We start from the raw sequence: 57,671 nt of genomic DNA on the forward strand, positions 1-57,671 counted from the left end.
CCAACCTATCAGAGCCGAACTATTTGCCGTAAATCCAGCAATAAGCGAGACCGCAACTTCAATAACATCGTAGATGACGTTCCAAATCTGTAAGGTTCTTGCTACTTTTAAGTTTTTCTTTCTTTTTTCTTTCATTCCATTTTAATCATCGTCACCAAGTTCCCCTTTTTTCATCTCTCCCATAAGGTAATAGGCATTATTAAAGGCAAAATGAGTATTTGGGTCTGGGGTTTCAAAAAAACGTATGGCTATCCAGTCACCATCCTTCTCGCCCGTAGTGACTTCTACTGGTATAAAACTCCAAGTGTTGCCTTCCCTTTGCGCTTTAAACACATAATCCCTACCACCTTCTGTAATAATGGCACTTTCTGGTAATGCGGTTTCAGCGGTTTCAGCGTTATCAACTTCAATCCTACCTTTAATGTACATTCCTGGGATAAGACCACCACCTTTGTTCTCAATTTCTGCGTGTACGTGCACCGCTTTGGGATCTTGCTCGAAGGTTTTTCCTACTGAATAAATTTCGGCAACGAGTTCCGTTCCTGGTCTTGATTGAACGCTAAATCGTACTTGTTGACCTTTTTTTACCCTATCAACATCTTTTTCGAAAACCATTAAATCTGCGTGTACGTGGTCTGTATCTACTATTTCCATTAGGTTGGTCTGTGGCTCCACATATTGTCCAGTTTTTATAAAAACTTTTTCTACAACCCCTGCAATGGGACTGCGCAATGCAACACGCTGGTAGATAGTGCCATTGCGCACGCCATTCACATTGATGTTGTACTGTCGCAATTGTGCTTCCAGCCCGTTTACCATTGCGGTAGATGACTGATAGTCTGCCGTTGCCTTTTGGAAATTCATACCAGATGCCACACCAGCTTCATAAAGCCTTTTTTGACGTTCGTATTCTTGTTTTAAAAACCGACTGTTGCTGTGTGCATTTAAGTAATCGCTCTGTATCCGTATGATGCTGGGATGTGAGAGATAGGCAACCGCTTGATTTTTTTTCACTTCATCACCTTCTATTACTTCTATGGATGCCACATTTGCTCCTGTTATGGCGGTAATGGATGCTTCGTTTTGGGGTGGTACTTCCAGCGTGCCATTTGCTTCTACATAACCGCTCATATAACGTTGTGAGAGCGAGTCAATTTCCATCTGTAAGGCTTCAAACTGCTGTGCCGTGAGCATTACTTCCTTAGCTTCGCCTTCCATATTATCTTCTTCATCTTCCCCTTCAGAGTGATTTTCTTCTGTTTCAGAATGGGTGGCTTCATCGTGGCCATCTTCAGTTTTTGACTCGCCACAGCTGAATAATGTCAATGCCATAAGCATTGTGGTAATCGGTATATATTTTAATTTTTTCATCTTTTTTTAGTTTTGGAAATATTGTAGTTTAAACAAGGCTTCTAAATAATTATCGAGTGCGTCCAGTGCATCCATTTCGGTCTGTATGGCATCACGTATAATTTGCGTGAATGCTGCATAATCAAGCGCACCTTCTTTGTAGGCGAGCAATGCGCCTTTGCGCTGGTCTATGGCAAGTGGCAGAGCTTCGGTTTTATAGAAAAACCAAGTATCTCGCCATCGTGTATAATTTTGCTGTGCTTGTGTATATTGGGATTGCAGCTCGCGTTGTTTGAATGCGGCATTGGTTTCTGCAATCTGTGCATCCAGTTTAGCAGCTTTTGCGCGGCTGCGGTCTGGGCCAGAAAACAGCGGTATGGAAATCCCTGCCTGATAGGTGTAGAAACCACTATCGCCATTTACACGTTGCAGGCCACCTTGCAGATTAAACTGGGGCAGTAAGCTTGCCCTTGCTGCATCATAGCTTGCTTGTGCTTCGTCTATACGCTTTCGCGAAAGCGATAACTCGGGATGTTCATCCAATGTATCATCAGTCTCTAACACCGAAATTTCGGTAGCTTCAAATTCATCAGCTACGGTGTACATCGTATCTGGTGTCAACCAAAGATTGAGTTTTTGTAATGCGATTAAATAATCTGTTTCTGCCTGCTGAAACCTGTTGGTTATCTGTAACGCTTGATTGCGCGCAGCAGCATATTCCAGTCTCGAAATGGCTTCGACTTCAAAATTGAGTTCTACAGATTGTGCAAATTGACCATAAATGCTGTCCAGTTCTCGATAAAGAACAAATTTCTTCTTTGCCTGAAAAGCTTCTGACCAGGCTTTTTTGACTTCCAGTTCTATCTGGATTTCAGATAGGTCAAAAGCTGTTTCGGCTAACTGGATGCGTTGTTGTTGCAAGCGTTTTTTGGCACCTATTCCCAATAGATCAATATTTTGTTGACCGATACCTATCAAGGTATAAATGCCCTGACCATCTGCCACTTCTTCGCCACCTGTAAATACTTTAGTATTACCGAAGTCATAGGCATTGCCCGTGAGTGCGCTCTGTCTTTCTATTTCGAGTTGGCTCGTCTTGAGTGCTGGATAATTCTCTTTGGCAATTTCTACAGCCCGAGATAAGGTAATGGGTGTAATGCTATCCTGAACAATGAGGTCTGGCACAGGTGCTTGTGTTTGTTGCGCTTTCGCCAAAGCGGTACCACCTAACATAAAACCAAGTATTAAAATCGTGGTCAATGCTTGCGGATTAAACGAACCAATCTTGTTCTGGTCTTTGCGCTCACGTCGCTTTTCTATAAAGATATAGAGTACAGGAAGTACTATCAACGTGAGTAGGGTGGCCGTAAGCATCCCACCAATAACTACCGTAGCGAGCGGTTGTTGCACCTCTGCACCGGCTGATGTGGAAAATGCCATAGGTAAAAACCCAAAAATATCTGTGGTAGCCGTGAGCATAATGGGGCGAATACGTTCTTTAGTCCCTTGAAATATTCTATCCTTTATGCTTGTAACACCTTCTTTCTTTAAAGAATTAAATCGGTTAATAAGTACCAGCCCGTTAAGAACTGCGACACCAAATAGCACAATAAATCCTACACCTGCCGAAATACTAAATGGCATATCTCGAAGCCATAAAGCAAACACACCACCAATGGCCGCCAAGGGTATCGCGATGTAAATCATTAGCGATTGTGAAAAGGATTTTAAGGCAAAGTATAACAGTACAAATATCAAGAACAGGGCGATGGGCACAACAATTGTTAAACGATCCTTAGCGCTTTGTAGGTTTTCAAACTCTCCACCATAGGTAATATAATATCCTGATGGCAAGTCCAGTTCTTCATCTAACTTTTGTTGTATATCTTTTACAACAGACTCCACATCTCTGCCTCGTGCATTTACACCTACATAGGTTCTTCTATACGTATTGTCACGTGAGATTTGCATAGGTCCAGGGACGTATTCAATTTCGGCTATTTCGATAATGGGTATCTGATTGCCATCCTTAAGATCGATATACATATTGCGTAGGTCATCGATACTTTTTCTATGGCTTTCATCAAATCGTACCACGAGATCAAATCGTTTCTCGCCTTCAAAAATTACTCCTGCGGTTCCGCCAGCGAATGCGGTACTTATGTAATCATTTACTTTTTGAATATCCAGTCCATATTGCGCCATTTTATCACGCTTATATTTTACGGTCATCTGTGGTAATCCTGCAGTTCGTTCTGCACTCACATCACCAGCGCCAGGAACGGTCTGTATAATCGCTGCCATTTCCTGAACCTTTTGTGATAACACATCTAAATCTTCGCCATACAGCTTTACAGCAATATCTTCTCTTACGCCTTCTAACAGCTCGTTAAATCGTAACTCTACTGGTTGGGTAAAAACTAAATTTACACCCACGACTTCATCATCCAGTTTATCTCTTATAGCATCTATCAAACCTTCTTTAGTAGAAGCTGTTGTCCACTCGTCGATATCCTTGTTTAGGATGATGTACATATCTGCAATATCCATAGGCATAGGATCGGTAGGAATATCTGCAACACCTATACGAGCAGTTACCGTCTTGATTTCAGGGAAACTTTCTAATAGGATAGTTTCTATTTTCTTGGAAACTTCAATAGATTCGGATAATGAACTTCCTGGTCTAATGAGCGCTTGCATTGCTAGATCTCCTTCATCAAGCTGGGGCACAAATTCTCCACCCATATTAGAAAAGATAAAACCAGCAATAAGAAGTAATACGGCAGCAGCTGATAAAACAATAAGTTTTAGTTTAAGGGCTCCCTTTAATAATGGCATATATGCACTATGAATAGCACCTATAATTTTATCACTTATTTTTTCGAGCCAGCGCTCAAACCTGCCGAACCAGTTTTTGGTATTTTGTACTGGTTTCATAAAAAGCGCTGCCATCATAGGCACATACGTGAGACACAAGATGATGGCACCTATCATTGCAAACCCAAAGGTGTATGCCATAGGTTTAAACATTTTACCTTCTACACCAGTTAGAAAAAGTATAGGCGTAAAAACGATGAGGATAATTATCTGTCCAAAAAAAGCGGAACCCATCATCGTGCTTCCTGCATCATAAGCCACTTTATCCATCACGCCTTGATTGAATTTTAGCTTGCCAGACCTAATCCGTTTTTGGATCTCATAAACCGTTCCTTCTATAATAATTACCGCACCATCTATGATAATCCCAAAATCAATAGCTCCCAAGCTCATTAAGTTTGCCCATACATTAAATTGCTTCATTAATATAAAGGCAAAAAGCAAGGACAACGGTATGGTCGTGGCCGTTATGATGCCACCTCTTAAACTACCCAACAATAAAACAAGGGCAAATATCACGATTAGGGCGCCTTCCAGTAAATTGGTTTTAACGGTATCGGTCGTTCTGGCAATTAGCTCACTACGATCAATGATAGGGGCGATAGTGAGACCTTCTGGCAGGGATTTTTCAATTTCTGCCATACGATTCTTAACATTTTGAATAACCGCATTAGGGTTTGAACCTTTTAGCATCATTATTATTCCTCCCACGGCTTCCTTACCGTCTTGCGTAAAAGCACCATAACGTACCTGATTCCCAAAATGGACGCGTGTTGCAACATCTCCAATAGTTACGGGAATGTTGCCCTCGTTAATAATCGAAATATCTTTAATGTCTTCCAAAGAGCGAATAAGACCTTCACCTCTTATGAAATTTGACATTTTATTTTTTTCTATGTAAGCACCGCCTGTATTCACATTGTTCCGAGCGAGAGCCTCATACACTTGTGAAATACTAATACCCAAACTATTCAACTTATCTGGGTTGACAGCGACCTCGTACTGTTTAATACTGCCTCCATAAGAGTTGACCTCTACCACGCCTTCCAGTAATGTGAGTTGTCGTTTGATAACCCAATCTTGCACGGTGCGCAGTTCCATAGGCGAATACTTGTTTTCAAAACCCTCCTCTGGCTTTATAGTGTATTCATAGATTTGACCTAAACCAGTAGAGATGGGACCCATAGATGGACTTCCAAATTTTTCAGGGATAGATTCGCCCAGTTCGTTTAGTTTTTCCTGTACCAGCTGTCGAGGAAGATAGGTTCCCATATCGTCTTCAAAAACGATAGTAACTACGGAAAGGCCAAAGCGTGAGATAGATCTTATTTCTGTAACGCCTGGTAAATTACCCATAGATAGTTCTACGGGATAGGTTACGAACTGTTCAATATCTTCCGTTCCCAGATTGGGCGATTGCGTGATGACCTGCACCTGATTATTGGTAATATCTGGGACAGACCCAAGGTTTACTGTTGCCATTGACCAAATGCCAACTCCTATAAGAGTCAACGTGAACAGACCAATGATGAATTTGTTATTGATTGAAAAATCAATGATTCTGTTAATCATAGATTAATGTATTAATTCAGTTAAAAAACGAGTTTGCGTTTTCGCATAGCAAAAACATAGTTGAGCATTCCCATTAGGAAAACTTCAAAAAAGGATATAGTTATCCTATGAAAACTGAATTATGCCCGAGGTGGCTGAAAAAGGGAATGGGGAATATCTTTGCCAAGGTCATCGAAATGGGCAAAGAATTCTTGAGGAATAGCAGGCTGTAGCGGTTGAAATGCAACAAGCCCAAAATTTATCGTGTGAACGTGACAACAATGACATTGACAGAAAGGCGAGCATAACTCACAGTCTTGGTCGTGGTCGCCATCAATATCAATTACTGTAACAACTTGGGTATCATCGGCACTATTTGTCGCATCGCTACAAGGCACTACATTGAGTGCCAAGAAATAAAACGATAAAATGATTGCTACACCTTTCACCATGCAAAGATAAAAATATTTTGGTGCAACTGTGTTGCAAATGATTTTTACAACGAATCAATCACACTTCCGCAAGTCAACATTGCATCGCCATAGTATGGATTTCTTATTTCTTCTTCCATACTTAGCCATACCGCACCTTTATTGTTATTTGCCATAGGGCATTTCTGAATGTAATAATTTGTCGAGTTTTCTATGCTCATTGCAATAGGCACGATATTCTCGTTTAGAATGACGAAGTGAGCGCGCTGGTTTTCCAGATTATCATTGTTTGCAATGGCATCCAGCATCTCAATACTTTTGGTTAAATGTTGTTTTTCCATCGTACCTAAATCATCAGTCGATATTGTTTTTAATTTTTCTGACGTCGTTTTCGCGAAAGCGGAAACCTGACCAGCATCGCTTGCCACAAAGGCATCTTTCATTTTGAGATACGACGGTAATGCTTCACTAAAGTCAGAACTAAACGCATTACTGAAACTCATTTCCATATCACCCATCATAGCCGATTCATCCTGCATCATTTGCTGATTCATCATTGATTTTTTACCCTGTAACTGTGCCGCTGCATCTACTGTAAATGTTCCATTGGTAACAATTTCATCGCCATTATTTAATCCGGCCGATACTTGGTAAGTTTCGCCAGAGCGATTGCCCAAGGTTACTTCGCGCATTTCAAATACAGGCTCGTTAGGATTGGTTTTCACATATACCAATGAGCGCTCGCCCGTCCATAACACAGCACTTGCAGGCACGGTAAGGGTGTTTTCCATAGTTTGTGTTGCGCCTTTGACTTTACCCGTCACAAACATTCCTGGCTTAAACAGGTCATTCTTATTTTGCAGAGTTGCACGTACCGTTATCGTTCGTGTAGCATTATTTAGAATAGGGTCGATGAATGAGATAGTGCCTTCAAATTCCTTATTGGGATAAGCATTGGTCGTGATATTGATTTTTTGCCCAATGTTGAATTGCGCTATTTGATTTTCATAGGCATCAAATTCTGCCCAAACCGAATTGAGGTTGCTCAACTTCACAATAGGCTGTCCTTGATTTAAATAATCGCCTTGTGCTGCCATTACTTCTGAAACCGTTCCGGAAACCGTTGCATAAATCGGGAAGTTCTCGCGCACTGTTCCGCTTTCTTCTATAGCATTGATTTGTGCTTCTGAAAGTTTCCAATTTTTGAGTTTGTTGCGCACGGCTTTGTATAAAGCAGGTTGCGATTCTTTCAACGATGCTGCGGTAATCAATTCCTGTTGTGCCGCTACAAGGTCTGGTGCGTAAATGGTTGCGAGTAGCTGACCACGGTTTACTTGCTGTCCTTCATAGTTAACGTTGAGTTGTTCTATCCTTCCTTTAAAATAGCTGGATTGTACGGTATTGTTTTCTTCGTTTGCAGCTATTTTTCCCGAAAGAGATATCATCCCATCATCATCGCTTGTTTCTGCATTACCCACAATGGTAGTTTGAATATTTGCTAATGCCATAGCATTTTCGGTCATTTTTATCTCGTTTGCTGCGAGACCTTCAGCACCAGCTTCAGCAGGGATTAAGTCCATTCCACATATAGGACAATCGCCAGCTTCTGGTTGCATAATCTGTGGATGCATTGAGCACGTCCACATCTGGTCTGCACTCTCGCCAGAATGGTCGTGGTCGGACATATCGGACATATCCTTATTTGCCATAGTATCACTTGACCCGTTTCCAAAAATGAGCCAGCCTGCGCCCAAACCTATTATTATGGCTATTGCTATATATAAAATGTTCTTATTCATAATCTTATTTTTCGTTTTCTAAACGTTCAATCATTGCTTTCATCTCTGCAATTTCCTTACGTTGTGCCTTAATGATTTCTTCAGCCAATTTTTTTACTTCAGGGTCTTCAATATCTGCTCGTTCACTTGTTAAAATAGCAATGGAATGGTGTGGTATCATTGCTTTCATCCAAAGTACATCGCCCACGGTTGATTTTTGGTCGCGTACCAGTCCTAATGCTCCCAAAAACAATATAACACTACCTGCGAGAATTGCAATATTCTTTTTCTTGTCTTGATACATATTCAACATAAATAACAACATAATAACAGCCATAGTAGCTATTCCTAAACACACCATATAAAATCGTGTAAGACTGAACCACACGTGATCAAACTCGTAGGTATTTAAATACATTGTGATGTACATTGCTATAAATGATGACCCTAGCATAAGGAAGAATTTAGTGTATTGGCTCATTCCTTTGTTCTTGTTTTCGTGTTCGTTTGAATTCATAATTTTTGGTTTTAATTGTTACTAATTATTTGATTTTCGTTTTTAGTTTTCTGATTGATGGGGAACTGATATACCACAAAACGAAACCGCTTAAGATAGTTATCAATCCCAAAAGTGAAAATGCCCTTAACAACAACGTGTTGAAATTATCCCTTCCCTGATAATCCATCGTATGGGTCATCCATAGAAAATCAAACCAGCGCCAGTCTCTGTGTCTCACCGTTTGAAAAGCGCCATTTTCAACCGCCACATAGGCTTTTAAATTTTGTGGTGACTCATACGAGATTTCATAAGCTGGAAGTGGGCGACCTCGATATTCGTGATGTGGCCCAACAGAATCGACTAATTGAATTTTTACTATTTCTAAATCGTTCAACATATACCTATTTGCAACTTGTTGTGCATCTTCTTTAGAAATTCCGTTTTTCATTTGTCCCGTTCTTGCGTTATAAAGCTTTGCATCATTAATCCAATAATAAGGTTCATTTGCTATTTCCAGAAGTTCCAAGGATTGGATAGGTTCATTTGTAGTAAGTTGGGCTGTGCCGAGCAAATTATTAAATGTGGTCTTTAAAGGTGCTTCTTTCTTAAAATGGTCGCCGTGTATCTCGTCAATGTCCGTCCAGCTGAAATACATCCCACTAATCGTCCACATCAGAAACTGAATACCTAAAAAAACACCCAAATAGCGGTGGGATTTTCTAATCCATTTCGCTGTTTTTCTGTTCACCATATTATTTTATTTCAAAAGGAAATTCAATCGTGACTTTTTCCCAACTCATTGAGATTGTTCCTGAAGTCTCTGTTGTTTTGTTTACTTTATACTCTAAATGTTCTTTAATTTCTTCGGAAATTTTAGGTATCACTTTAAATCGTAATACATCATCATTTTCAGTATAGTCGTCCTTACCGTGTTGGTTCCAATTCCTGTTGAAAATGACAGTCCATTCTTCTTGATTCGGAATTACAAAAAATCCATATTTCCCAGCTTTTAATTCTTTACCGTCAATTTCTAAATCCTTATTTGTTTCAAGCCAAGTAGCCATATGGGCACCAGCCTGCCAGACTTGGTCGTAAGCCAACAATCCACCGAAAATGATTCTATTCCTCACGCCTGGCGACGAATAATCTATATGGATATGTGCATCGCCTATCATCGCCATTGCCGATGTGTGTGGACTTAGGGTTTTTTTGTTCTCGGATTTAGGTTCACTCTGGGTATGATTGTGCTCTGTCTCTATTTTGGGATTGTTCTTTTCTTCGTTTTTACAACCGATGAAAGCAACTACCAATAGGATTATCAAAATTTTATATTTCATAAGTATTCAATTAGTTAGATTATATTTTTTTACTTTTTAGACGTAATGAGTTGGCAATTACCGATACCGAACTGAAGCTCATCGCCAAAGCCGCAATCATTGGGGATAATAGTATTCCGAAAAACGGGTACAGTAGTCCTGCTGCTATAGGAATACCCAGCGTGTTATAAATCATTGCAAAAAAGAGGTTTTGTTTGATATTGCGCATTACGACATCACTTAGGTTTCTTGCCTTTACGATTCCGTGTAAATCGCCTTTCACCAAGGTAATTGCTGCACTTTCAATGGCAACATCCGTACCTGTTCCCATAGCGATACCTACGTCACTTTTTGCCAACGCTGGGGCATCGTTTATGCCATCACCTGCCATTGCAACCACCTTGCCTTGCTCTTGTAATTTCTCGACTTCTTGTAATTTGTTTTCCGGTAGCATACTTGCTTGAAAATCGGCAAGGTTAAGTTCATCTGCGACAGCTTTGGCGGTGTCGTGATTATCACCAGTAAGCATAATGACCGCAATTCCCTTATTCTGCAAATCCTTGATAGCTTTTGCACTCGTTTCCTTGATTTTGTCGCCGATAACGACGTAGCCGGCAACTTGACCTTCAACAGCGAGATAGGAAACCGTTTTCCCTTGTTTTTGGTAGGATTGTGCCTCTTCTTCCATAGCTTCGGAAACTGTAGTATTGCCCTTTTCCATCATTTTAGCATTACCCAAGGCTACTTCTTTTCCGTTCACTTTACCTTCAACACCCTTTCCTGTAACTGCGTTAAATCCATCTGCCTTTAAAAATTCTGCGTTTTGTTCTTTGCCATATTTTACGGTGGCTTCTGCCAGCGGATGTTCACTTTGGCTGTTCAAGGAAACAATGTATTGCAGTACTTCGGTTTCGGTAAACCCCTTGTCAAAAGAACCCACTTTCTCGACCGTTGGTTTTCCTTCGGTTATCGTTCCTGTTTTGTCTACAATTAGCGTATCTACCTTATCCATTTTCTCAAGGGCTTCAGCATTCTTGATAAGCACCCCATTTTGTGCGCCTTTACCAACACCGACCATTACGGACATAGGTGTCGCAAGCCCCAAAGCACACGGACAGGCGATAATCAATACGGCAATGGCATTGACCAAGGCATAAACATAGGCTGGCTCTGGCCCCCAAATTGCCCAAATGGCAAATGTAACAACAGCGATTATAACAACTATTGGCACAAAATATCCCGAAACGGTATCTGCCAACTTTTGGATGGGCGCACGGCTTCGACTGGCATCGTTGACCATCTGTATTATCTGTGATAACAAGGTATCGGAACCTACCTTTTCGGCTTTCATTAAAAAAGATTGGTTACCATTGATTGTTCCGCTACTTACTTTATCATCTATTGATTTGTTTACGGGAATGGGTTCACCAGTAATCATCGATTCGTCGATGGAAGTTTCACCTTCGGTGATCACGCCATCCACGGGAATCTTATCGCCCGGCTTGACACGCAGAATGTCACCCAATTCAATTTCATCGATGGCCACTTCTTGTTCTTCGCCATCAACTACCTTTACAGCCTTGTTAGGTGCCAATTTTAAAAGTTCCTTGACTGCGGAATTGGTCTTGCTATGCGCACGAGCTTCCAGAACCTGCCCAAGCAATACCAAAGTTAGAATGACCGTTGCCGCTTCAAAATAGACGTGAACGGTACCTGCCTCGGTCTTGAATTGATCTGGGAAAAAATCGGGAACGAGCATCCCGAACACGCTGAACAGCCAAGCAACACCTGCACCGATACCGATAAGCGTAAACATATTTAAGTTCCACGTCTTTATACTGCGGTAGGCACGTTCAAAGAACATCCAAGTAGCGTAGAATACCACAGGGATAGAGAGCGCAAATTGAATCCAATTCCAATAGTTTAATTCTAAAACATCATATAATGGATTGTTGGGCAGCATTTCGGACATTGCAATGATAAAAATGGGCAATGTGAAAGCGACCGCTATCCAGAATTTTTTAAGCAGTTTTTTATAGGTCTTTTCTTCTGCGGATAAATCGGGTTCCATAGGAACTAAATCCATCCCACAAATTGGACAGCTTCCCGGTTCATCCTTAATAATTTCGGGATGCATCGGACAGGTATATTGGGTGTCGGAAGTAGCCTTTAGGTTCACTTCTTCAACCAAATCCATCCCGCAAACAGGACAATCGCCTGGTTTGTCGTAAGTCTTGTCGCCCTCGCAATGCATCGGGCAATAGAACGTTCCCGTTCCTTTGCCTTTGGGTTTCTCTACTTTCTTCTTATCGTGGGTATGATGATGTTCCCCATTTTGATGGATGCTGTATTGCCCACCGTTCGTTTTCAGCGCCTCTTGAAATTTTTCGATGGGAATATGTGATTGCATTTCAATGGTCGCTTCGGCTTTTTTTAAATCGACAGATGCATTAGTTACACCTTCGATTTTGGAAAGCGTCTGTTCGACGTGGGTTCTGCAACCGTTACAGGTCATTCCGTGTATATGGTAAGTATGTTTCATAATCATTGAATAAAAAATTTGACAATTAATCCACCAGCAAGCCATACGTAACAAATGAAGGCCGCATATTTTAATATCGTTTCCAGTAATGGACTTTTGGGTGCCATTTCGCTCATTGAATGTTCAACGTCTTTACGCTTGAAAAACCCTAAGTAAATCAGGTATCCTGATATTGCGAGAAAGGCGATATTTAGATAGAATGTGTAATCAATCTTGAAATGGTCTTTATCTTGAATCTTGACCTGCGAAGGGTCTGGTAACATACCCAACAAATCGAATGAATAGTGCAAGGCTAAGGATGTTCCAATTAGAGCGGTAAAGAGTAGGAACAAAATGAAAAACGACATTTTCCAACCGTAATACTTTGCGTTAATACGTAGTACAGGAAAAACCACCAAATCACTAAAAATAAATGCCATTACACCTGCAAAACTCACACCTTTACCAAACAGTAAAGCTGCTAAGGGAATGTTGCCCATTGAACCGATAAAAGTCAAAAACGCAGCAACCGGCCCCACAACAATATGTTCCAGAACTTCGAGAAAGGTAAAATCCGTTTTTCCTTGACCACTATTGATAAATAGCGTTTGGAAAAACGAATCTGGGACGAAGGCCGCTACGATTCCAGCAATGGTAAAACCAACGGTTACATCCTTCCAGACCATCTGCCATTCCATCTTGTATTTCTTGGCGACCCTTGCCCAGCTATCTTCCTGCTGTATCTGCTTTTTCCAGTCTTTGGAATCATCCATTTCATCATCATCCTGACCTTCAAGATTTTTCTTCGCTTTTTCAATGAGTTTTTTGGGATTGATAATGCGGATAAGGACCCAGCAGATGAGTATGAGCAATATTCCACCTACATATTCCCCGACCACAAACTGCCATCCCAAAAAGATGGAAATGATAATTCCCAATTCAATGACCAAGTTTGTCGATGCCAGTAGGAAGGCAATAGAGGACACAAAACTCGCCCCCTTTTTGAAAAGGGATTTTGCGCTTGCCAAAGCTGCAAAGCTGCACGAGCTACTGATAAATCCGAAAAATGTACCCAACAGCACACTTTTGGATTCGTCTTTCCCCATTGTTTTCTGCATCCGTTTTTCGGTTACAAAAATCTGTATCATACTACTGATAATGTAACCCAAAATGAAAGCCCAAAGCGCCATCCAGAAAAATCCGGTGGTCGTATAAGCAGCTTCGCCCCATTGTTTTAGAAAATCGTTCATACGTCTTTGTTTTATTGTGCCTGACAAGGGAAGAGCTACTAACTAACCAACCATCAACTTGCCCTTCCCATACCAGGACTTTATTCCAAACTGTCTTTTAACGCTGTCATATAATCTATTATCATCCTCTTATCTTCATCTGAAAGAATTGCATCCCTGTGAATGAGTGTATAAAAATCCAAAGGCATTTTATCTTCTTCAATTTGGCTTATGATAGACCGAAGTTTACTGTTCTTTCGCCGGTCTGAAAATGTTGCCCATTCATTAAAATTAAGTTCGTCCTTACCTTCTTGTATGTGGTCTTTCAGATACCAAGCCGCAGGCTGTATCTTACTATACCACGGGTAATCTGTATTATTACTGTGGCAATCGTAGCAAGAAATCTGCAACCGATTTTTTATCGTTGCAGGTACTTGATTTTCGACCATAAAATCACTTTGCGGTACAGTATCGCTCTCGTTCAGGATTATTGGAAAGGACTGAATCACTATCAATGCCACAAGGGCAAGCCACGCTATGATTTTTAAAAACTTCAATTAGTTGATTTCTCGCTGTACTTTACCGCATTTCAACATTTTGTCACCGAAATAGGGGTTTCTAATTTCCTCGTTCATACTAAGCCAAGCACCACCCTCATTATTATTATACATAGGGCAGAATTGCTCGTATATCTTCATCTCAGTTCCGGTAATGGCAACCATATCGGTCAGATCCTTGCTCAATATCTTAAAGTGCTCACGCTGGTGTGCCATATCACTTTCTGAAATGTGTTCTGCGTGTTCAATTGCGTCTTCCATAATATCCTTGAGTTCCTGTTGCTCACTATCTGAATAGCTGGATGCATCAAAACTACCCAAAGCACTTGCAAGCGTGGTGCCCAGTTGTTTTGCCTTGTCATTATTTGTTTCGACAAGTGCATCTTTTAGTTTAAAATAGTCTTGTAGAACTGCTTTTGCACCTTTGTTTTCATTCATTTCCATATCGTCTTTGTCATCCATAGACTCTTGATGCATTTCGTTGCTCATAGGTGTAGCAGGTTCATTTTTGTTTCCTTCTTTGCAGGAAACCGTAAGCATCATTGTGGCAGCAAGCGCCATTGTTCCTATTGTTCTTTTTACTGTTTTCATTTTTGTTATTTATTTAAGTTAATAATTGTTCTAAAATCTTAATGAAAGTCCACCACCCCAACCAAAGCGATTGTCGTAGCTTCCCATAAGAGAAAAATCTCTACTCAGCACATATTCAAGGCCTACTTGCCAAGTCGTCTCTTCCTCAAAATCAGTTCCCTGTTCTAAATCGTTGACCCAACCAAAATCCATTTGGTATTCATATTCGCCATAGAGGGCTACATTTCTGAAAATCATAGTTGCCGTAGCGAAAGAAATTGTGGGTCTAAGTTTATTGTCAATTCTCAAATCGGAATCAATAAGTAACGGCAGTAAATACCTCACACCAACAACACCCGTTGTGGAAATCTCATCAAGACTATCTTTACCCTCGTTTTCAACATTTACACCACCAAATACCCTGAAGTAGCTATTGAGCCAACGCTCATACGTAAATTCGGCTTCCAGATTCTCATTCCAACCGTACTCGCCACGTAGGGTAAATTGATTCCGAATATTAGTGGCCGTATAAAGCAGTTCCGTCATATGACTTGCACCGGTAACTTCGCCCCAAGTCCAAATATGGTCTGCTTCGGTGGTCAGGTTGGACAATGGATAACCTTTTAATCGCTCATCACGAGGGGTGTCATAACTGAATACTCGCGCCATTCCGCTGTTAATGTGATAAAGAACGTGGCAATGGAAGAACCAATCACCGTACTCAACGGCATCAAATTCGATGACTACTTTCTGCATAGGTGCGACATTGACCGTGTGTTTCAACGGACTTCGTTTGCCATTTTCGTTCAATACCCGGAAAAAGTGACCGTGCAGGTGCATAGGGTGGTGCATCATTGTCATATTGTTCAATGTAATACGGACGACTTCACCTTGATTGATTTTGATTTTATCGGTCTCGGAAAGCGGTACACCATTGATTGACCATACATAACGATTCATATTTCCCGTAAGGTTGAAGAGCATTTCCCTAATAGGTTTATCATCATCAAACTCTGTATTTTCAGGTGCTTTCAGGTAGTGATAATTGAACTCTGGATTACCACCCGTTTTCATATTGTTGCCAATGACTTTGTCCTGTGGAATCATATAACCCATTTTCATTCCACCATCCATTTGCATCTTATCGTCTTTCATTTTCATATCCTGATGAGCCATATCGTCGTGCATCATTTTCGTGGAATCCTTATCTTTTTGCATTCCATCCATCTTCATAGCGTATTTTTTCATCTTCTTAATGGAATCATTTTTTGATGGATTTATCTTGGCAGCAGGGGCACCCATTTTCATATCCATAGCCATCATTTCCTGCATTTGCTTAATGAGGTCAGGTTTTGGCACATCTGGTGCTTTCAATACTTCGCCAGTTCCTAAAAAAGCGGAAGCCTGTCCGGAACCATCTTGTGAAGTGGCTCGTATTTCCAATTTCCCGCTATTGGGAATGGTAACAATGAAGTCATAGGTTTCGGCTACGCCGATAAGGGTTTTGTTTTTCCTGACGGGAACTACATCCAGACCATCAGATGAAACCAACAGCGGGTCGTCGCCCCCAAACGTGAGCCAGAAATAAGAGGCAGCAGCGGCATTTACAAAGCGGACACGGACTTTTTCCCCAGGTTCAAACTCTGGGTATTGACCTTCTGCTTGTCCATTTATAAAAAAGAGGTCGTAATAATTGTCAAGTATGGCCATATCCGGCATACGTTGCCACATCATTTTCAGCTTAGCACCCGTGGCACCTTTGGCAATAACCTTGTCCCAACTTTGTATCTGATTTTTCTTGATGAGATACCATTCATTGCCACGCTTCAAATTTCTGAGTTGGGATTTTGGATTTTCGTCCATCCAATCGGATAGTACGAGCACTAAATCCTTGTCATATTCTAATTCCGTTTCTTTCGGGTTGATTTGAATTGAGCCATAAACACCACGTTGTTCTTGAAGTCCTGTGTGTGAATGATACCAGTAGGTACCCGATTGCTTTAGGGCGAACTTATATTGTTGTGTCTCGCCAGGTTTTATGGGTGGTGTCGTCAGGTAGGGTACGCCGTCGTAAAAGTTGGGAAGAATTAAGCCGTGCCAATGTACCGAGGTTTCCTTATCCATCTTATTTGTTACGTTGATGATGGCAAATTCCCCTTCATTAAATTCAAGATTTGGTCCGGGAATACCGCCATTAATGACCATAGCTTTAACGTCTTTTCCGGTATAGTTGACTGTTTCGTAACCAATAGTCAAATCATAGACCCGTTCTGGCCAATTGTCAACATTTTCTTCTGTCTCATTCGATACAAATTGTGCTTTTGCGCCAAAAGTGATGAGCATTGTTAGAAGTAATGTGATTTTATATTTCATAGTTCTTAATTTTATTTGGATAAAATTACCGCTGTTAATCAATAGCTTGTGTCATAATCTTGGTTGTTATCTATATAATTTTGTCCAATGAATTCCTAAAGTTTTTCTGTTGTGATTTATACTCGGTCAGGCTCATTCCCGTTTCGTTTTTGAACTGGCCACTTAAATGATTGATATGGCTATAATCCAATAGTTGACTTATCTCGGTAAAATTCTTTTCCTGTGTTTGTATGAGTTCCTTGACCTTTTCGATTTTCAGTTTAATGAAGTATTTTTCAATGGTATTTCCTTGTGTGAATGAGAATACCTTACTGATTTTTGAATAGTCTTGATGTAATTTTTCTGATAGGTGCTTAGATAATTTGTCGCTTAGTTGGATGGGTAGATTTTCCATCATTTTTATAAGAATAATTTTCACCTGCTCAGTTAGTGTATCCTCAGCAGAATCGATAATTGCGAAGCCGTTATTACTCAGAATTTCCTTAGTAGCATATCGCTCATCGTCGTTCTTGATGTCAAGTTTTACACGTCCCAATTCAATTTCTTTTAGTTCAATGCCCTGCAATTCAATTTCAGATTTGAGCACCTTGATACATCTATCACAAACCATATTTTTTATGTAAAAATCCTTGACCATAATTAATTGATTAGATAGTTAATAATGGCCGATTGTACATAGTACATTTGCACCGACTCGATTTGATTCATCTGAAACTTCAACTGCAATTCCTGAATGTCCAGCACATCGTTAAAATCGATAGTGCCAGTTTCATAATTTTTTACCAGAATTTCTTCGGCATCTTGGGCTTGTTTTAGATTGCGTTCTTGTGTGTAGTAAGCAATGCGAGCTTGGTTGCGTTGTGATTGCGCTTTCGCGAAAGCGGATTCCAGCACATTCAATCGCTGTTCCCTTTGGGTCTCTATTTCTTGCTGTCGCAGTTCATTTTGTTTTGAAATGGATTTGTAGCGGTTATTGAAAATGGGTATAGAAATCGACACCATTGGCATCAATACATCTTTCCCATTATCGCTGAAGTTAACATCGCTACGTTCGGTTACGGGCAAGTAATCCACACCAAAACCAATCATAGGTAAGCTTTCACGCTGGTTGAGTAGTTCAGATTGTGCCACAGATTCATAAAGTTTATCGTATTTGAGCAGTTCAGGATTGAGCGCCAGCGCTTCATTGTCATAAAAAGGGTCTTCCTGCGGAATTTCCATTTCTGGAACTACGTCAACAGTCATCATTGATTCACGGTTGAGCAAATTGTTAAAAGCTGTTTGTTCTGCCGTAAATTCTTCTTCCAAAACTTCCTTTTGTTGCTGTAACTCATTTTGCCGTATTTGAAGTCGCAACACATCTACGGCACTCGCTTTACCTACTTCTACAGACGTGAGTGCAAGTTGCTCATAGGTTTGCAATAGCTGTATATTTTCATCCAGCACAGCTTGCTTGGCACGTATAGAATACAGGCTATAATAGGATTGTGCGACCGAAAGTGCGAGCTTGCGCTTTGCAATCGTGATTTCCACATATTCGGCATCTGCCATTGCGGTGGCATAATTTTCACGAGTGGTTATGGTGCCAAACCACGGCAACATCTGTTTTACACCAATTCGTGCACGTTGTGCGCCCACTCTGGTTTCTGGCTCGCTCACAAAATAACCGGCACTCACTTCAGTATTTGGAATCCAGTTGGCTTCGTTTACCTTTTCTTCGGCGATGTTGTATCGCAATTCAAAGGCTTGAATTTCTGGATTATTAGCTTCAGCTTCCTGAATGTAGGACTGTAATTGTTGCGCTTTCGCGAAAGCAGTAACAAACAAGAACACGAGTATATATTTCAATTTTTTCATTTGTTTGCTCTTTTAAGTTGGTATTCCTTTTTCCAGCTATATAGAACTGGCAACAAAAAATAGGACGTAACATCGATTATCATTCCGCCAAAAATGGGTATCGCCATTGGTATCATTATGTCGCTTCCTTTTCCTGTAGATGTAAGTACTGGTAGTAATGCCAAAACCGTGGTTACGGTAGTCATCAAACACGGACGAATACGTTTACCTGCGGCTTCCAAAGTGGCGAGACGAATGCCTTTTTTGTTGTCTGGTTCGTTGCTTTTGAAAGATTGGTCTAAATAGGTGGCCATTACCACACCATCATCCGTAGCAATACCGAAAAGGGCGATAAAACCTACCCAAACGGCCACACTTAAATTGATGGTTTTCATATTGAACAAGTCCCGCAGATTTTCGCCGAAAAAGCTGAAGTTGAAAAACCAATCTTGCCCATACAACCAAATCATTATGAAACCACCTGCAAAGGCTACGGCAATGGCGGTAAACACCATAAGCGATGTAGAAACCGACCTGAACTGGAAATACAAAATCAAGAAAATAACCAGCAAACAGAGTGGTACGACAACCGATAAGGTTTTCTCTGCCCGCAACTGATTTTCATAAGTACCCGTAAAGCGATAGCTAACACCTTGTGGTACGACCAGCGAACCGTTATCAATATTTTGTTGAATCAAGGCTTGGGCATTTTCTACCACATCTACTTCGGCAAAGCCGTCGAGTTTGTCAAACAGCACGTAGCCAATAAGAAAAGTGTCTTCGCTCTTAATAACTTGTGGACCTTGCTCGTATCGAATTTCAACCAATTCGCCCAGCGGTACGGGACTTCCTTTTTCAACAGGAATATAGATATTACGCAAGTCGTCTGGATTTGCCCGCAATTCTCGTGGATAGCGAACTCGAACGGCATAACGCTCACGACCTTCCACGGTTTGCGTTAGTGGCATACCGCCCACGGCCACTTGAAGGATTTCCTGCACGTCCATAATGGACACGCCATATCGAGCCAATTGGTCTCGTTTTATATCTATAAGCAAATACGGCTTGCCCACGATACGGTCTGCAAAAACAGCTTGTTCCTTAACGCCTTCGGCTTGTTTCAATATGTCTTCCAGTTGTAGTCCAAAGTTTTCAATGGACTTTAAATCGGGACCTTTTACCTTGATGCCCATAGGCGCACGCATTCCCGTTTGTAGCATTACCAGTCGAGTTTCGATGGGTTGCAACTTAGGTGCAGATGTCACGCCTGGTAATTTGGTTACTCGAACTATCTCGTTCCAAATATCATCAGAACTTTCGATTTCTGGTCGCCAGTTTCGGTAGTACTCGCCATCTTCATCTTCAATCAAATCTTCGCGTGTAACGGTAGTCTTGAACGATGCTTCGGCATAGTTGACATTATCATCTATCTCATTGTTTGGGTTGATGATGAACTTGTCATTCTTCAGTACAAATAATCCATCCTCATTGACCTTGTACCGCTGTCGCTCGCCAGAACTATTTCGCATATATTCCGATTTATACTGAATGACATTCTCATACATCGAGAGTGGTGCTGGGTCAAGAGCACTTTCTGTTCTACCAGCTTTTCCTACTACAGTTTCGATTTCAGGGATGCTTGCCACCGCCATATCGAGCTGTTGTAAGACTCGCTTGTTTTCTTCAACACCTGCGTGAGGCAGGGAAGTAGGCATCAACAGGAATGAACCTTCATTGAGCGCTGGCATAAATTCCTTGCCTGTGTTGCGCATTATAAGGATACCCAGCGTGAGCACCGTAGCAGGAATGATTAAGAACAGATATCGGTTCTGAAGTGCCCATTTCAAAATACGTTCATAGTATATCCTGAAAATCGAGAACACACCGAGCAGCCCAAAACAGATGATGGAAACAAATATCAGGTTCATCACGATGCTTCGGTCAAAGCCCAATGGTCGCCAGTATTCTGCTAATAAAACTACGATGGCAACAGATGAAATGATAATGTCAAGCAGGTTTTTACGCTTTCGCGAAAGCGTACCACGCATCCTAAAAAATGATGTTGCAGCAAAAGCGATAAGAATAAGCCCCAGCCAAAAGCCGTAAACGATGGCGAGAATTCCTAACAAAACGAGTAAACCATTGATGGCGTACTGTGTACGTTCCTGCAAATTCGTCTTACGGAAAAGGAATGCCGCAATGGGTGGAATGAGAAATAGTGCAATGATAAGCGATGCTGTGAGTGCCATTGTTTTGGTAAAGGCAAGCGGACGGAATAGTTTTCCTTCGGCACCAATCATTGTGAATACGGGTAGGAAACTGATAATGGTCGTTAGTACAGCTGTTAATATAGCACCAGAAACTTCGGCGGTTGCGTTGTAGATGATTTCGTTTGTGGTGTATTCCTTACCATTTTCATTAAGTCGAAGCTTTTCATCTTCCAAGTGCCTAATCATATTTTCGGCGAGTATCACACCTACGTCCACCATCGTTCCTATGGCAATGGCAATACCTGAAAGGGCGACGATATTGGCATCAACATTAAAGAGCTTCATCGTGATAAAAACCATCAAAACCGCCACGGGTAACAATCCTGAAATAAGGAGGGATGCACGCAGATTAAAGACCATTATGATAATGACCAAAATGGTAATCAAAATTTCTAAAGTCAGCGCTTCGTTAAGCGTGCCTAACGTTTCTTGAATGAGTTCAGTACGGTCGTAAAACGGCACGATGGTTACTTGCGAAGTGCGACCATCTGCCAATGTTTTTGTGGGAAGTCCAGAGCTTATTTCAGCAATTTGAGCCTTGACATTATTGATGACTTCCAACGGATTTGCACCGTAGCGAGCGACTACGACACCACCTACGACTTCGGCACCTTCCTTGTCGAGAATTCCACGCCTGGTAGCTGGACCCAAATGGACGTTCGCCACATCTTTGATGCGGATAGACGTAAAGTTTTCAGAATCTACTACGGCACTTTCAATATCTGTGATGGACTTGACGTAACCCAATCCGCGCACGAGATATTCCGCTTGATTGATTTCGAGGGTTTGTGCGCCTATGTCTTGATTGCTCTGCTTAACGGCCTTGACCACATCGCCCATACTCACGTTGTATTGACGCATTTTTTCTGGGTCGATATCCACTTGATATTCCTGAACATAACCACCTATGGAAGCCACTTCAGAAACACCACTTGCAGACGATAATCCGTACTTCACATAGTAATCCTGTATACTACGCAATTCCTGTAAATCCCATCCACCAGTCACGTTACCCTCTTTGTCGCGACCTTCCAGCGTATACCAAAATATCTGTCCCAGACCTGTGGCATCTGGCCCAAGAGAGGGATTGACACCATCGGGCAAAAGGTTTGCAGGAAGTGAGTTCAGTTTTTCAAGTATGCGACTGCGTGACCAGTAGAACTCGATGTCTTCTTCAAAAATGATATAGATGCTTGAAAATCCAAACATAGACGAACTACGAATGGTTTTCACACCTGGAATACCGAGAAGCGAAGTGGTAAGAGGATATGTGATTTGGTCTTCAATGTCCTGTGGCGAACGCCCTTGCCACTTGGTAAAAACAATTTGCTGGTTCTCGCCAATATCAGGTATGGCATCAACGGCAACTGGGTCTGTAGGTAAAAAGCCCGTTTCCCAATTAAAGGGTGCGTTGACCACGCCCCAACCCACAAATAGGGCGAATAGTAGAACGGCAACAAGTTTGTTTTCTATGAGAAATTTAATGCTCTTATTCAGCATAACATTTGATGTATTAGATAATTGGAATTACGTGTTGCAGAATATGGCAAACACGAGTTTTTAGCCCACTACAGCATAGCTATTGGGCTTCATTCAAAAAATCTAACAAATCAAATTAAGAAAGTCTGGTACATCACTTGCACATCCCGTTTGACAAAGGGTCGCGGGTAATCTTCAAAAGGAACTTCTTCAGATTCGGTTCCTTCAAATAGGTTTATATAAGAATATGTAAAAGCAGCGATGAACGTTTGCTGCTCGAAAGAAAGTGTGTCAAAAGATATTTTAAGGTCGTCTTTGCCTTCCTTTACAATTTGTTGGTCAGTACAACAAGATTTCTCAGTCATTTTAGGATTCTCACAAGTTTTGGTAGGTTGCGCTTTTTCCATTCCGCAACCTTCAGCTTTTGAGAATAAACTGAAATCGACCAAATTGTCCCCACAATAATGCATATCCACAGTAAATGACATAGTAGAGAACATCACTACAAAGGCCATCGAAATGGATAATATTTTATGGAAAACCTGTTTCATCGTTGCAAAATTACAAAAATTTAACAGTTTCTATTGGGATTAACAGAAATTTAATTTTCTCATTAAGTTTATAGACAACAATTATTTCCAATGTCCAGTTGCAATTAAAAGCCTTTTCATCTTAATGAGTTGGTCTTCATCTTTGAAATATTTATGGTTAAGCATCTTTTTAAGCTGACCAATTGTTTCAGTCGAAGTTAATCCCGTCTTTTCACAAATTTGATGAAACTTTTGAAGTTCCTCTAACTTAAATTTTGCCTTTTCAACAAATTGTTCGCCATTTTCAGATTCTTCATAACTTGATTGAATTTCGAAATGTTTTTCTATTGTTCCTGGCTTTCCAATTATCAACTTCTCAGCATTACTCTGAATGATAGCGTTGGTCGTAAACACATAATCCCTATCGTGAACCATTCTATGAATTATAGTTTGACCATCAGCAATGCTGTTCGGAAAGATTTCCAAATAATATTGAGTATCTAACGGTAAAGTTATTACTGAGTCAGGATTGAAAAGGCCTTCGAATCGCGTTGATTTTATACCACGTATAGATACTGGATTATCGCAGGTAATCAATGGTGCATCTTTATCATTAATTCGATGGACATTTATCGTGCAATCATATTTAGAGTCCACAAACTCTTTCCATTTCTCTAAGTGCTGCACCAAGAATTTAATCCTGTTTCGCTCTTTAAATTCTTGTCTAACTTTATCTATATCCTTTATATTGAACTCGTGTCTTTCTTCTTCAAACGTAAATTTCACCTCGCCATTTTCGTCTGCATACAGTAGCATTCTATCTAAAATTTGGTCAGTAAAGGCATTTTGATGATTAAGAAATCTTGGTGTTCTAAAGTAAAGAGATAGACATACGTATAATACCTGTTTCTTTTGCTCAGGGGTCAATATTTTCACACTTTCATCAACAAGTAGTCTATATATTTTGGGAAATTCTGAATCTACGTGTTCGGCGTAATGGTGTTCTAAATCGTATTTCCTATCAACTTCAGCATTCGGAATTGTGTAAAGATTTTTTTTGAAACAGATACTTTTCGTGCTAATCTTTTCAAGTAGCAAATCGTCTTCAAGTCTATAAGCATCTACTAAATAGTTGCCCTTTTTGGCTTCGACACCAAATTTTTTTAGGTAGGAACGTGGTATATAGTGTTGTTTGATGGGTTCGTTTTTTGCCATATCTTAAATATTTAATTGTACAGTCCAGGAATATATGTTTTAGGTGTAAGAAAAGGAATTGATAATCTCGCTTGAACGGTTTGATTAAAATTAAAATTTTTGAAATCTGTTATTTCGTAAAAATCGTTTCGTGTGGGTTCAGAATCTAAAGCATAAACAACACCAAATGGTGGGAAGGTAATTTCACCAAGATGATGAAACCCTTTTTCGGTTCTTGCCATTCCCCAGCCATTTCTAACTTGTTTTGTAATGGTGTGGTAAACAAATACTCTCAAGCTATCTGGAAGCGCCCTTGAATCCTTATCCAAAATAAAATCCGCAAGCCCTTCTAAATTTAAAAGTTGGTCGCTTGTATCTATCGCCATAAACATTGCTAAAATCTGTTTGAGAATGTTTAGTGGCTGTAAGGCATATTCAAAAGTAATATCTTTTGATGCCAAAATTCTATGTGTCAGCGCCATCATTCCCATATAGGCGAATTTCTTGTAGCTGTCCCCATAGTAACTACCTGTGAGATTGTTACAAGATTTGCATAAGTAATATCCACCTGCACCTTGATTACTTCGAATTTTTTTACCGTATAGAAAACTTTTTTTGTCGTGAAGATGGACGGACTTTTGAAAGAATACAGGGTTAGAATTGAAGGCACTTTGTGGCGGAACGTGCTCGAACGTCAATTTTGCATACTTACCGCAGATTCTGCAAATTCCTACTTTCTTCAACTAATACTTAGTAATTAAGATTTTTAATTTTCTCAGTTAAACCATCACATTGAATTCTTTCTTTGGCTTCTCGTTCAATCCTTAAACCCAGACCTTTCGTCTGGTTAATATGGTTTGATGTAAGTTGATTGACATAGGCATAGATTATTCCAACTTCCGTATTCATTTTTGTGTTCCAGTCGAAATCATACAGTTCTTTCAATTCTTCAGTTGGTGTTGTTCTAAAGACGAAATTTGGATTATTATAGTGTCTGCCATCGTCCAGCAATATGACCATAAGAAAGACCCTACTAAAACCTATGTTTATGTAACCATCTGCTTGCTTTGTCCCTTTTTTCTGAACGCTTGTAATCTTGTTGATTTTTGGCGGTTGATTTTCTAAGGATTCTGATTTTACTATTTTACATTCTATGCCAACTGCATTGCTTTCATTGCCTTCTTTGTAAAGAAGGATGTCAATGTCGCCAGGTTTCTTTTTAGGTTCTGTTATTGGTTCTTTCACGCCACAATGATGGATGACAGAGGATGATGAAAATAGATTTTTGAAAAGTATATGTTTAAAATCGGCATTGCTCATCAACCAATTAATAACATCGTCTTCATTTTCAAAGGTTCTGGTCACGCTTGCACCAGGCTGAGGATTATTCACAAAAAATGAAATTTTTGATGCACCTGTAATAGGTTGTCTATCTGAAATAACAAATTGTGTAACCTCGTATTCAGGCGGTGGTTCTTTTTGAATGAAAGTCCTAATTGTTTTTTTGAGTCTCGCCAGTATTTTCATAAATTAGAATGGCAATATTTGGTCGGTAAATTGCTTGAATATCTCGCTGGCAAGTGTTTTGTTTAAAGCCCTTGCAGCAATTAAATCCCCGAGTTTTGACTTTAACAATTGCCCGAAAGATTTCTTACTTAGCTTGGGAATATCATCTCGTAGCTCATCAAATTCATCAAAAATGATTTGCTGGCCAATTCCCAATTTTTCGACTTCTTTTAGAACACCCTCAATAAGTGCTTTTAACTCTTCATCAGAACTACTAATTTTCGTGTAGTCTGTAACTTGCGCTTTTCTTGACTGTTCTATTGCATACTTTCCTTCCAGCGTAAGTCTGGCGCCTGTATCTTTTGTAGTAATAGTATCAATAAGATTTCTGTTTTCAAGCATTTTGGCATAATCCCAATCTTCGCCGTGATTGTTCAACTTTATACCATTGCCTTCCAGAATCCATTTGATAGAATGATATAATCTGTCATCATAAAGCTCATAGAGTTTGCTAAGAATGAGGTCGAGCCTACCTTCGGTGTCAAGATTCTTGCGTTCTTCTAAATTAATTTCTTCAGCTCTTATTATTGCATCGGAAATGAATAGCATTTTCAAGTAGTAGTCAAGACCATTGATTTCATCTTTTAGGGCTTGAATTATGTTTTTAATCCTTTGGTCAATACCTAATTTGAAGCCAGTATTATAACCTCTTTGGGCTTTGAATTCATATCTAAAGTTTGTGTGTTCAGGTTCAAAGGAAGTTTTTACATAGTCTATAACCTCGTTTTCCCATCGTTGCTTTTCTTCCTTTAGGCTTTCTAAATCATTTTCAGTTCTTGAGGACTTATACTTTTCGACCAGAGCTTCGCCCTCAATTATGTATTCGTCGATTTGACTTTTGAAATCTATCCATTTGACCTTTAAAACCATACGCAAAAAGTTTAGCTTGTAAAGGTAGAGGAATGAAATTCTAAAATGTTAAAATTTCTATTTAAGATGTTCACAGCTGGTAAACAATTTGCCTAAAAATTGACAACGCTGTCCAAAGCATCATCTGCATCTTTGTGGATGAAGTTGGCTTGATATTTTATTGTAGTAGTAACAGATGAATGCCTGTAAAGTTTTTGAAGCATTTTAATGGGAATTTTGTCTTCTGATATATGACCAAAGCTGTGTCGAGCGATATGCATAGTTACCTTTTTGGTAATTTTTGCTTTCTTGGCGACCCCAAACAAATATTTATTGAATTTTTTAGTAGCTGTTTTCGTTTTGGCATATACATCTTTTGCATCCTTGAAATCTGCCTTTTTCATTTCTGGAAAGACAAAATCGTCATTGTTCTGCTTCTCAGGTTTGTAATATTCTAAAATCGGGAAGACCTTTTCCGGTATTTTGAGAGATAATAATTTGGAATTTTTATTCATACGGTAGTGAAGTCTATCGTCATAAATATCTGACCATCTGATTTTAAGCAAATCGGCAGCTCTGATACCTGCAAAATAGAAACTGAATAACCATACGTTTCGTGCGTGAGTTTCATTTTCAGTAAGATTTTTAGCAGATTCAAACGACTTTATTTCTTTCTTGGTCAATCCTATTTTTTCAGTTTCAGGGAATTTTATCCTAATCTTACCTAAGCCAAATGGATAAAATTTTCTATCAACAACACCCATTTTTATCGCTCTGTTGTATATTGTTCTTATAACAACAAGATTATTAACTATTGACCTTTCAGAGAGATTTAATTTTTTCAAATAAATCTTAAATTTTCTCAAAAAGGCTTCGTCTATTTCTTGAAAGGTCAACTGCTTTGACTTATTAAAGTTTATTACGTGGTTAACACGGGCCTTATCGGTAGACAGTTGAGAGAGCTTTTTATTGGATTCAAGTTCGGAAAGAAAATCTCTTGCAACTTCATAAAAAGTATTCGATTTTGACTCTGAATAGAGTGCTTCTTTTATTTGATTTGCAGAGAAATCTTTTTTATCGGACTGTAAATCTATTAGTGTTTTATTGGCCTCTAATAGCTTGGTGGAAATCAAATTATTTAATCTGTTGGCATTAGTATGGGACTTCCTAACACGTAAGTTCTTCTCATCCCAATCTTTTAAATCTATGTAATGACCAACATAGTGATATGTTGAACGACGGTTCTTGGTTATACGGATTGCCAAAGGATAAAGCCCTTCTTTATTTGGTTTCTTTCTTATAACTACTTTTGCATTTGAGGCCATACCATTGAATTTTAGATTATAAAGATAATCAATTTTGGTACAACATAGGTACAACATTTATTGATTTTAAACCATATTAAATGAAATCAATTAAAATTAAATATTTATTAATCAGTTGATTATAAGTATATTTAATCAAATTTACCATCAAATACGCTGGATTCAAAATCCAGTTCTTCGGAGTGCGGGTTCGATTCCCGCCTCGAGTACTTAAAACCCCTGAAATTAATTGATTTCAGGGGTTTTCTTATTTTTTAGGGTAGCGTTTAGGGTAATGTTATTTTTAGTATGATATCTTTAATTTGCTTTAGCTACAATTAAAATTATCCTAAAACATCATTCATTTTCGCCTTTTCAATTTTGGATAGTTTATGCTCATTTGATTTTAATTGGTCCATAATACTATTTGCCAAAAACTTTGCCAAGTTAACAGGTACGGCATTACCGATCATTTTATAGCCTGCCGCAACTTTTTTGTAGTGGAAGGTAAAGTCATTGGGAAAGGTCTGTATTCTTGCACATTCTCGTACACTTAGTCTTCTGTATAGATGTTCTTTACTTGGTACGAATACTCGAACATCTTTATCTACAAGTTTCATTTTTGGTGCCTGTGGATGTATCGGCGCATGTCTGCCACCTGCTTGTATGGTAAAAGATTGCTCGTCCCAATTGCGAACACGATTTCTAGACATGTACATGGTCGAAAAGCCACCGATCATATATTCATGATTGGGAATAGCACACCTTTCGCCGTTGGTGTTATTGAATTCTAAAGCAGGAATTGCCGTTTCTTTTAAATCTGAAATGGTCGTTTCAAGAGTTATTTTAGGAAAAGTCTCAGTCGGGAATTCATATTTAAAATTTAAGTCTTTTCTAATGCCTATAAAGAAAACACGTTTTCTGTCTTGGGGTACATTATAGTCAGATGCGTTGAGCATTTTAAACGAAAGGTCATAACCGGTACCAGCATTTTTTAAAAGATTTTTTATGCCATCAAGAGCTGTACTATGTTTGCCAATAAGCATGCCGCTTACGTTTTCTGCTAAAAAGAATTTGGGTTGCTTGGCTTCCAGTATTCTTATAAAATCATAGAATAGCTGTCCTCTTTTATCTTGAATACCTCTTGCGGCACCAGCTGCACTCCAACTTTGACATGGTGGCCCACCGATGATTCCGTCGCAATCGGGCACATCATCCGTAGGTATATCTACAATACTTCTTTTGTCAAAAACAGTATTGGGGTGATTCTTTTCATAAGTCTCCCAAATATCCTTATCATATTCATTTGCCCAAATGACATTAAAGCCAGCTTGTTCAAAACCGAGATCAAGTCCGCCTGCTCCAGCAAAAAAGGATACTATATTCATTTTCTTATGCTATTATATATTTCTTAGAGTATCTAAAAGGGTTTTTAGATAAAAAATCATATGAAGGCAAAAATACATTTTAGAATTTCAAATTGCTTTTAAATCAATCATCTATTTTACTTGTATGGTTTCCTTCTTACGTTTCATATTGGTAACATTATTTTCAAAAGCCTTTATAGTACTTTGGTCTTTAATAACGAGATGCATACCTACTTCGCAATGTATTCCGCTATAATTTAATTCTGGCATATTCATGAATTGAGTGATATTCACATTGTCTAGATAAGTAAATTGGGTGGGAGTGAAATTATAGGAGCAGTATATGAGTGTGTTATCAATGAGTATAAATTTTGAATGTATGTGCTCATTGACGAAGTATTCAATATTCTTAGAGAGCTTGACTTTACTGTAAAATTGCTGAAAGCTATTTGTGTTTGCAGGTCTTCTAAATTTTATGTCTTTAAATTTCTCTGCATCTTCGTTCAAAGGCGCAAATGTCTGTGATAAACAAGTGACTTGTATGCCTTTGTTCGCCATGGTAATAACGTCGCCCAATATACCTTTACGTATTTCATTTTTATTGATAGTAGAATGATGCTTAGCATTGAATTCATAATTAAATGCCGCCAAATGCTGTGCACAAACTATAATTCTTTTTTTTGCTTCTGCTATATGTTCTGATAGAGTTTTTTCTAAAATGTTCGCAGAATTGTCATAAAACGGAGCAGTAATAAATACCGAATTTGAAAATTTAAACTCTAGTTTCTCGTACGTATTGCATGTGGTATTTAAAGAGGTCCTATAATTTTTAATAGTAATTGAATTACTGATTAAATTAGTGTAAAACACTTTTATGTTTTCCTCGTAGTTTGGTTCGTCTTCTATACAAATCATAGATTCGTTTTTGACCAAATCTCGTACAGCTAAATTAGAAGAACTCAATAGAAATAGATATCCATTTTTCTTTTTAATGTAAGCCGATTTAATGTGTAAAGAATAGGGTAAGGAGCCTCTCGAGAATTTTTTTACACGCGCACTTCTTACATATAAATGAGGGAATACATATAAATTAAAATTTTCGTGCGATGTTGATCTGTACATTTCCCCATAAATTTTTCTAGCTAAGTTATACTTAGTCACACTTTTGTCTGACTTTTCTCCTGTTACTAGATTTTTTAGAATTTTAGGTTTGTTATGATCATAACCTTCTAAAGGTATAGTAATTACATTCACGATAATGCCACTCGCTGCTATTTCTTTGAGATAATCATGTAAATGTTGGTTGTTGTACAAATACCAAGAAATGTTGATTTCTTCAATGTCATTTTTTTGCTCTTCTATAGTTTCTATAAATTTTTCAAGCAATAATGGAGAGCCACCTTGTTCATAAAAATCAAATCGATTCTTATAATTATCAGGTTCATCAAAGAAAGTTTTAAATGGCATTTATACTGATAATAGTTTGGCTACCTAAATAGAGTTTGTTTTGACTGTGCTTAAAGATAGGCATCTGTTTGTTTTATGTCGCATACTTAAGCACAATTGAAATGGTCGAAAGTATATTGCGAAATGTTTTTTACAGAATAAAAAGTGATTGATAAATTTTTAATAAAATAAAATAGACGCATTAATTTTAGTACTACTTTCGGTCATTATTTTTAATAGGTTAATACATTGATTATTAGTGGTGAAAAGGCTATAGATCAAAATTATACATGGATCAATACATAATTTATTTAGGTTTTATTGTAGCAGCTTATGCTGTGATCGCTAATGATGTTATACAAACATTAGGGACTTTTATTATCTCTAACGCAAATGTTAAATGGTGGCTTTTATGGGGCTTTGCCGGATTTATTTTGACCGTTACTTTGGTCAATGGCTGGTATATTAACGGTGGTGACGTTTCTTATGGTAGGTTGTCGAATATTCCGTTACCTGATCCCATGCCCTGATGGTATTTGTTGGCGCCGATCTCTTTACTGGTAATTACCCGTTTTGGTATACCTGCGAGTACTACATTTATGATTTTAAGTGTTTTTTCATCGAGCCAATTGATAGAAAAGATGATTCTTAAATCGGTATTTGGATATTCATTGGCTTTCGTTGCCGCTTTTGTGTTGTATTTACTTTTGACGAAAAAATTTGAATCTCCGGCTTCTATTCGATTAATGAATAAGAAAAAGCAGCGCACTTATTGGTTAGTTGCGCAATGGTTTTCAACCGGCTTTCTTTGGTCGCAGTGGTTAATACAAGATTTTGCCAATATTTTTGTATTTCTTCCGAGGCAATTATCATTGTATGAACTCGTATTTTCTTTAGCGCTCATTTTGCTCATAATGGCGTATATATTTAATTCGAAAGGTGGTAAGATTCAAGGGATAGTGAATCAAAAATCGAATACTCAGCATATACGTTCGGCCACAATAATAGATGCTTGTTATGGTCTTCTGTTATTCTTTTTTACGACAGTAAACACGATACCCATGAGTACTACATGGGCATTTATCGGAATTTTGGCAGGTAGGGAAATTGCTATAAGCTATCGCCTAAAGAAAGGAGAATTGAAAAAAACCTATAAAATGTTGGTCAACGATTTTGCCAAAGTAAACTTGGGTCTTTTTGTAAGTATTCTAATTGCCTATCTAATTCAGTTTATGAAAGGATAACTTATTTTACACTGATCAATACCGCCTCGCAACTTTGTAGGTCGGAGTTCAAAACAATATTTTCAGATTTTTTACCGTCAGATATTTCTAACGAAACCGTATTTGGTGGCGAATCTCCCAAATTATGCGCATAAAGGAATAAGTCGTTAGATTTTTTTGAATCGAGTTTTATTTTGAATTCTTTTTTCCAATAGGTTAAATAATACTTTTTAATTACTTGTACACCGTTCAGATAAATAGATACAATATCACCATCTTGTCTACCATGGTCCCAAATTTTTACAACGATATCTTCAGAGCTGAACTCGAACTCTTTGGTATATGAAATTTTTCTGCCATCGAAACTATCTCTAATCTCAGTGTTGTTTTCAGGTTTGCTTTCAACTTTAATATTAGGCTTGTTCTTGGTTTGGACAACAGCAGTTTCTTTAGGTGCTATTTGCTCTTTTGCTTTCGTTTTTTTCTTGCTTTTCGATTTCTTTTTAGAAGTGACCGTGTTGACATTTGCCAATTGTTGTTTTTTCTTTCTTTCGTCAGATGCTGCATTTGTAATCGAAAAGAACGGAGTAACTTTTTTAGCAATATTAAATTTATCATCTGGGAACAACTCTATGGCAACTACTTGATATCTATTGCCAGAACCAATGTTCTTTGCCAATTCAATACCATCTTCAAAACCGTCATTTTTAAAGGAGCCTAGTTCTTGTACGACCATTTCATTACGTACTAGAAAAAAACGAATAGACTTACTAGTATCTATTTTCACGGTATTCCACTTCAAAGTAATTTTGTCTGGTATATTCCAGGCTGTATTTTCATTTGGGGAAACGATATTTATGGTAGCTATATCTTGCGCAAAACTAAAAGTAGATACTAGTAGTAGGGCAGATAAAAATATAAAATGAATTTGGCGCATAGGTAATGTCTTATCTTAAAGATAGGTTTGAACAATTATTAGTTCAATACCTCTATAATCTACAAGATATATGGCATTTAACGAAAAACTGCATGAATTTAATATAAATGCTATTGTTTTTTTAATGGTATGAAGCCTAAATCCATATCTATAGCATAGATATTGCGTTTTATGGAGAGTGATTTCAATAAGTTGTTACTACTATTCTAAAGTTTTTTAGATTTTATTTTTCAATGTTAAATATTGGAAAAAATCCTAATAATTGGAAATATTCCATAATTTAGCTATCCCGAATTTTTTAAGGATAGTTATGAGCAAAACCATTTTACATATCGATTTAGATACTTTTTATGTATCCGTTGAGCGGCTCAATAATCGTGAGTTGCAGCATAAGCCTTTGTTGGTGGGTGGTACGGGAGATCGCGGAGTGGTAGCGGCGTGTAGTTATGAAACTCGCGGATTCGGAGTGCATTCTGGTATGCCCATGAAAATGGCACGTGAACTTTGCCCCGATGCTTTTGTAATTCGTGGTAATGCGGGCGAGTATAGTAAGCATTCTGATGTGGTGACCGAAATCATAAAAGAGTACGTACCAGTATTCGAAAAATCGAGTATCGATGAGTTTTATGCAGACCTCTCTGGTATGGACCGCTTTTTTGGTTGCTACCAATATGCATCAGAAATGCGAAAGAAGATTATTAGGGAAACGGGACTCCCCATTTCTTTCGGATTATCTGCTAATAAAGTAGTTTCTAAAGTAGCTACGAACGAGGCGAAACCTAATAACCAATTAAAGATAGATGAGGGGTTGGAGAAACCTTTTCTAGCTCCGTTATCCATAAAAAAAATACCAATGGTGGGCGATAAGACCTACCAGACCTTACGGAACCTGGGTTTGCGGCAAGTACGTACCGTACAAGAAATGCCCATGGAAGTCATGCAAAGGGTGTTGGGTGCTAATGGCGGAGTAATATGGAAGCGTGCCAATGGCATTGATAATACTCCTGTGATTCCGTTTAACGAAAGAAAATCTATCTCTACAGAACGAACATTTAACAAAGACACCATAGATGTCAATAGGCTGCGTGGTATTCTTATTGCCATGACCGAAAATCTGGCATATCAATTACGAAGGGGCGAGAAGCTAACGGCATGTATTTCGGTAAAGATTAGGTATTCTGATTTTAATACCTATTCAAAGCAGATGCGAATACCCTATACGAGTGCCGACCACATTTTAATTCCCAAAATTCTAGACCTGTTCAAGAATTTATATAACCGTAGGTTATTGGTACGACTAATAGGTATACGTTTCAGTCACCTAGTATCCGGTAATTATCAGATCAACCTGTTCGATGACACCGAAGAAATTCTAAGTCTTTATAACGCTATGGACAACATTCGTAAACGCTACGGAGATAAAAGTGTATTGCGGGCATCGGGCATGGGAGCAAAAACAATAGGGAGAATGCATAATCCCTTTAACGGATTACCACCAGTGGTGTTAGCGCATAGAAAATTGTAAGCCCACTAGCCCCCAAAGGGGGAATGAAATGATGTTGGTTGTTCATTGTTGGTTGTTGGTTGTTGGAGGTGTTTGTCCGGTCGAGCGCAGTCGAGACCTCTATTTAGTTGATGGTTGTTCGATGTTGGTTGGTATGTCCGGTCGCGAAGAGTCAAGATTTGTTTGTTAAGGAAGAAATAGAAAAAAGAATATAGAAAATAGAGAAGAGATGTAGCGAAATGCGCGTTGCGCTAAGCGCCGAGCGCAAAAAAAGCGCATAGCGCGCCGTGTCAAGCGAACAGCGAAAAAAACGAACAACCAACAACCAACAACCAACAACCAAAATGTACCTAAACTGTCATACATACTACAGCCTTCGCTACGGAACCTTTTCGGAACTGGAGCTCTTGCAATTGGCAAAAGACCATGGGGTAACGCAATTGGCATTGACCGATATCAATAACACATCCGCTTGTTTAAATTTTGTTCGTAAGGCACCAGAATATGATGTAAAGCCTATTTTGGGAATCGATTTTAGAAATGGGGTAGAGCCCTGCTTTGTAGGTATAGCCAAGAATAATGAGGGGTTTTTAGAACTCAATGATTTCTTGTCGCATCACATTCACAACGAAAAGAAAATTCCGGAAATAGCTCCGCAGTTTAAACACGTGTTCATTATTTATCCGTTTGAGAAAGTGCTTCAGCATGAAAAGAAAATTTTTGCCGAACATGAATTTATAGGGGTTTCCGTCAACGAGCTAAAGCGACTTCGGTTTTCAAAATTATTGGAGCAGCGCGATAAAATTGTGCTATTGCAACCCGTTACGTTTCGTAATAAGCGCGATTTTAACGCACATCGGTTATTACGTGCCATAGATAATAACACCTTGCTGAGTATGTTATCGGTTACCGAACAAGCGGACGAAGATGAAAAAATGTATGCCATACCCAATTTGGCGGCGCATTTCTCAGAACATAGTTTTATACTGGAAAACACCCAGCGGTTAATGGATGCCTGTTCTATCTATTTTGATTTCTCCGTAGAAAGAAAAACACAAAATTTAAACAGATACTTAGAGACCGAAGAAGACGATGAGGCATTGCTTGAAAGTTTGTGTCAAGAAGGTTTGCCTAAGCGGTATCCAGAAATGAACCAGGCTGTTTTAGACCGCTTGGCAAAAGAGCTCTACCTCATTAAAAAAATGAATTTTGTCTCTTATTTTCTTATCAATTGGGATATTATTTCCTATGCCCGAAAGCAGAAGTTCTTTTATGTTGGGCGGGGTAGCGGAGCCAATAGTATTGTGGCATACTTGCTTTTTATTACCGATGTGGATCCTATGGAGCTGGATCTGTATTTTGAGCGTTTTATTAATCTGTATCGTGTAAATCCGCCCGATTTTGATATAGATTTCTCGCATCTTGACAGACCGGTGATGACGGAGTATATATTTAATAGATTCGATAATGTGGCGCTTTTGGGTACTTACGTTACGTTTCAATCTAGGGGAGTAATTCGGGAATTGGGTAAGGTATTCGGGCTACCAAAAGATGAAATAGATTTATTATGTAATGGTGATGTTGAGGCGAGCAGATTGGACAATATATCTGCTTTGGTATTGAAATACACCCAGCTGCTACATGGCATGCCCAATTATTTGAGTATTCATGCTGGCGGAATCTTAATTACCGAGAAACCTATTCACTGGTTTTCTGCGACCAATATGCCCCCAAAAGGATTTCCCACCACACAGTTCGATATGGTCATCGCCGAAGATGTTGGTATTTTTAAGTTCGATATTCTTGCCCAACGCGGACTCTCCAAAATAAAAGAAACGCTTGATATTTTAGAACGCGACCGCCCAGAAGAATTTGCCAAGTTCGATATTCATGATATCAAGGCATTCAAAAACGACCCTAAAATCAATAATATGGTAAAAACGGCACAGTGCATGGGTTGCTTTTATGTAGAATCTCCCGCTATGCGGATGTTGTTGAAAAAGCTAGAGGTAGATACCTATTTGGGTTTGGTAGCGGCAAGTTCCATTATTCGCCCGGGAGTGTCTAAAAGCGGAATGATGCGCGAGTATATTCTTCGACACCGTAACAAGGGCAGGGCAGAAGAATTAGCGCATCCGGTAATGCTGGAAATTATGCCAGAGACGTACGGAGTAATGGTGTACCAAGAAGATGTCATAAAAGTAGCCCACCATTTTGCCGATTTAGATCTGGGTGAAGCCGATGTGCTACGGCGTGGTATGAGCGGTAAATTCCGTTCGAGGGAAGAGTTCCAAAAAGTGCAAGATACCTTTATGGATAATTGCCGTAAAAAAGGCTATACCGAAAAACTTATTAAAGAAGTGTGGGACCAAGTGGCAAGTTTTGCCGGCTATGCTTTTGCCAAAGGGCACTCGGCATCGTATGCGGTAGAAAGCTATCAAAGTTTGTTTTTACGAGCGTACTATCCGTTGGAATATATGGTGGCGGTGCTCAATAATGGTGGCGGATTTTACAAGCCCGAGTTTTATGTGCATGAAGCCCGTATGTTGGGCGCAACCATACATCCGCCTTGCGTAAATAGAAGTAATGCGGCAAATAAAATTTATGGTAAGGATCTGTATTTAGGGTTGGGTTATCTGCGGGAACTAGAAGAACGGGTCATGGAGCGTATTCTAAAAGAACGTTTTCTTAATGGTGAATTTAATTCGTTGGAAGATTTTTTGGATAGATTGATTATCTCCATAGAACAAGTCAGTATTTTAATACGGATTAACGCCTTTAGGTTTACCAACATCAATAAGCATGAATTGCTCTGGAAAGCACATTTATTATTGAACAAGACCAAGAAAATAGACCACCCCAAATTGTTTGCGCCACGACAGCAACATTTTGAGATTCCGTCATTATACAGTACAAATTTAGAAGTAGCCTTTACGCAATTAGAGTTGTTGGGCTTTAGTCTATGTAGTCCGTTCGAGCTTTTGGCAGAAGCACCTTTAAACACATCGAGCTGTAAAGATTTAGAGCGTTATTTGAATAGAAATATTGATATCTATGGATATTTAATTACGGTAAAACGTACCAGAACGCACACAAAGAAAGCCATGTTTTTTGCTACGCTGTTGGATCAACAAGGGCAAGTTTTTGATACTGTACTGTTCCCGCCAGTAGCGGAAAAATATATGTTTAGGGGTAGGGGAGTATATCGGTTTTATGGAAAGGTGGTCAGTGAATTTGGCTTTTTGAGTATTGAGGTCATTAAAATGCAAAAGCAAGATTTCATCCAAGACCCAAGATATGCCGATATGAAAACTAGTGTTAAGGTTTTTGATCAAAAGAAAATTGGTGAAGAGAAAATAGAGGTTAGAGAATAGAAAAAGCGCCGTTCGCTATTCGCAATACGCCACGCGCAGATTACGCGTCCAGCGTGAGGCGTCTAAGGCTTGGCGAAATAACCAACAACCAACAACCAACAACCAACAACCAATATCAAAAAGCCTCAAGCACATATCCCAGTAACCAAAATAATATCAGGAACACAAAAAAGGTTCCTATACATCCACATTTACCTCCGCCTATTTTCTTAGCTCCATACCAAGCGCCAATGATTTGAATTAATTTTTTCATAAGAGCAATTTACGTGTTTTGGCGGTCACTTTTACACCAAAAAGTAACTCAAAAAAAATTGGTTCTGACATTACCTGTAAGGAAAGCCAAAACCAATTTGTATCTATTAAAATGCTTTTAGTTGTTCTTATATGCCTTGTCTAAAAACTCATAGCGTGCATCATTACGGGCTTCTATCAATTTGCTTTCCGTATCAATGACCATAACAGCAGGGTTTTTGTCTTTTGCCGTTGCCGCTTCCCAATTAGGCAAACCTTCACCATTTGGGTTTCCGGTTTTAATGAAATTAGCAAAATACGTCATCATCTCTTTAGAAACTTTGTAATCATCGGCAGTCCATGCATAATCCTCAACCAAATGAAGATTGCCCATACAATATTCAATTTCACAAGCGTGCGGAGCACCAACAGCTACTGGGGCAGGAGGTGTGTCTGAGCCTTTTGACACAGTGCCACCAGCTAAACCAGATGCTAAAGTATTATCAACTAAAGGTGGTCTCAATTTGCTGTATAAATATCTGTAAACAGGTTGGTCACTATTTTTTCTATGTAAATCGAACCATTTCCAAGTACTATAAGAGATAAATCTATCAGATGCTAAAGCAGTAGCAGATAATTCAATTTCTTTTTCAGAACTATGAGGGTACAGTTCTAACACCTTTTTATATTCTTTTGGGTAAGCTTCTTTTACTTTGTTTACATAGTTTTCATCTGTATAAGGACCTTGTGTAAAAGCCATACCTGGTATCTCGGCAGAATTCCACCCTAATAATAATGGGACCATAGCCTGTTCTTTATTTTCAAAGATTTCAGGAAGTGTTTTAGGTAGAAAATAACCGTCTAGAACAGTAGGGAAACCAAATTTTTTTGACTCATTATATATTTCGTATACTTCTCTGGTGCTCAATTTACGTAATGCTGCAATAGATGGGTAACCGGCATTTTCAGCAAATTCCTTACCCATATTTTCTGCATCTTTTAATGAAACAGGTGACATAGTAGGGTTGATGCCAGCACCACTTTCACCTATAGCTCCTGCAATTAAATCTTTAGATAATGGCGACGCCATTTGTTGACTTGTACCAATAGAACCAGCCGATTCGCCTGCAATGGTTATTTTATTGGGGTCGCCGCCAAAAGCGGCAATGTTTTTATTAACCCATTTTAACGCTGCATTTTGGTCTAGTAGGCCGTAGTTTCCAGAAGCTTTATAAGAGGCTTCAGTACTTAATTCTGGGTGAGCTAGAAAACCAAAAATATTAAGTCTATAGTTGGTCGTTACTACCACAATGCCTTCTTTGGCCATACTTTCTCCATCATAACGAGGCTCAGAGGCATCGCCCGCAACATTCCCACCGCCATAGAAATATAGAAGAACGGGTAAGTCTTTGGTATTTCGGTCTGCAGGTGTCCAAACATTTAAATACAGACAGTCTTCGCTAACTCCGTTTGATCTCGATTTCATATCACCGAACACCATAGTTTGCATAGGGCGTGGACCAAAGGCTTTGGTCTCTTTAATTCCGCTCCAGTGTTCTAAAGGTTGTGGTGCCTTCCATCTAAGCTCACCTATTGGTGGTTTGGCAAACGGAATGCCGAAGTAACGTTGAATTCCGGTGTGAGTGTCGTAATTACCTTCTATGATTCCGTTTTCAATAATTACTTGAACAGGAAATGAATTAGTTTCTTGGGCGTTTGTAAAATTGAAGGTCAACAAAAGGCTGAATAGGATAATTTTAAGATTTCTCATGATGATTAAATGTATTATTGTCTCATTTTGTAACAATAATACATTTATTTTTTAATTATATGATAATCTGACCATTAAAATTTAGTATTATTGATAAAATTTACTATCAGATATTGATGATTTAAGCAATTGTAATAATTGTAGTATTATAAAATTAATTGTTGTCGATACGTATTTCATAAAAAAATAAAGCTTATGCGGTCTATATTTCTAATTCTGTTTCTTGTCATTTCTTCATTTGGATTTTCTCAACAAACCCGATTAGAAGAACTGAACTCTTTGGTGAAGCCCAGAATGCGAGTAATAATAGATAATGATTTGGGAGGTGATCCTGATGGACTCTTTCAATTAGCACATCACTTAATGTCACCATCCGTAGAAATAAGAGGGATAATTGCTTCCCATTTATATGAACAAGGTTTTGGCGGACCTGGAACTTCAGAATACGCAAAAGAACAGGCGATGAAAGTTATTAATATCTTGGGGCTCGAAGATTCTGTTGATGTGTATTTAGATAAAAGCCAAAGTTTGGTTGATGTTACAAAACCTATAGATAGCGAAGCAGTCCAGGTAATCATTAAAGAAGCAATGCGTACCGATACAGATTTGCCTTTGTATGTTGTGTGTGGTGGAGGTTTAACTAACATCGCAAGTGCTTACTTACTTGAACCTGAAATTGCAGAAAAATTAACCTTGGTTTGGATCGGTGGTCCAGAATATACAGATATTGCAATACCGCCACCTGGGTATACAACTTTAGAATATAATTTAGGAATCGATATTAAAGCCGCTCAAGTTATATTCAATGATTCAGACATCAATATATGGCAAGTACCAAGAAACGTCTATCGACAACCTATAATGTCAGATGCCGAACTATTGATAAAAGTTAAAGGTAAAGGCAAGCTTGGTAATCATTTATTTAATGTGATGAAAGAGGCTTATGCGAAATTGGATAAATGGAATATACCTATGGGTGAAGTTTATATTTATGGAGATAACCCATTAGTGCTTCTGACCGCTCTTCAGTCGTCATTTGAGCCAGACCCATCATCGAGTAGCTATGTTATAAAACAAGCTCCAATTATAAATGAAGAGGGTTTGTATAAAGTCAATTTAAAAGGTCGAAACATTCGAGTATATCAACAGCTTGATAATCGCTTGTTGTTTGACGATTTCTTTACGAAGTTGGTGTTGTTGGGGGTTGAAAAATAAGGTTATCGACTGCTTAAACGTTCTAAAATATCGATAACCAAAAGTCCTTCTTCAGCAGAGCATGGGTTTTTATTGTTTCCTAAAAAGAAATTAACAGTTGCTTCGATCATTGGCTCTTGAACATGTTTAGGGTTGTTGAATTCAAATACTCTTTCCTCTGTTTTGGATATAAGGTGAACTTTCGATCCAAAAAACGAAAATTTGATACATCCGTTTGTTCCATATATAATACATTGATCTTTTTGATTCACTTTGGAAACATTAAAATTCCATATGCCTTGAAATTGAACTCCATTTTTAAATGATAGAATTCCATTCACCATTTCTTCCACATGACTATTGTTAGATTGTTTGGTAAAGCCGTGCATTTGATCAATTTCTCCAAAAAAGTGAAGCATTAAATCTATGTGATGCGGAGCCAGATCATAGAAATAGCCACCACCTGATATTTCTGGTTGTATTCTCCAATTCTCTTTTTTGTCAGAAGCAAATAGTTCATTTTTAGATTGTAAAACTTGTAATCCAACGTGAAGCACATTGCCAATAGCATTAATTTCTAGTAATTCTTTTACTTTTAAGAAAGCGGGTAGTTTACGTCTGTAATGAGCCATGGTTAATTTACCTGTGCTATTTACTAATGCTTCACAAATTTGGTTAGCTTCATTTGGGTTCAGTGCCATTGGTTTTTCTAAATACACATTTTTATTTGCCTTTAGAGCCTGTATGGTATAGGTAAGGTGAGAAGATGGGGGAGTGGCAATATATACTGCATTGATATTTGGGTCGTGTATAATATCATCAGCAATGGTAGTCCATAACGGTACCCCATGGCGTTGTGCAAAATCTTTGACCTTAGCTTCATTTCTGCGCATGACCATTAGCAAGTTGGAGTTTTCCACTTTTTGAAAAGCAGGTCCACTTTTTACTTCGGCAACATCTCCACAACCAATTATTCCCCAATTAATTTCTATCATTTAAGGTTTTCTTTTTATTTCTTACTAAAGTTACAAATTAGGGATGGGTTATCTTTTTTAGGTATAGAATTCTTAATAATGAATTTGTTGAATTATTTTTGAGCAAAATGATATAAATGGCATCAGGATTTTTTGCAGTATTGGATGACGTAGCGGCCTTGTTGGACGATGTAGCGTCAATGAGTAAAATAGCTACTAAGAAAACGGCTGGTATTCTCGGTGATGATTTAGCGGTAAATGCAGAAAAAGCATCAGGATTTGTCTCTCAAAGAGAATTACCGGTACTTTGGGCCATTACAAAAGGTTCGTTGCTCAATAAAATTATTATTCTACCCATTGCATTTTTATTAAGTGCTTTTTTACCTTGGGCGGTAACTGTTGTTTTGGTGCTTGGCGGAATTTATCTTGCTTTTGAGGGTGCTGAAAAAATTCACGAGTTCTTTGTTCCTCATGAGAATGAACATAGTGCTGCCGATTTGAAGCCCATGACGAAAGAGGAAATTCTTGAATTGGAAAAAACAAAAGTAAAATCTGCCATTGTCACCGATTTTATATTGTCGATTGAAATTGTAATTATTGCTTTAGGAGCGGTAATAAAAGAACCTTTAGAAATTCAAATAGCTGTAGTCTCTGTGGTGGCATTAATTGCTACCGTTGGCGTTTATGGCATTGTAGCGCTTATTGTACGTATGGATGAGTTTGGTACACGATTAATAAACCTGAATGAAGATGATAATAGTATCTCCGATAAAATAGGTCGGTTCTTTGTTAATGCACTACCAAAGGTAATTAAAGCTTTATCGGTTATTGGAACAATTGCATTATTATTAGTTTCTGGGGGAATATTTGTCCATAATATTGATTTCTTTCATCACCTGCTACCTAATGTGCCGAGTATTATAGTGGAATTCTTAGCCGGACTTATCGTAGGATTTGTTGCATTGTTACTGTTCAATGGTATTAAAAAGCTATTTAAAAAGAAGTAATGAATACATACTTCAAAATCATTGATCGATAATTATAGAGACCATTAATAGGTTTTCGCTTCACCTTTAATGGCATTGTAAATCGTCAAGAATACAATTTCAGCATCTAAGGCTAACGACCATTTTTCCATATAAAAAATATCGTAGCGAACCCTATTTGCAATATCAGCTCTTTCCACAATTTCACCTTTGCAACCTTGTATTTGAGCCAAACCTATTATACCAGGTTTTAAGAAATGACAAACCGAATATTTATCGACAGAACTTTCGTACTGCTGCGTGTGTACCACCATATGTGGTCTAGGGCTCACAACGCTCATATCACCCATAAAAACATTAAAAAATTGAGGGAGTTCATCTATGCTGGTCTTTCTTAAAATTTTGCCCAATGTAGTAACCCTAACATCATTTTGCTTACCATTTGAGTATCGCTAGTGGAACTCTTGGTCATGAATCTAAATTTATAACAGCTAAAGATTTCTCTTTTGACCCCATGCCGTTGTTGTTTAAAAAACAAAAGTCCTTGAGAATCGATTTTCATAAATAGACATAGTAACGGAGTTAACCATGACAGTTTAACACGATAACAAAGTTTGGTACTAATATGTAAAAGACGGGTTTTATTAAATTATAATAATCTAAATCTAATGGGCAAGCCCTTAGATTCAAAAATAGATACAGCTCCATATAATTCGAAAAAATCAATTATTTTATTCATACTTTTCTGTTTTAAGTTAGTGCTCAAAGAAGTTAGAAGTTGCAAAAAAAGGTAATTGAAGATAAGAATTTGGAATTGTTGTACCCATTAAAAAAAGAAAAAGCCTCTCAATTTCTTGAAAGGCTTAGCGTAATTGCTTTGCGGTCTGGACGGGACTCGAACCCGCGACCCCCTGCGTGACAGGCAGGTATTCTAACCAACTGAACTACCAGACCGTGGCGTTTAGCGAGTGCAAATATATGTGGTTTATTTAATTGCACAAACATTTTTTTTACTTTTTTTTCAGTCTAGAGAAATTTATTTCTTTCTACGAGAAAAGTATTGAGCACCGTTGAGAAATCTCTGTGTATATCGATGTCTACATATTTGATTTTATATTGCGCACATTTCAATTTTATGTCAGATAAATACGCGGTAATACGTTCATTATAAGCTTCTTTAATATTATCGGCATATAAGTCTAAATGTTCGCCGGTTTCTACATCGACAAATCTTTTGGGTGTATTTTCAAAATTGAAGAATAATTCACGCTGTTTGTCCATCGGGTGAAAAAGTACCACATCGTGCTTATTATATTTCAAATGACGTAGCGCTTCAAACAATTCATCGTCGTTTTTTTCGGTCTGAAACATGTCTGTGAACAAAAAAATGAGACTTCTTCGCTTAATATTTTCTGCAATCTGATGTAAATAGGTGTACGTTTTTGTCTCTTTTGGTGGGTTTTTAGCCATACCCACGGCACTTAACTGTGCCAATAGCATTTGAAAATGACGCTCGCTTCCTTTTTCCGGGGCATAATAATTATAGGCATCAGAGTAAATGCTTAATCCTACAGCATCACGCTGTCTTTTAAGCACGTTCATCAGCGCAGCAATAGCTAAGACACTATATCCTATTTTATTTAAAGAATCCATTCTTAAATTGTCTACCTGTGGATAATACATAGATGCGGAATTATCCAATATCATATGACACCTTAAATTGGTCTCTTCCTGATACCTTTTGGTGTAGAGTTTATCGGTCTTGGCAAAAAGCTTCCAGTCTATATGTTTGGTGCTTTCGCCATTGTTATAGATTTTATGCTCGGCAAATTCCGCAGAAAACCCGTGAAACGGACTCCGGTGTATACCACTAATAAAACCTTCTACTACTTGGTTAGCGAGTAGCTCAAGATTTGAGAATAGAGATGATTTGTTTAATTCTGATTGTAGATTCACACTTCTAAAGATACTAAAGACCGTTAAATTTTAAGTATGCGAGGAATTAAAATTATCCCAAATAAAAAAATCCTGCAAAAGCAGGATTTTTTAAATTTTATATTCCCCCTTTGGGGGTTAGGGGGCTTTTACAAAGCTGCGTCAATAGCATCTGTGTAAACTTTCTTAGGTGATACACCTACTTGTCTGCTTACAATTTCACCGCCTTTAAATACTAATACGGTAGGTATATTACGAACCCCGTACTTAGCTGCGAATTCTTGATTTGCATCTACGTCAACTTTACCAACAACAGCTTTGCCGTCATATTCAGTACTAACTTCGTCGATGATAGGACCTACCATACGACAAGGACCGCACCATGCTGCCCAAAAATCTACTACTACTGGTTTGTCGCTTTTTAAAACTACCTCGTCAAAAGTAGCATCTGTTATTTCTAATGCCATCTTATTTACTTTTATTGATTATGCAAATTTAGTCAATTATTCTTCTGTTTCCTTACAGGCTAACAATTCGTTTTGCCTATTAAGGTATCAAGCTAATTTATCAATTATTAGAGTTCTTTTCTTATCTCGAACTTCTAAATAAAACTTATAATTAACCGCTAATGCAGATTAAAACAACCATTTCAATTTATAAACTTGATATATACCGCTTTAATTCAGTTTAAAGTGAACGTCTTGTTTTTCTAAAAGTTGTAATAACTCGGTCGAAATATTTACTTTTTGTTTCCTACTATTTAAAGTTACCTTGATTTTTTCTTGCATTTCATAAACTATAAAATTGACATTGTGATCTCCTTTATGATTGGTAAAGGTTTCTTTTAATGTGCGTACATTCTCTTCTTTTAATTCGGCGATGTTCAATTTTATCGTAAGTTTTTTGGCGTAAGTTTCCATTACTTCTTGTAAAAGCATAAAACTATTGAACTGCATTCTAGGATCTCCTTTTTTACCGGTATCCTTATTCATCCATCCGTCACGAACAAAGAGTTTTACATAGGCAAATGAATTGATCATTAAGAAGTGTCTGAATTTAAGATACTCCTCGCCAAAAATCCTAAATTCATAGGAGTCCGTGTAATCTTCCATGGTAAATGCTGCCCACCCTTTTCCGTTTTTAGAAACCCTGTGCTGCACATCTGTAATTACGGCTGCAAATGTAAGTTCTCTATTCACATAGGTTGGTAAATCATGCACACAAGCTATATTGGCATTACAGAATGCCTTTACCTCGGTTTTGAAATCATCTAATGGGTGCCCGGATATGTAAATACCTACCACTTCTTTCTCGCGACGTAGTTTTTCCATTGTACCCCATTCTTCACATGGTGGTACAACAGGCTCTGGTATCTGCACTTCGCTCGCATCGCCAAATAGACTTACTTGGCTAGAGTTCTCACTTTCTTGAAACTTAGCTCCGTATTTTATTGTCTTCTCTAAAAAGGTAACTCCGTCTCCCTCATTATGAAAATATTGTGCTCTGTGCGTATCACCGAAAGAATCGAAACCACCGGCAACGGCTAAACTTTCAAATGCTTTTTTATTGGCTGCACGAAGGTCTATACGTTTGGCAAAATCGAAAACCGATTTATACGTTCCTTCTTCTTTTCTATTTTCAACGATGGTTTCAACAGCACCACGACCAACTCCTTTTACGGCACCCATACCAAAACGGACGGCCCCGGCATCGTTCACGGCAAATTTATAGTACGATTCATTTACATCTGGTCCCAATACATCTAAGCCCATTCGCTTACATTCTTCCATAAAGAAAGTAACCTGTTTAATATCGTTCATATTATTACTCAATACCGCCGCCATATATTCAGCAGGGTAGTGGGCTTTGCAATATGCAGTTTGGTATGCGATCCATGCATAGCAGGTGGAGTGAGATTTGTTAAAGGCGTAGGCTGCGAATGCTTCCCAATCTTTCCAAATTTTTTCTAATTTATCAACGGCATGTCCTTTTGTTGAAGCTTGTTCAATGAACTTTGGCTTCATCTTATCTAATACATGCTTTTGCTTTTTACCCATCGCCTTACGCAAAACATCGGCTTCACCTTTTGTAAAGTCCGCCAATTTTTGCGATAACAACATCACTTGCTCTTGGTATACTGTAATACCGTAGGTTTCTGCTAAGTATTCTTCGTTAGCATCAAGGTCATATACAATTTCTTCGGTACCATGTTTACGGGCAATGAAACTAGGTATGTATTCCATCGGACCAGGACGGTACAAAGCGTTCATGGCAATTAAATCTGCAAAAACGGTAGGCTTTAACGCCCTCATGTGTTTCTGCATACCGGGAGATTCATACTGGAATACACCAACGGTTTCTCCTCTTTGAAAGAGCTCGTAAGTTTTTATGTCGTCTAAAGGAAAGTTCTCTGGGTCTAATTCAATACCGTGTTTGGCCTTTACGATTTTTACGGTGTCCTTAATTAAGGTCAGTGTTTTTAATCCCAAGAAATCCATCTTCAACAATCCTGCATCTTCCACTACGGAATTGTCGAACTGTGTACAGTACATTTCAGAATCTTTAGCAAGTGCTACGGGTACGAACTTGGTAATATCGTCAGGAGTAATTATTACCCCACAAGCATGAATACCGGTGTTACGTACAGATCCTTCTAAAATATAAGCTTGGTTTAAGGTTTCGGCCTCAAGACCATCGCCCTCGGATATCGCTAGAAGTTCATTTATCTTTTCTAAATCTTCTGACCTAAATTTCGCCCGTAAGATTTTTTCATCGATCCCAATAATCTTTTTTAGCTTCGACATATCGGGTATCAACTTCGCCATTCGATCGGAATCTTGCAAAGGCAAATCTAAAGCACGGGCAGTATCTCTAATTGCAGATTTGGCAGCCATGGTACCATAAGTGATAATCTGTGCCACTTGATTTGAACCGTATTTATCGATCACATAATCCATTACACGACCACGCCCTTCATCATCAAAGTCAATATCAATATCGGGCATACTCACACGATCCGGATTTAGAAAACGCTCAAAAAGTAGGTCGTACTTAATGGGGTCTAAATTCGTAATCCATAAACAGTAGGCAACGGCCGAACCTGCAGCAGATCCACGACCAGGACCTACCGAAACATCCATAGCTCTAGCGGCCCTTATAAAATCTTCTACAATTAAGAAATAACCAGGGTAACCGGTTTTCTCAATTACTTTTAGCTCAAAGTCTAATCGTTCATCAATTTCGGGTGTAATTTCGCCATACCTTTTCTTCGCACCTTCATAGGTAATGTGACGTAAAAATTTGTTCTCACCTCGTTTGCCCCCGTCTAATTTATCTTCCTCAAATTGAAATTCTTCGGGAATATCGAAAGCAGGTAACAGTACATCTCTTGCTAAGGTGAAGGTCTCCACTTTGTCAACGATTTCTTGAATGTTGATAATGGCTTCAGGAATGTCCTTAAAAAGCTCTTTCATCTCATCAGATGACTTAAAGTAGTATTCTTGGTTCGGTAACCCGTATCGATACCCACGACCACGACCAATTGGGGTAGCTTGTTTTTCACCATCCTTAACACATAAAAGAATATCATGTGCATGAGCATTTTCTTTTTCTGCGTAATACGTATTGTTAGTGGCAACAAGTTTTACATTGTGTTTTTTGGCAAACTGAATCAATACATGGTTTACACGATCTTCATCTTCTTGACCGTGACGCATGATTTCAATGTATAGATCATCACCAAAAGTTTCTTTCCACCAAATCAACGCTTCCTCGGCTTGATTCTCACCAACGTTCAATACTTTACTTGGAACCTCACCATACAAGTTTCCTGTTAAAACAATAACATCTTCTTTGTACTGCTCAATAACTTTCTTATCGATACGAGGTACATAATACTTACCCGAAACGAATGCTATAGAAGACATTTTTGCAAGGTTCAAATACCCCTGTTTGGTCTTGGCAAGCATTACTATTTGATACCCGTTGTCTTTTTGAGATTTGTTGGTGTGATCTTCACAGACCTGAAATTCGCAACCTATAATTGGTGTGATTTCTTGTTCAGGTTCTGGTAATTCGGTTAAAGGTTCTTGCCCTTCTTCTAAAGTGCCGTTTTGGGTAGCTTCGAATAGTTTTTGGTTTGCTTCATTTCTAGCTACTACACCTTTATTGTGGTTCAGTACTCCGTTTACGAAATGGAAAGCACCCATCATATTCGCATGATCCGTCATAGCAACCGCAGGCATTTTAGCTTTTGCGGCGGCAGCAACTAAAGCAGGTACGCTAATAGTTGATTGAAGGATGGAGAATTGAGTGTGATTATGTAAGTGAGCAAAACTTGCATTTTCTAAGGTGGCTAGGTTCTCTTGTATTTCTTCTTGAGAAACTCCGCCAGTATCTTTTGCCCAAAGTGCATCGGCTATTTTCTTCGATGCCTTTTTAAGATTGATATGTTTAAGACCAATAAGTTCAATCTCTTTCGGATTCGCCTCAGAGAAATTCTTGAAATAATCGGGTTGAACATCTAATTGTTCTTTGGTGTACTGTTGCTTACGTATAAGCTCAAGAAAACAACGTGTGGTTGCTTCAACATCGGCAGTTGCATTATGCGCCTCGCCAAATGGCTCGCCAAATAAATATTGATGCAGTTCTGTTAATGTCGGAAGCTTGAATTTACCACCTCTACCACCAGGAATTTGGCACAATTGTGCCGTATGCTCTGTACACGTATCTAAAACGGGAAGTTCTTGTAAGGGGTTTTCAACACCCAAACGGTGAAACTCTGCACCTATAATATTTAAATCGAAACCAACATTCTGTCCAACAATGAATTTTGTTTTAGACATTGCTATATTGAACTTCTCTAATACCTCAGATAGGGAAATACCTTTTTGCTCCGCTAGCTCGGTAGAGATACCATGAATTTGTTCGGCGTCATAGGGTATGTTGAACCCGTCTGGTCGAACCAAATAATCTTCATGTTCTATACATTTTCCCATTTCGTCATGCAACTGCCATGCAATTTGTATACAGCGTGGCCAGTTGTCGGTGTCGGTAATAGGGGCGTTCCAGTTTTTTGGAAGACCGGTAGTTTCGGTATCAAAGATGAGGTACATATCGAATTTTCTGTGTGTTCAAAAGCGGTCAGTTACATGACCTAAAAAGTGCTTATAAAATTACAAAAAAGGAGGTGTTCGAAAAAGTAGAGTTGCTAAGAGTTATTAACGAGTGCTTTTTATGTGTGATAAATGAATATTATAGTTAGAATTGTGCTTACTTATTTATAATCGGAAGGCTAGTATAAATGGTTGTTACTGTTAGATAGTTGTATTTTTGAATCTTGTGTTTTGCATTTTTGAAAAAGCCAATTGAAATAACTTGAATTCATTGTTGTCAATTCAGCATTTTAAATTATATTTGCACCCGCTTTCAGATTAGCTTTGCTTACTGATGGTGAACGAGTTAAAAAAACTAGAATTAATAATCAAGGGTCGGGCACCCTACAAATTAATGTGATATGCCAGTAAAAATTAGATTACAAAGACACGGTAAAAAAGGAAAACCATTCTATTGGGTAGTTGCTGCAGATGCAAGAGCTAAAAGAGATGGTAAATTTTTAGAGAAATTAGGTATCTACAATCCTAACACAAACCCTGCAACTATTGAACTTGATGTTGATAGTTCAGTAAAATGGTTACAAAACGGTGCACAACCTACAGATACAGCTAAAGCTATTCTTTCTTATAGAGGTGTTCTTTTAAAGCATCACTTATTAGGTGGTGTTCGTAAAGGTGCATTAACTGAAGAGCAAGCTGAAGAAAAATTCAATACTTGGGTTTCTGAAAAAGAACAAGCTATTGCTGATAAAGTTGGTGGTATAGATAAGGTTAAGGCCGATGCTAGAGCTGCTGCACTTAAAGCAGAAAAAGAAGTGAACGATAAGCGTGCTGCTGATGCTGCCGCTGCTGCTTTACCAGAAGTTGCTGAAGGTGAAAACGCTGAAGCAGAAGTAGAAGCTGTTGAAGCTGCTGGCGAGCCAGAACAAGCTGTTGAAACTCCAGAAGCTCCTGCTACTGAAGAAGATAAAGCATAATTTTTAAGAGACGATGCGAAAGGAAGATTGTTTCTACCTAGGTAATATCGTTTCAAAATATAGTTTCAAAGGTGAGGTACTAGTAAAACTAGATACCGATGATCCCGAGATATACGAAAACATGGAATCAGTATTCGTTTCTTTAGGAAACAATCTGGTTCCATTTTTTATTAAAAGATGCCGACTTCATAAATCGAACTTACTTCGTATAGATTTTGAAGAGGTGAAATCAGAATCTGATGCCGACCGCATTATGAAATCTGGACTTTATTTACCACTAACCATGTTGCCTAAACTTACGGGCAACAAGTTTTATTACCACGAAATTATTGGCTTTACCATGATAGACTCCGTTCATGGTGATATCGGTATCGTACAAAGTGTAAACGATACAACGGCGCAAGCCTTGTTCGAAGTCGAAAAGGAAGATAAGCAACTGCTTATACCTGTAAGCGATGATATCATTACTAAAATAGATCGTGAGAACAAAAGTATTTTAGTTACTACTCCCGAAGGACTTGTAGATTTGTATCTTTCGTAAAAACTACTTCTGTAGTTCGAAAAATTGCAGAACATCATTATTGTTGCCTACTAAAAAGTACTCTTTTTGACCATTGTTTATTGATACTAGCTTTTTGGCATCTTTATTAGCGAAGAATCCTATTTCAGATCCTCTCTGGGTCGTAAAAGCACCTTTTCCATTACCGAGTAAAAGAATACCTGTTCCTGCGTCGTTTCTCGGGGTTTCTATTTCTGAAACAAATAGATTGCCGATAGCTAAAACATCTAGAGCTCCATCACCGTTAAAATCCCTAATAAGCATATCGTTGAGGTTAGAAAACTGTGCTAAATTGGGCAGGTTGGTGATTACAAATTGACCGTTTCCTTTATTTTCAATATAAACCGATGCAAAAGTATCGGTAAAGTAGTGGAGCGAGTTCTTCAATTTTTCTTCACCGTAAACATCTTTCAGTTCCATAGAGGCAAAAGCATCGTACTTAACAATTTTTTTCTTTAGGTCAGGTATTTGTTCCGAAGAACATGAAAACCCTCGTAGTGGATAATGTTTTTCTTTATTGTAATACCCAAGAACGATATCGTTATTACCGTTTGCATCAAAATCATTATAATAGACGTCAAAAGGTTTGTCTGTGCTCGTTTTGTATTTGTAGTTCAAGCCTAAATTACCCACGATGTAATCCATATCGCCATCATTATCAAAATCGCCTTGTTCTATGCTAAACCACCAACCGTTTGTTGCCTTGAAATTTTCAACATCTATTTTGGTGAGTTTTCCATTGTTATTTTGAAAAACGGTTATCGGCATCCATTCGCCAACTACAATTAAATCTAAATCTTGATCGCCATCATAATCACTCCAAATGGCATCTGAAACCATTCCAATATCTAATAATTGTGGAGATAATGATTTGGTATTGTTTGATAATTGTCCGTTATCATTAGTAAGCAGCATACTCGAAGGCGGATTTGGATATTGTTGTGGCGTATGTCTTCCGCCAATAAATAAATCGATATCTCCGTCTCCATCATAATCGGATGATTTTACAACTGATCCACTAATTCTATCGGCATTAAGTATTGCTCCTTTTTTGAACGTTCCATTACCTTCATTTAAATAGATTCGGTCGGTATAATGGAAATCATTTTTCGGGTATTCATTACCGCCACTTACAACATATAAATCTTTATATCCGTCTTTGTTGATATCAACAAAAAGGGCATCTACATCTTCATAGCCTGCTTCTTTTTGCCAGAAGGCAGTCTGACTTTCTTTAAAGTCACCATCTTTTTGTTGAACAAAAAGAATAGGAGCTTGTTCTGCTGCACCACCTAAATAAAAATCATCTAAACCATCGTTATTAGTATCGCCAGTGGTTAATGCCGGACCGAATTGCGATAGTTTATGTGGGAGCAAGACTTGCTTTTCAAAATCATCAAAGTTGTTTTCTTGATGTTTAAATTGAGCAGGGAAAGTTGTTGTTCTATCTGTAAAGAGATACGATTTAGAATTTTCGGTTTTAATCGTAGTAAATTCCGAATCATTGGAAGAAATTTCTAAAAACTGATTGGCTTTTATATTTCTTTGAACAGTGGTATTGCCATTAGCCCAAAGAATGCTTAGACTATCTACTTTAGTTAAAGAATGCAGACCAAAATGAAGGGTAGATTCACTTGTGGAATAAATGCCTCGTACATTGGTAGCTTCTAATGTCTGAATGCCTTTTTCAGTGTATATATTTACCCTAGATCCAAAAATAGGTTTGTTGGTCTCGTCTTTTAATTTAATTCTTAGAAAGTTCTTATCTAAATGTGTTTCTGAATTGTTTCGATATATAAAAGCTTCATTATTGATGTTGTTGGTAACTAAGTCTAGATCGCCATCATTATCAAAATCAGCGTAAGCAGAACCGTTAGAAAAAGATTCATCATCTAAGCCCCATTCATTAGAAATGTTTTCAAATACTAAGTCTCCTTGGTTTTTATAGGCATAGTTTTTTAGCGGTTGCGAGGGAACCATGCTTACTGCTTTTTCAAGATCGACCACATCCCAAATACTTTTGATGTTTTGTGCTTTCGGATTTTTTTGAAGCCAGTTTGCTCTTGTCGTATTTATGTAGTTCGCAACGTTTTTATCGGCATCGGTATTCCTAATATCTCTAAGTAATCCGTTCGTGATATAGGTGTCTTTTAGTCCGTCATTGTCAAAATCGGCAATAAGGTTAGACCAGCTCCAATCGGTAGCCGCCATACCTGTAAATTGGGCAATGTTGCTAAAGGTTTCATTACCATTGTTCAATTGTACTGTGTTATACATGTATTGATAACCGCCACCATCTTCGACCACTTTCCAGAAAGAATTGATGTTCATTCCGCTCATGTTCGATTTTAGTCTAAAATTGTCTTCAGAAACCATGTCTAACACAAATATGTCTAAGTTTTGATCATTGTTTATATCGGCAACATCAACACCCATACTGTAATATGAGGTTTGTTTTAGCGCACTTTTTTCAATGCTCGAAAATGTACCATCTTGATTGTTTAGAAATAAGAAATCTGGAGCGTAAAAATCATTGGCAATATAAAGGTCTGTCCATCCGTCATTATTTATATCACTTGCTGAGACCGCATTTGGGAATCCGGTTTTGTTAATGCCAGCGGTTTTAGAAACATCTTGAAAAGTATCTCCGTTATTTTTATACAATTTTAAAGAATACTTGGGTATAAGAAGATTATCTGCATTATGATATTTAGATAAACTACCCGGATTTGGTGGTTGTGTTAAAAGAAATAAATCTAGTAGCCCATCTTTATCATAATCTAAAAATGTAGCATGTCTTGTTCTTTCTGTATTTGCAATTAGAAATTCTTCTGCTTTTTCTTTGAAAGTACCATCACCTTGGTTAAGATATAATAGATTTCTTCGCCATGCTGGGTTTTCATCATACAGTTCTCTGCTTACGTAAATATCTTGGTGTCCGTCATTATTGATGTCGGCTATGGTTACGCCGGTTGAACATCCATTAAAATTTTTAATACCTGCTTTTTCCGTAACATCTTCAAAGTTTAAATCACCTTTGTTGATGTACAACTTATCTGGTACCATATTACCAGCAAAGAAAATATCTTGTAGCCCATCATTATTAAAATCACCAATACCCACACCTGCGCCACCATAAAAGTTTGCGTAGGCAAATATGTTTTTGTCCTTATCATCTTTAATGATGTTATTGAAATTGACTCCCGTTTCATTTGAAGGGAGAAGTGTAAATAATTTTGACGTTACCTTGGTCTCTTCCGGAGCATTTTCACAACATAAAATTAATAAGGAAAAGAAGTATAATAAATGCCTGATTTTCATGATTACAAGATACTATTTTATACAAAAAAAGGAGAGTTTCCCCTCCTTTTCAAACTCAATAAAAAATTAACTCAAAACTATTATGAGAGGTTTCACTCAAAAACCTAACGTAATTGTTATTATTCGACATCCCACCAAACTCTAGTGGTAAGAACATCTGGTCCTTGAGCCGCTACTGCAGCTGCATAATTATCAGGGTTAGTACTTTGTTCGCTTTCTGAATATGTAAGTCTTCTAGGAATAGTTCCGTTTGTAACATTACCAGGGTAGTTTACAGGCGTAAGAACAGGAAAACCTGACCTTCTCCAGTTTGAAAATGTTTCATATTCATTTAAGAATGTTGCTGCCCAATATTGTGTATTTATTTGCTCTATTGCATTTGCAGTATCAAATGGGTTCGCAGTTAAATAATCGGTAATATCTTCATCAGCTATAACTGCATTTTCTCCATAAAGAGATAAATGTTTCATAGCGGCTGTTACACCATTGTTGTAGTGTGTAGCAGCATCGCCGGCAAGACCCCAACGTACATTCGACTCTGCCAACATAAACTCTACTTCAGCATATGTTTGAAAAATCATTGGAGAAGTTTCTCCTGTTATTATACTTCTATTAGGTTCTGCATATGCATCTGTATTGTCTTCCCCGGTCATTTCCAATAACATTGGTGAGTCCAAACCATTTGGGAAACCTATTAAATCTGCGGAAGCAGTACTTCCATCACTTCGTCTTGCCGCTAAAATTGGCAATCTTGGATCGTTACCAGCTTGTAAGAAATCAATAAAAGTCTTACTCATTCTTGGATTACCGTCTGCTGTAAACACTTCTCCTATCCCATTTTTGTTGTCGGCATCATGTTGTAAATAGAAAATATCTTCATTCGAAGTCATTACTCCACCAGCAATAGCTTTTGTTGCCCATGCTTGAGATGCTGTAGGGTCAACTTTTATCAATCTAAGTCCTAAACGTAGCATCAATGAATTTGCCAATTTTTTCCATTTAGCTTGATCACCTCCGTAAACTACATCTGCAGATCCGAATTCTGAAATTCCAGTACCTAAAGCAGCAGCTGATTCCTCTAATTCTTTTAATAAATCTGGATATATTTCGCTTTGCGCATCATATTTAGGAAGAAAAATACCCTCTAGTACTGCTTTACCAGCCTCGCTATAAGGTACATCACCATAAAGATCGGTAAGTCTGGAATATGCAAAAACACGTAATATTCTAACAATAGCCTTCATTTCATCAGGAGCATTTTCTTCCTCTAGTTGAAACTGTAAATCTTCAATAGATTTTATGGCATTACCATAGTAACGATCTAGTAAAGAAGAGGCATAGCCTCTGTTCCAAGTATATTTATCTCCACTCCAATACCCGGCAGTGGTAGAAATATGCTGCATCATTGTAGATTGGTAAATCATACCAGCTCTCCAATTGTCATATCGTTCGCTAGAAATAAATTTTATAATGGCAGTTAGTTTGTTACTAGCTGCAACCTGACTAGGTTTTGTAGGGTTGACGTTCAATTCCTCGAAACCATCGTCACATGCACCAACAAAAAGTAGTGCGAACATTAGTATAAATATTGATTTTTTCATAGTTCTCTTTTAAAACTTTACATTGATAGTTAGACCATAGCTTCTAGCTGAAGGAACCCCGAAATACTCTAAACCTTGCGAGTTGCCAGCGGTATATGCACTTTCAGGATCGATATTATCTACACTTCTTTTAATGTAAAATAGGTTAGAAGCAATAAGGGATACATTAACGTCGGTTAAGAATACATTGTCTAAAGATTTTTTTGGTAATGAATACCCGATACTCATTTGTCTGAATTTAATATAATCAGAATCTTCAACGAACTCTTCTGCGATGTCATTTATTTCGCCATAGTATGTTTCTAAATCTTCTGGTGCCACTGTTGTTGTAAAAGGTTGCCCGGTTGCAACATCGATGCCCGAAACAGATAAACCGTTTTCACGCCCTTCTAAGGTGTTTTTATGTAAACCTGTTCCATAAAGGATAGTATTGGTACCAGAAAAGATTTGGCCGCCAAATTTACCGTCTATTAAGAAGTTTAGATTGAAATTTTTATATCTAAATGAGTTTGTAAAACCTACAGTTAATGGTGGTACACCCTCACCTAAAATTTTACGCTCACCTTCTACTGCTCTTGGTACACCATCACCGTCTATTTCATAAACGATAGTGCCGTTTTCATCTCTTTCGTAAGATACACCGACAATGGTACCGTAAGTTTCACCAACTATATGAGTAATTCTAACGTTTTGAGTTCTAGGTTCATCTAAATTAACATCAGAATCAACATCATCAGTAGCAACAACCAAACCTTCGTTATAAGCACCGTTTACTGTAGTATTCCACGTGAAATCTTTTGTTTGGATTGGAGAGCCGCTTACAAGAAATTCAACACCTTTATTCGAAACCTTACCTAAATTAGCACTAGCACCAGAAAAACCTGAGTATTCAGATGTTGCAACATTGACAATATCATTGGTAGTTTCATTATTATAATAAGCGAAATCTAATGAAAGTCTGTTGTTGAACAATCTCATATCTAAACCAATTTCAGTTTCGTTTTTGCTGAAGGCAACAAGACTAGCATTTGGTACTGTACTACCTGAAATTCTTCCTAATGGTTGACCTTGAATAGG

Annotated in this window: 43 protein-coding genes and 1 tRNA gene (2 of these 44 only partly in view); 8 read left to right on the forward strand and 36 right to left on the reverse strand. The window is 38.2% G+C overall.

Annotation, left to right across the window (positions count from 1 at the left end; genetic code table 11):
* From DFQ03_RS03605 to DFQ03_RS03720, 24 genes are all read right to left on the reverse strand, one after another.
* Positions 1–135 carry the beginning of a cation diffusion facilitator family transporter gene (locus DFQ03_RS03605; protein ID WP_116216549.1) on the reverse strand. Its footprint begins 507 nt before the window's first position, so the window shows 135 of its 642 coding nt (coding positions 1–135); the start codon lies at positions 133–135; its stop codon lies beyond the left edge, outside the window.
* A gap of 6 nt (positions 136–141) precedes the next feature.
* The gene (locus DFQ03_RS03610) at positions 142–1,371 is read right to left on the reverse strand and encodes an efflux RND transporter periplasmic adaptor subunit (RefSeq protein ID WP_133671645.1); all 1,230 of its coding nucleotides are present in this window, start codon (positions 1,369–1,371) and stop codon (positions 142–144) included.
* 6 nt (positions 1,372–1,377) lie between these two features.
* Entirely contained in the window at positions 1,378–5,799 is a 4,422-nt protein-coding gene (locus tag DFQ03_RS03615; protein ID WP_133671646.1) for a CusA/CzcA family heavy metal efflux RND transporter, read from the reverse strand.
* Between the two features lie 119 nt (positions 5,800–5,918).
* Positions 5,919–6,230: a DUF6660 family protein gene (locus DFQ03_RS19180; protein WP_317128157.1), complete on the reverse strand. Its 312-nt coding sequence runs from the start codon at positions 6,228–6,230 to the stop codon at positions 5,919–5,921.
* Between the two features lie 44 nt (positions 6,231–6,274).
* The gene (locus DFQ03_RS03625; RefSeq protein WP_133671647.1) at positions 6,275–8,008 is read right to left on the reverse strand and encodes an efflux RND transporter periplasmic adaptor subunit; all 1,734 of its coding nucleotides are present in this window, start codon (positions 8,006–8,008) and stop codon (positions 6,275–6,277) included.
* 4 nt (positions 8,009–8,012) lie between these two features.
* Positions 8,013–8,504, reverse strand: coding sequence for a DUF305 domain-containing protein (locus tag DFQ03_RS03630; protein ID WP_208295883.1), 492 nt, complete (start codon positions 8,502–8,504; stop codon positions 8,013–8,015).
* Between the two features lie 25 nt (positions 8,505–8,529).
* Positions 8,530–9,237 carry a PepSY domain-containing protein gene (locus DFQ03_RS03635; protein WP_133671648.1) on the reverse strand — a complete coding sequence of 236 codons (708 nt, stop codon included), beginning with the start codon at positions 9,235–9,237 and terminating at the stop codon, positions 8,530–8,532.
* A gap of 1 nt (position 9,238) precedes the next feature.
* Complete coding sequence (locus DFQ03_RS03640; protein ID WP_133671649.1) at positions 9,239–9,823, reverse strand: DUF2911 domain-containing protein; 585 nt, start codon at positions 9,821–9,823, stop codon at positions 9,239–9,241.
* Positions 9,824–9,842: 19 nt separating this feature from the next.
* Positions 9,843–12,344 carry a heavy metal translocating P-type ATPase gene (locus DFQ03_RS03645; protein WP_133671650.1) on the reverse strand — a complete coding sequence of 834 codons (2,502 nt, stop codon included), beginning with the start codon at positions 12,342–12,344 and terminating at the stop codon, positions 9,843–9,845.
* Between the two features lie 2 nt (positions 12,345–12,346).
* Positions 12,347–13,573, reverse strand: a complete 1,227-nt coding sequence (locus DFQ03_RS03650) for a permease (RefSeq protein ID WP_133671651.1) — start codon at positions 13,571–13,573, stop codon at positions 12,347–12,349.
* Between the two features lie 80 nt (positions 13,574–13,653).
* The gene (locus DFQ03_RS03655) at positions 13,654–14,109 is read right to left on the reverse strand and encodes a heme-binding domain-containing protein (RefSeq protein ID WP_133671652.1); all 456 of its coding nucleotides are present in this window, start codon (positions 14,107–14,109) and stop codon (positions 13,654–13,656) included.
* Positions 14,110–14,700, reverse strand: a complete 591-nt coding sequence (locus DFQ03_RS03660) for a DUF3347 domain-containing protein (protein ID WP_133671653.1) — start codon at positions 14,698–14,700, stop codon at positions 14,110–14,112.
* 30 nt (positions 14,701–14,730) lie between these two features.
* Entirely contained in the window at positions 14,731–17,052 is a 2,322-nt protein-coding gene (locus tag DFQ03_RS03665; protein WP_133671654.1) for a multicopper oxidase domain-containing protein, read from the reverse strand.
* Between the two features lie 70 nt (positions 17,053–17,122).
* The gene (locus DFQ03_RS03670; protein WP_133671655.1) at positions 17,123–17,689 is read right to left on the reverse strand and encodes a helix-turn-helix domain-containing protein; all 567 of its coding nucleotides are present in this window, start codon (positions 17,687–17,689) and stop codon (positions 17,123–17,125) included.
* A gap of 2 nt (positions 17,690–17,691) precedes the next feature.
* Complete coding sequence (locus tag DFQ03_RS03675; RefSeq protein WP_133671656.1) at positions 17,692–18,909, reverse strand: TolC family protein; 1,218 nt, start codon at positions 18,907–18,909, stop codon at positions 17,692–17,694.
* Positions 18,906–22,658, reverse strand: a complete 3,753-nt coding sequence (locus DFQ03_RS03680) for an efflux RND transporter permease subunit (RefSeq protein ID WP_133671657.1) — start codon at positions 22,656–22,658, stop codon at positions 18,906–18,908. The genes DFQ03_RS03675 and DFQ03_RS03680 overlap by 4 nt, the downstream gene beginning before the upstream one ends.
* Before the next feature lie 110 nt (positions 22,659–22,768).
* Positions 22,769–23,188: an HYC_CC_PP family protein gene (locus tag DFQ03_RS03685; protein WP_133671658.1), complete on the reverse strand. Its 420-nt coding sequence runs from the start codon at positions 23,186–23,188 to the stop codon at positions 22,769–22,771.
* Between the two features lie 81 nt (positions 23,189–23,269).
* Entirely contained in the window at positions 23,270–24,382 is a 1,113-nt protein-coding gene (locus DFQ03_RS03690) for a DUF4238 domain-containing protein (RefSeq protein WP_133671659.1), read from the reverse strand.
* A gap of 11 nt (positions 24,383–24,393) precedes the next feature.
* The gene (locus DFQ03_RS03695; protein ID WP_133642508.1) at positions 24,394–25,104 is read right to left on the reverse strand and encodes a hypothetical protein; all 711 of its coding nucleotides are present in this window, start codon (positions 25,102–25,104) and stop codon (positions 24,394–24,396) included.
* Positions 25,105–25,111: 7 nt separating this feature from the next.
* Positions 25,112–25,888, reverse strand: coding sequence for a hypothetical protein (locus DFQ03_RS03700; RefSeq protein ID WP_133671660.1), 777 nt, complete (start codon positions 25,886–25,888; stop codon positions 25,112–25,114).
* A gap of 3 nt (positions 25,889–25,891) precedes the next feature.
* Positions 25,892–26,797, reverse strand: coding sequence for a hypothetical protein (locus DFQ03_RS03705; RefSeq protein ID WP_133671661.1), 906 nt, complete (start codon positions 26,795–26,797; stop codon positions 25,892–25,894).
* A gap of 92 nt (positions 26,798–26,889) precedes the next feature.
* Positions 26,890–28,101 (reverse strand): site-specific integrase, encoded by a 1,212-nt coding sequence (locus DFQ03_RS03710; RefSeq protein WP_133671662.1) that lies wholly within the window; start codon positions 28,099–28,101, stop codon positions 26,890–26,892.
* A 323-nt stretch (positions 28,102–28,424) separates the two neighbouring features.
* Entirely contained in the window at positions 28,425–29,468 is a 1,044-nt protein-coding gene (locus tag DFQ03_RS03715) for a DNA cytosine methyltransferase (protein WP_133671663.1), read from the reverse strand.
* Between the two features lie 111 nt (positions 29,469–29,579).
* Positions 29,580–30,914: a phospholipase D-like domain-containing protein gene (locus DFQ03_RS03720; protein WP_133671664.1), complete on the reverse strand. Its 1,335-nt coding sequence runs from the start codon at positions 30,912–30,914 to the stop codon at positions 29,580–29,582.
* A gap of 269 nt (positions 30,915–31,183) precedes the next feature.
* Between DFQ03_RS03720 and DFQ03_RS19025 the strand changes: the two genes are divergently transcribed.
* Together DFQ03_RS19025 and DFQ03_RS19030 are read left to right on the forward strand one after the other, a co-directional pair.
* Positions 31,184–31,423 (forward strand): hypothetical protein, encoded by a 240-nt coding sequence (locus DFQ03_RS19025; RefSeq protein WP_243834409.1) that lies wholly within the window; start codon positions 31,184–31,186, stop codon positions 31,421–31,423.
* Between the two features lie 111 nt (positions 31,424–31,534).
* Positions 31,535–32,137 carry a hypothetical protein gene (locus tag DFQ03_RS19030; protein ID WP_243834410.1) on the forward strand — a complete coding sequence of 201 codons (603 nt, stop codon included), beginning with the start codon at positions 31,535–31,537 and terminating at the stop codon, positions 32,135–32,137.
* 1 nt (position 32,138) lies between these two features.
* Here the strand turns inward: DFQ03_RS19030 and DFQ03_RS03730 are convergent, their stop codons facing one another.
* Positions 32,139–33,053: a hypothetical protein gene (locus tag DFQ03_RS03730; RefSeq protein WP_133671665.1), complete on the reverse strand. Its 915-nt coding sequence runs from the start codon at positions 33,051–33,053 to the stop codon at positions 32,139–32,141.
* Positions 33,054–33,363: 310 nt separating this feature from the next.
* On the opposite strand from DFQ03_RS03730, the gene dinB reads away from it, so the two are divergent.
* Both dinB and DFQ03_RS03740 read left to right on the forward strand, forming a co-directional pair.
* The gene (dinB, locus tag DFQ03_RS03735; protein WP_133671666.1) at positions 33,364–34,578 is read left to right on the forward strand and encodes a DNA polymerase IV; all 1,215 of its coding nucleotides are present in this window, start codon (positions 33,364–33,366) and stop codon (positions 34,576–34,578) included.
* Between the two features lie 323 nt (positions 34,579–34,901).
* The gene (locus DFQ03_RS03740; protein ID WP_133671969.1) at positions 34,902–37,931 is read left to right on the forward strand and encodes a DNA polymerase III subunit alpha; all 3,030 of its coding nucleotides are present in this window, start codon (positions 34,902–34,904) and stop codon (positions 37,929–37,931) included.
* A gap of 370 nt (positions 37,932–38,301) precedes the next feature.
* On the opposite strand, the gene DFQ03_RS03745 is transcribed toward DFQ03_RS03740, so the two are convergent.
* The gene (locus DFQ03_RS03745; RefSeq protein WP_133671667.1) at positions 38,302–39,933 is read right to left on the reverse strand and encodes a carboxylesterase/lipase family protein; all 1,632 of its coding nucleotides are present in this window, start codon (positions 39,931–39,933) and stop codon (positions 38,302–38,304) included.
* 195 nt (positions 39,934–40,128) lie between these two features.
* Between DFQ03_RS03745 and DFQ03_RS03750 the strand changes: the two genes are divergently transcribed.
* On the forward strand, positions 40,129–41,148 hold the full coding sequence (locus tag DFQ03_RS03750; protein ID WP_133671668.1) for a nucleoside hydrolase: 1,020 nt from the start codon (positions 40,129–40,131) through the stop codon (positions 41,146–41,148).
* 2 nt (positions 41,149–41,150) lie between these two features.
* Here DFQ03_RS03750 and DFQ03_RS03755 read toward each other — a convergent pair whose 3' ends face one another.
* Positions 41,151–42,122 (reverse strand): Gfo/Idh/MocA family protein, encoded by a 972-nt coding sequence (locus DFQ03_RS03755; protein WP_133671669.1) that lies wholly within the window; start codon positions 42,120–42,122, stop codon positions 41,151–41,153.
* A 116-nt stretch (positions 42,123–42,238) separates the two neighbouring features.
* Here DFQ03_RS03755 and DFQ03_RS03760 point away from each other — a divergent pair, with 116 nt between their 5' ends.
* Positions 42,239–43,108, forward strand: coding sequence for a DUF808 domain-containing protein (locus DFQ03_RS03760; protein WP_133671670.1), 870 nt, complete (start codon positions 42,239–42,241; stop codon positions 43,106–43,108).
* Positions 43,109–43,152: 44 nt separating this feature from the next.
* On the opposite strand, the gene DFQ03_RS19240 is transcribed toward DFQ03_RS03760, so the two are convergent.
* From DFQ03_RS19240 to dnaE, 6 genes are all read right to left on the reverse strand, one after another.
* Positions 43,153–43,497, reverse strand: a complete 345-nt coding sequence (locus DFQ03_RS19240) for a sugar transferase (RefSeq protein WP_133671671.1) — start codon at positions 43,495–43,497, stop codon at positions 43,153–43,155.
* Entirely contained in the window at positions 43,482–43,712 is a 231-nt protein-coding gene (locus DFQ03_RS19245) for a sugar transferase (RefSeq protein WP_133671970.1), read from the reverse strand. The genes DFQ03_RS19240 and DFQ03_RS19245 overlap by 16 nt, the downstream gene beginning before the upstream one ends.
* A 255-nt stretch (positions 43,713–43,967) precedes the next feature.
* Positions 43,968–44,041: transfer RNA gene (locus DFQ03_RS03775), tRNA-Asp, on the reverse strand.
* Between the two features lie 72 nt (positions 44,042–44,113).
* Entirely contained in the window at positions 44,114–45,043 is a 930-nt protein-coding gene (locus tag DFQ03_RS03780) for a DUF58 domain-containing protein (RefSeq protein ID WP_133671672.1), read from the reverse strand.
* Positions 45,044–45,171: 128 nt separating this feature from the next.
* A complete protein-coding gene (trxA, locus tag DFQ03_RS03785) occupies positions 45,172–45,489 on the reverse strand; it encodes a thioredoxin (RefSeq protein WP_024481982.1) in 318 nt (105 codons plus the stop codon).
* Positions 45,490–45,699: 210 nt separating this feature from the next.
* Positions 45,700–50,136, reverse strand: a complete 4,437-nt coding sequence (gene dnaE / locus DFQ03_RS03790; protein ID WP_133671673.1) for a DNA polymerase III subunit alpha — start codon at positions 50,134–50,136, stop codon at positions 45,700–45,702.
* A gap of 401 nt (positions 50,137–50,537) precedes the next feature.
* Here dnaE and DFQ03_RS03795 point away from each other — a divergent pair, with 401 nt between their 5' ends.
* Both DFQ03_RS03795 and rimM read left to right on the forward strand, forming a co-directional pair.
* Complete coding sequence (locus tag DFQ03_RS03795; protein WP_133671674.1) at positions 50,538–51,113, forward strand: 30S ribosomal protein S16; 576 nt, start codon at positions 50,538–50,540, stop codon at positions 51,111–51,113.
* 13 nt (positions 51,114–51,126) lie between these two features.
* A complete protein-coding gene (gene rimM, locus DFQ03_RS03800) occupies positions 51,127–51,654 on the forward strand; it encodes a ribosome maturation factor RimM (RefSeq protein ID WP_133671675.1) in 528 nt (175 codons plus the stop codon).
* 3 nt (positions 51,655–51,657) lie between these two features.
* Here rimM and DFQ03_RS03805 read toward each other — a convergent pair whose 3' ends face one another.
* The 3 genes from DFQ03_RS03805 to DFQ03_RS03815 all read right to left on the reverse strand — a co-directional run.
* Positions 51,658–54,993, reverse strand: a complete 3,336-nt coding sequence (locus tag DFQ03_RS03805) for a VCBS repeat-containing protein (protein ID WP_133671676.1) — start codon at positions 54,991–54,993, stop codon at positions 51,658–51,660.
* A gap of 119 nt (positions 54,994–55,112) precedes the next feature.
* Complete coding sequence (locus DFQ03_RS03810) at positions 55,113–56,594, reverse strand: SusD/RagB family nutrient-binding outer membrane lipoprotein (protein WP_133671677.1); 1,482 nt, start codon at positions 56,592–56,594, stop codon at positions 55,113–55,115.
* Between the two features lie 9 nt (positions 56,595–56,603).
* Positions 56,604–57,671, reverse strand: the 3' portion of a protein-coding gene (locus tag DFQ03_RS03815) for a SusC/RagA family TonB-linked outer membrane protein (RefSeq protein WP_133671678.1). 2,037 nt of this gene lie beyond the right edge of the window; only the last 1,068 of its 3,105 coding nucleotides appear in the window; its start codon lies off the right edge, out of view; its stop codon occupies positions 56,604–56,606.

Source organism: Maribacter caenipelagi (genome assembly GCF_004364175.1).
GTDB classification, from domain to species: domain Bacteria; phylum Bacteroidota; class Bacteroidia; order Flavobacteriales; family Flavobacteriaceae; genus Maribacter; species Maribacter caenipelagi.

What these genes read in the sequence shown, in the direction of transcription:
- DFQ03_RS03680 (WP_133671657.1), bottom strand. Translation starts at nt 22,658, where the DNA reads ATGCTGAATAAGAGCATTAAATTTCTCATAGAAAACAAACTTGTTGCC.
- DFQ03_RS19025 (WP_243834409.1), top strand. Translation starts at nt 31,184, where the DNA reads ATGGATCAATACATAATTTATTTAGGTTTTATTGTAGCAGCTTATGCT.
- DFQ03_RS03650 (WP_133671651.1), bottom strand. Translation starts at nt 13,573, where the DNA reads ATGAACGATTTTCTAAAACAATGGGGCGAAGCTGCTTATACGACCACC.
- DFQ03_RS03645 (WP_133671650.1), bottom strand. Translation starts at nt 12,344, where the DNA reads ATGAAACATACTTACCATATACACGGAATGACCTGTAACGGTTGCAGA.
- DFQ03_RS03750 (WP_133671668.1), top strand. Translation starts at nt 40,129, where the DNA reads ATGCGGTCTATATTTCTAATTCTGTTTCTTGTCATTTCTTCATTTGGA.
- DFQ03_RS03690 (WP_133671659.1), bottom strand. Translation starts at nt 24,382, where the DNA reads ATGGCAAAAAACGAACCCATCAAACAACACTATATACCACGTTCCTAC.
- dnaE (WP_133671673.1), bottom strand. Translation starts at nt 50,136, where the DNA reads ATGTACCTCATCTTTGATACCGAAACTACCGGTCTTCCAAAAAACTGG.
- DFQ03_RS03630 (WP_208295883.1), bottom strand. Translation starts at nt 8,504, where the DNA reads ATGAATTCAAACGAACACGAAAACAAGAACAAAGGAATGAGCCAATAC.
- DFQ03_RS03730 (WP_133671665.1), bottom strand. Translation starts at nt 33,053, where the DNA reads ATGCGCCAAATTCATTTTATATTTTTATCTGCCCTACTACTAGTATCT.
- DFQ03_RS03660 (WP_133671653.1), bottom strand. Translation starts at nt 14,700, where the DNA reads ATGAAAACAGTAAAAAGAACAATAGGAACAATGGCGCTTGCTGCCACA.
- DFQ03_RS03665 (WP_133671654.1), bottom strand. Translation starts at nt 17,052, where the DNA reads ATGAAATATAAAATCACATTACTTCTAACAATGCTCATCACTTTTGGC.
- dinB (WP_133671666.1), top strand. Translation starts at nt 33,364, where the DNA reads ATGAGCAAAACCATTTTACATATCGATTTAGATACTTTTTATGTATCC.
- DFQ03_RS19180 (WP_317128157.1), bottom strand. Translation starts at nt 6,230, where the DNA reads ATGGTGAAAGGTGTAGCAATCATTTTATCGTTTTATTTCTTGGCACTC.
- DFQ03_RS03685 (WP_133671658.1), bottom strand. Translation starts at nt 23,188, where the DNA reads ATGAAACAGGTTTTCCATAAAATATTATCCATTTCGATGGCCTTTGTA.
- DFQ03_RS03675 (WP_133671656.1), bottom strand. Translation starts at nt 18,909, where the DNA reads ATGAAAAAATTGAAATATATACTCGTGTTCTTGTTTGTTACTGCTTTC.
- DFQ03_RS03635 (WP_133671648.1), bottom strand. Translation starts at nt 9,237, where the DNA reads ATGGTGAACAGAAAAACAGCGAAATGGATTAGAAAATCCCACCGCTAT.
- DFQ03_RS03760 (WP_133671670.1), top strand. Translation starts at nt 42,239, where the DNA reads ATGGCATCAGGATTTTTTGCAGTATTGGATGACGTAGCGGCCTTGTTG.
- DFQ03_RS03670 (WP_133671655.1), bottom strand. Translation starts at nt 17,689, where the DNA reads ATGGTCAAGGATTTTTACATAAAAAATATGGTTTGTGATAGATGTATC.
- DFQ03_RS03745 (WP_133671667.1), bottom strand. Translation starts at nt 39,933, where the DNA reads ATGAGAAATCTTAAAATTATCCTATTCAGCCTTTTGTTGACCTTCAAT.
- DFQ03_RS03740 (WP_133671969.1), top strand. Translation starts at nt 34,902, where the DNA reads ATGTACCTAAACTGTCATACATACTACAGCCTTCGCTACGGAACCTTT.
- DFQ03_RS03615 (WP_133671646.1), bottom strand. Translation starts at nt 5,799, where the DNA reads ATGATTAACAGAATCATTGATTTTTCAATCAATAACAAATTCATCATT.
- trxA (WP_024481982.1), bottom strand. Translation starts at nt 45,489, where the DNA reads ATGGCATTAGAAATAACAGATGCTACTTTTGACGAGGTAGTTTTAAAA.
- DFQ03_RS03805 (WP_133671676.1), bottom strand. Translation starts at nt 54,993, where the DNA reads ATGAAAATCAGGCATTTATTATACTTCTTTTCCTTATTAATTTTATGT.
- DFQ03_RS03715 (WP_133671663.1), bottom strand. Translation starts at nt 29,468, where the DNA reads ATGAATATAGTATCCTTTTTTGCTGGAGCAGGCGGACTTGATCTCGGT.
- DFQ03_RS03795 (WP_133671674.1), top strand. Translation starts at nt 50,538, where the DNA reads ATGCCAGTAAAAATTAGATTACAAAGACACGGTAAAAAAGGAAAACCA.
- DFQ03_RS03640 (WP_133671649.1), bottom strand. Translation starts at nt 9,823, where the DNA reads ATGAAATATAAAATTTTGATAATCCTATTGGTAGTTGCTTTCATCGGT.
- DFQ03_RS03705 (WP_133671661.1), bottom strand. Translation starts at nt 26,797, where the DNA reads ATGGTTTTAAAGGTCAAATGGATAGATTTCAAAAGTCAAATCGACGAA.
- DFQ03_RS19030 (WP_243834410.1), top strand. Translation starts at nt 31,535, where the DNA reads ATGATTCTTAAATCGGTATTTGGATATTCATTGGCTTTCGTTGCCGCT.
- DFQ03_RS03755 (WP_133671669.1), bottom strand. Translation starts at nt 42,122, where the DNA reads ATGATAGAAATTAATTGGGGAATAATTGGTTGTGGAGATGTTGCCGAA.
- DFQ03_RS03710 (WP_133671662.1), bottom strand. Translation starts at nt 28,101, where the DNA reads ATGGCCTCAAATGCAAAAGTAGTTATAAGAAAGAAACCAAATAAAGAA.
- rimM (WP_133671675.1), top strand. Translation starts at nt 51,127, where the DNA reads ATGCGAAAGGAAGATTGTTTCTACCTAGGTAATATCGTTTCAAAATAT.
- DFQ03_RS03625 (WP_133671647.1), bottom strand. Translation starts at nt 8,008, where the DNA reads ATGAATAAGAACATTTTATATATAGCAATAGCCATAATAATAGGTTTG.
- DFQ03_RS03610 (WP_133671645.1), bottom strand. Translation starts at nt 1,371, where the DNA reads ATGAAAAAATTAAAATATATACCGATTACCACAATGCTTATGGCATTG.
- DFQ03_RS03720 (WP_133671664.1), bottom strand. Translation starts at nt 30,914, where the DNA reads ATGCCATTTAAAACTTTCTTTGATGAACCTGATAATTATAAGAATCGA.
- DFQ03_RS03810 (WP_133671677.1), bottom strand. Translation starts at nt 56,594, where the DNA reads ATGAAAAAATCAATATTTATACTAATGTTCGCACTACTTTTTGTTGGT.
- DFQ03_RS03700 (WP_133671660.1), bottom strand. Translation starts at nt 25,888, where the DNA reads ATGAAAATACTGGCGAGACTCAAAAAAACAATTAGGACTTTCATTCAA.